Origin of the sequence: Xanthomonas sp. 4461 (genome assembly GCF_024806475.1) — a bacterium.
Classification (GTDB): Bacteria; Pseudomonadota; Gammaproteobacteria; order Xanthomonadales; family Xanthomonadaceae; genus Xanthomonas; species Xanthomonas arboricola_F.
Genome location: NZ_JANTYV010000001.1, coordinates 56921 through 114216 on the forward strand (window position 1 = coordinate 56921; position 57296 = coordinate 114216).

At 66.5% G+C, this 57296-nt stretch carries 51 protein-coding genes, 1 tRNA gene and 1 pseudogene (2 of these 53 running past the window's edge); 27 read left to right on the forward strand and 26 right to left on the reverse strand.

Annotation, left to right across the window (positions count from 1 at the left end):
* Positions 1-149, reverse strand: partial view of an ATP-binding cassette domain-containing protein gene (locus tag FHY19_RS00260; protein ID WP_259160719.1) — the start only. The gene continues 1744 nt to the left of window position 1, outside the view; the window shows 149 of its 1893 coding nt (coding positions 1-149); it begins with the start codon at positions 147-149; the stop codon falls past the left edge of the window.
* A 100-nt stretch (positions 150-249) separates the two neighbouring features.
* Here FHY19_RS00260 and dbpA point away from each other — a divergent pair, with 100 nt between their 5' ends.
* Positions 250-1626, forward strand: coding sequence for an ATP-dependent RNA helicase DbpA (gene dbpA, locus FHY19_RS00265; protein ID WP_259160723.1), 1377 nt, complete (start codon positions 250-252; stop codon positions 1624-1626).
* Positions 1627-1938: 312 nt separating this feature from the next.
* On the opposite strand, the gene FHY19_RS00270 is transcribed toward dbpA, so the two are convergent.
* Together FHY19_RS00270 and FHY19_RS00275 are read right to left on the reverse strand one after the other, a co-directional pair.
* Positions 1939-2499, reverse strand: a complete 561-nt coding sequence (locus tag FHY19_RS00270; protein WP_259160725.1) for an adenine phosphoribosyltransferase — start codon at positions 2497-2499, stop codon at positions 1939-1941.
* 92 nt (positions 2500-2591) lie between these two features.
* Entirely contained in the window at positions 2592-4148 is a 1557-nt protein-coding gene (locus tag FHY19_RS00275; protein WP_259160726.1) for a protein adenylyltransferase SelO, read from the reverse strand.
* Positions 4149-4429: 281 nt separating this feature from the next.
* Here FHY19_RS00275 and FHY19_RS00280 point away from each other — a divergent pair, with 281 nt between their 5' ends.
* The gene (locus tag FHY19_RS00280; protein WP_259160728.1) at positions 4430-5305 is read left to right on the forward strand and encodes an alpha/beta hydrolase; all 876 of its coding nucleotides are present in this window, start codon (positions 4430-4432) and stop codon (positions 5303-5305) included.
* 125 nt (positions 5306-5430) lie between these two features.
* On the opposite strand, the gene FHY19_RS00285 is transcribed toward FHY19_RS00280, so the two are convergent.
* Complete coding sequence (locus tag FHY19_RS00285; protein WP_259160730.1) at positions 5431-6129, reverse strand: glutathione S-transferase; 699 nt, start codon at positions 6127-6129, stop codon at positions 5431-5433.
* Between the two features lie 350 nt (positions 6130-6479).
* Positions 6480-6695 (reverse strand): cold-shock protein, encoded by a 216-nt coding sequence (locus FHY19_RS00290; protein ID WP_005923176.1) that lies wholly within the window; start codon positions 6693-6695, stop codon positions 6480-6482.
* A gap of 268 nt (positions 6696-6963) precedes the next feature.
* Here FHY19_RS00290 and FHY19_RS00295 point away from each other — a divergent pair, with 268 nt between their 5' ends.
* The 4 genes from FHY19_RS00295 to FHY19_RS00310 all read left to right on the forward strand — a co-directional run bounded on the left by FHY19_RS00295 (position 6964) and on the right by FHY19_RS00310 (position 11530).
* A complete protein-coding gene (locus tag FHY19_RS00295) occupies positions 6964-7449 on the forward strand; it encodes a YaiI/YqxD family protein (protein ID WP_259160732.1) in 486 nt (161 codons plus the stop codon).
* A gap of 56 nt (positions 7450-7505) precedes the next feature.
* Complete coding sequence (locus FHY19_RS00300; RefSeq protein WP_014503075.1) at positions 7506-8054, forward strand: YaeQ family protein; 549 nt, start codon at positions 7506-7508, stop codon at positions 8052-8054.
* On the forward strand, positions 8051-9232 hold the full coding sequence (locus tag FHY19_RS00305; RefSeq protein ID WP_259160733.1) for an NAD(P)/FAD-dependent oxidoreductase: 1182 nt from the start codon (positions 8051-8053) through the stop codon (positions 9230-9232). Before FHY19_RS00300 ends, FHY19_RS00305 begins: the two co-directional genes overlap by 4 nt.
* A 228-nt stretch (positions 9233-9460) precedes the next feature.
* The gene (locus tag FHY19_RS00310) at positions 9461-11530 is read left to right on the forward strand and encodes an EAL domain-containing protein (RefSeq protein ID WP_259160734.1); all 2070 of its coding nucleotides are present in this window, start codon (positions 9461-9463) and stop codon (positions 11528-11530) included.
* Positions 11531-11757: 227 nt separating this feature from the next.
* Here FHY19_RS00310 and htpX read toward each other — a convergent pair whose 3' ends face one another.
* Positions 11758-12636, reverse strand: a complete 879-nt coding sequence (gene htpX / locus FHY19_RS00315; protein WP_259160735.1) for a protease HtpX — start codon at positions 12634-12636, stop codon at positions 11758-11760.
* Positions 12637-12733: 97 nt separating this feature from the next.
* Here htpX and gluQRS point away from each other — a divergent pair, with 97 nt between their 5' ends.
* From gluQRS to phaR, 3 genes are all read left to right on the forward strand, one after another.
* Positions 12734-13633: a tRNA glutamyl-Q(34) synthetase GluQRS gene (gene gluQRS / locus FHY19_RS00320; RefSeq protein ID WP_259160737.1), complete on the forward strand. Its 900-nt coding sequence runs from the start codon at positions 12734-12736 to the stop codon at positions 13631-13633.
* An 84-nt stretch (positions 13634-13717) separates the two neighbouring features.
* Positions 13718-14458, forward strand: a complete 741-nt coding sequence (locus tag FHY19_RS00325) for a beta-ketoacyl-ACP reductase (protein ID WP_259150649.1) — start codon at positions 13718-13720, stop codon at positions 14456-14458.
* A gap of 159 nt (positions 14459-14617) precedes the next feature.
* Positions 14618-15196 carry a polyhydroxyalkanoate synthesis repressor PhaR gene (gene phaR / locus FHY19_RS00330; protein ID WP_259163754.1) on the forward strand — a complete coding sequence of 193 codons (579 nt, stop codon included), beginning with the start codon at positions 14618-14620 and terminating at the stop codon, positions 15194-15196.
* A 55-nt stretch (positions 15197-15251) separates the two neighbouring features.
* Here the strand turns inward: phaR and FHY19_RS00335 are convergent, their stop codons facing one another.
* From FHY19_RS00335 to FHY19_RS00360, 6 genes are all read right to left on the reverse strand, one after another.
* Positions 15252-16214, reverse strand: a complete 963-nt coding sequence (locus FHY19_RS00335) for a TraB/GumN family protein (protein WP_259160740.1) — start codon at positions 16212-16214, stop codon at positions 15252-15254.
* A 33-nt stretch (positions 16215-16247) separates the two neighbouring features.
* A complete protein-coding gene (locus FHY19_RS00340) occupies positions 16248-17183 on the reverse strand; it encodes a DUF1684 domain-containing protein (protein ID WP_259163755.1) in 936 nt (311 codons plus the stop codon).
* Positions 17183-19054: a DNA mismatch repair endonuclease MutL gene (gene mutL, locus FHY19_RS00345; RefSeq protein ID WP_259160742.1), complete on the reverse strand. Its 1872-nt coding sequence runs from the start codon at positions 19052-19054 to the stop codon at positions 17183-17185. The genes FHY19_RS00340 and mutL overlap by 1 nt, the downstream gene beginning before the upstream one ends.
* A gap of 138 nt (positions 19055-19192) precedes the next feature.
* A complete protein-coding gene (locus tag FHY19_RS00350; RefSeq protein ID WP_259160744.1) occupies positions 19193-20872 on the reverse strand; it encodes an N-acetylmuramoyl-L-alanine amidase in 1680 nt (559 codons plus the stop codon).
* A gap of 70 nt (positions 20873-20942) precedes the next feature.
* The gene (gene tsaE, locus FHY19_RS00355; RefSeq protein WP_259160746.1) at positions 20943-21443 is read right to left on the reverse strand and encodes a tRNA (adenosine(37)-N6)-threonylcarbamoyltransferase complex ATPase subunit type 1 TsaE; all 501 of its coding nucleotides are present in this window, start codon (positions 21441-21443) and stop codon (positions 20943-20945) included.
* The gene (locus FHY19_RS00360) at positions 21440-22927 is read right to left on the reverse strand and encodes an NAD(P)H-hydrate dehydratase (RefSeq protein WP_259160748.1); all 1488 of its coding nucleotides are present in this window, start codon (positions 22925-22927) and stop codon (positions 21440-21442) included. Before FHY19_RS00360 ends, tsaE begins: the two co-directional genes overlap by 4 nt.
* 24 nt (positions 22928-22951) lie before the next feature.
* On the opposite strand from FHY19_RS00360, the gene queG reads away from it, so the two are divergent.
* Positions 22952-24019, forward strand: a complete 1068-nt coding sequence (gene queG / locus FHY19_RS00365) for a tRNA epoxyqueuosine(34) reductase QueG (protein ID WP_259160749.1) — start codon at positions 22952-22954, stop codon at positions 24017-24019.
* A 54-nt stretch (positions 24020-24073) separates the two neighbouring features.
* On the forward strand, positions 24074-25411 hold the full coding sequence (gene xseA / locus FHY19_RS00370; RefSeq protein WP_259150658.1) for an exodeoxyribonuclease VII large subunit: 1338 nt from the start codon (positions 24074-24076) through the stop codon (positions 25409-25411).
* Between the two features lie 483 nt (positions 25412-25894).
* Here xseA and FHY19_RS00375 read toward each other — a convergent pair whose 3' ends face one another.
* Together FHY19_RS00375 and FHY19_RS00380 are read right to left on the reverse strand one after the other, a co-directional pair.
* On the reverse strand, positions 25895-27148 hold the full coding sequence (locus FHY19_RS00375; protein WP_259160751.1) for a virulence factor: 1254 nt from the start codon (positions 27146-27148) through the stop codon (positions 25895-25897).
* Positions 27149-27293: 145 nt separating this feature from the next.
* The gene (locus FHY19_RS00380) at positions 27294-29165 is read right to left on the reverse strand and encodes an SUMF1/EgtB/PvdO family nonheme iron enzyme (RefSeq protein ID WP_326521096.1); all 1872 of its coding nucleotides are present in this window, start codon (positions 29163-29165) and stop codon (positions 27294-27296) included.
* 93 nt (positions 29166-29258) lie between these two features.
* Here FHY19_RS00380 and rnd point away from each other — a divergent pair, with 93 nt between their 5' ends.
* A complete protein-coding gene (gene rnd, locus FHY19_RS00385; protein ID WP_259160753.1) occupies positions 29259-30353 on the forward strand; it encodes a ribonuclease D in 1095 nt (364 codons plus the stop codon).
* 95 nt (positions 30354-30448) lie between these two features.
* Here the strand turns inward: rnd and FHY19_RS00390 are convergent.
* Positions 30449-30613 (reverse strand): annotated as a pseudogene (locus FHY19_RS00390) (DNA polymerase LigD); the annotation flags it as partial.
* 331 nt (positions 30614-30944) lie between these two features.
* Here FHY19_RS00390 and FHY19_RS00395 point away from each other — a divergent pair.
* From FHY19_RS00395 to FHY19_RS00410, 4 genes are all read left to right on the forward strand, one after another.
* The gene (locus FHY19_RS00395; protein WP_046963655.1) at positions 30945-31346 is read left to right on the forward strand and encodes an H-NS family nucleoid-associated regulatory protein; all 402 of its coding nucleotides are present in this window, start codon (positions 30945-30947) and stop codon (positions 31344-31346) included.
* An 86-nt stretch (positions 31347-31432) separates the two neighbouring features.
* Positions 31433-31508 (forward strand) — tRNA-Ala (locus FHY19_RS00400).
* 152 nt (positions 31509-31660) lie between these two features.
* Positions 31661-31837, forward strand: a complete 177-nt coding sequence (locus FHY19_RS00405; RefSeq protein ID WP_259150666.1) for a hypothetical protein — start codon at positions 31661-31663, stop codon at positions 31835-31837.
* Between the two features lie 202 nt (positions 31838-32039).
* Positions 32040-33125, forward strand: coding sequence for a diguanylate cyclase (locus FHY19_RS00410; RefSeq protein WP_259160756.1), 1086 nt, complete (start codon positions 32040-32042; stop codon positions 33123-33125).
* Positions 33126-33453: 328 nt separating this feature from the next.
* On the opposite strand, the gene FHY19_RS00415 is transcribed toward FHY19_RS00410, so the two are convergent.
* Positions 33454-33963 carry a chemotaxis protein CheW gene (locus FHY19_RS00415; protein ID WP_259160758.1) on the reverse strand — a complete coding sequence of 170 codons (510 nt, stop codon included), beginning with the start codon at positions 33961-33963 and terminating at the stop codon, positions 33454-33456.
* Positions 33964-33974: 11 nt separating this feature from the next.
* A complete protein-coding gene (locus FHY19_RS00420; protein WP_259160760.1) occupies positions 33975-35633 on the reverse strand; it encodes a methyl-accepting chemotaxis protein in 1659 nt (552 codons plus the stop codon).
* Between the two features lie 298 nt (positions 35634-35931).
* Here FHY19_RS00420 and FHY19_RS00425 point away from each other — a divergent pair, with 298 nt between their 5' ends.
* Entirely contained in the window at positions 35932-36552 is a 621-nt protein-coding gene (locus tag FHY19_RS00425) for a DNA-3-methyladenine glycosylase (protein ID WP_259160761.1), read from the forward strand.
* On the opposite strand, the gene FHY19_RS00430 is transcribed toward FHY19_RS00425, so the two are convergent.
* Positions 36492-40886: a DEAD/DEAH box helicase gene (locus FHY19_RS00430; protein ID WP_259160763.1), complete on the reverse strand. Its 4395-nt coding sequence runs from the start codon at positions 40884-40886 to the stop codon at positions 36492-36494. The genes FHY19_RS00425 and FHY19_RS00430 overlap by 61 nt on opposite strands.
* 219 nt (positions 40887-41105) lie before the next feature.
* Between FHY19_RS00430 and FHY19_RS00435 the strand changes: the two genes are divergently transcribed.
* On the forward strand, positions 41106-41450 hold the full coding sequence (locus FHY19_RS00435) for a DUF3301 domain-containing protein (RefSeq protein WP_115046748.1): 345 nt from the start codon (positions 41106-41108) through the stop codon (positions 41448-41450).
* A 233-nt stretch (positions 41451-41683) separates the two neighbouring features.
* Here the strand turns inward: FHY19_RS00435 and FHY19_RS00440 are convergent, their stop codons facing one another.
* The 8 genes from FHY19_RS00440 to FHY19_RS00475 form a co-directional block, all read right to left on the reverse strand.
* A complete protein-coding gene (locus FHY19_RS00440) occupies positions 41684-42052 on the reverse strand; it encodes a hypothetical protein (protein WP_259163762.1) in 369 nt (122 codons plus the stop codon).
* A gap of 30 nt (positions 42053-42082) precedes the next feature.
* Positions 42083-42523 carry a ClpXP protease specificity-enhancing factor gene (locus FHY19_RS00445; RefSeq protein WP_259150676.1) on the reverse strand — a complete coding sequence of 147 codons (441 nt, stop codon included), beginning with the start codon at positions 42521-42523 and terminating at the stop codon, positions 42083-42085.
* Between the two features lie 78 nt (positions 42524-42601).
* On the reverse strand, positions 42602-43237 hold the full coding sequence (locus tag FHY19_RS00450; RefSeq protein ID WP_039407816.1) for a glutathione S-transferase N-terminal domain-containing protein: 636 nt from the start codon (positions 43235-43237) through the stop codon (positions 42602-42604).
* A gap of 1211 nt (positions 43238-44448) precedes the next feature.
* Positions 44449-45207: a cytochrome c1 gene (locus FHY19_RS00455; RefSeq protein WP_259160765.1), complete on the reverse strand. Its 759-nt coding sequence runs from the start codon at positions 45205-45207 to the stop codon at positions 44449-44451.
* Positions 45200-46459: a cytochrome bc complex cytochrome b subunit gene (locus FHY19_RS00460; RefSeq protein ID WP_259150680.1), complete on the reverse strand. Its 1260-nt coding sequence runs from the start codon at positions 46457-46459 to the stop codon at positions 45200-45202. The genes FHY19_RS00455 and FHY19_RS00460 overlap by 8 nt, the downstream gene beginning before the upstream one ends.
* Positions 46459-47103: a ubiquinol-cytochrome c reductase iron-sulfur subunit gene (gene petA, locus FHY19_RS00465; RefSeq protein ID WP_259150681.1), complete on the reverse strand. Its 645-nt coding sequence runs from the start codon at positions 47101-47103 to the stop codon at positions 46459-46461. Before petA ends, FHY19_RS00460 begins: the two co-directional genes overlap by 1 nt.
* A 368-nt stretch (positions 47104-47471) precedes the next feature.
* Positions 47472-48455 (reverse strand): lytic transglycosylase domain-containing protein, encoded by a 984-nt coding sequence (locus tag FHY19_RS00470; protein ID WP_259160768.1) that lies wholly within the window; start codon positions 48453-48455, stop codon positions 47472-47474.
* A 49-nt stretch (positions 48456-48504) separates the two neighbouring features.
* On the reverse strand, positions 48505-49470 hold the full coding sequence (locus FHY19_RS00475; protein ID WP_259160769.1) for a WYL domain-containing protein: 966 nt from the start codon (positions 49468-49470) through the stop codon (positions 48505-48507).
* Positions 49471-49580: 110 nt separating this feature from the next.
* Between FHY19_RS00475 and FHY19_RS00480 the strand changes: the two genes are divergently transcribed.
* From FHY19_RS00480 to FHY19_RS00520, 9 genes are all read left to right on the forward strand, one after another.
* A complete protein-coding gene (locus FHY19_RS00480) occupies positions 49581-50225 on the forward strand; it encodes a glutathione S-transferase family protein (protein ID WP_259160771.1) in 645 nt (214 codons plus the stop codon).
* 36 nt (positions 50226-50261) lie between these two features.
* Positions 50262-51731 (forward strand): tRNA (N6-isopentenyl adenosine(37)-C2)-methylthiotransferase MiaB, encoded by a 1470-nt coding sequence (gene miaB, locus FHY19_RS00485; RefSeq protein WP_259150687.1) that lies wholly within the window; start codon positions 50262-50264, stop codon positions 51729-51731.
* Positions 51732-52408: 677 nt separating this feature from the next.
* Complete coding sequence (locus tag FHY19_RS00490) at positions 52409-53392, forward strand: PhoH family protein (protein WP_259160772.1); 984 nt, start codon at positions 52409-52411, stop codon at positions 53390-53392.
* 2 nt (positions 53393-53394) lie between these two features.
* Positions 53395-53940, forward strand: coding sequence for a hypothetical protein (locus tag FHY19_RS00495; protein WP_259160773.1), 546 nt, complete (start codon positions 53395-53397; stop codon positions 53938-53940).
* Positions 53941-54040: 100 nt separating this feature from the next.
* A complete protein-coding gene (gene ybeY / locus FHY19_RS00500) occupies positions 54041-54526 on the forward strand; it encodes an rRNA maturation RNase YbeY (RefSeq protein WP_046964885.1) in 486 nt (161 codons plus the stop codon).
* Positions 54526-55044, forward strand: coding sequence for a hypothetical protein (locus FHY19_RS00505; RefSeq protein WP_259160777.1), 519 nt, complete (start codon positions 54526-54528; stop codon positions 55042-55044). Before ybeY ends, FHY19_RS00505 begins: the two co-directional genes overlap by 1 nt.
* Before the next feature lie 95 nt (positions 55045-55139).
* Positions 55140-56018: a transporter associated domain-containing protein gene (locus FHY19_RS00510; RefSeq protein ID WP_005989773.1), complete on the forward strand. Its 879-nt coding sequence runs from the start codon at positions 55140-55142 to the stop codon at positions 56016-56018.
* Complete coding sequence (locus FHY19_RS00515; protein WP_259160779.1) at positions 56015-57280, forward strand: DUF4105 domain-containing protein; 1266 nt, start codon at positions 56015-56017, stop codon at positions 57278-57280. The genes FHY19_RS00510 and FHY19_RS00515 overlap by 4 nt, the downstream gene beginning before the upstream one ends.
* A 14-nt stretch (positions 57281-57294) precedes the next feature.
* Positions 57295-57296 carry a 2-nt sliver of a magnesium and cobalt transport protein CorA gene (locus FHY19_RS00520; protein ID WP_259150701.1) on the forward strand. 1000 nt of this gene lie beyond the right edge of the window, so just 2 of its 1002 coding nucleotides fall inside the window; its start codon straddles the right edge of the window (only 2 of its three bases are visible, at positions 57295-57296); its stop codon lies beyond the right edge, outside the window.

Genomic DNA, 57296 nt, shown 5'->3' on the forward strand with positions numbered 1-57296 from the left:
GCGATCAATTTCATCAAGGTCGATTTGCCGGCGCCGTTGCGACCGATCAGGGCGATACGCTCGCCCGGCTCGATCGTGAGGTCGGTTTTTTCCAGCAACAAGGGGCCGCCGACGCTGTAGTCGACGCTTTGCAGAGTGATTAAAGGCATCGCGCAATTATACGGGATTGGTGATTGGGGATTCGGGAATGGAAAAGCCTCGCCGTTGCGATTCCCGATTCCCTACTCCCGATTCCCGCTAAAATGCGCCATGAACGAATTCTCCGCGCTGCCGCTGTCGCCGGCCCTGGCCCCCGGCATCGACGCCCTTGGCTACACCGTCCTTACTCCCATCCAGGCGCAAAGCCTGCCGCCGATCCTGCAGGGGCTGGACGTCATCGCCCAGGCGCCGACCGGCAGCGGCAAGACCGCCGCCTTCGGGCTGGGCCTGCTGCAGAAGCTCGACCCGGCGCTGACCCGCGCGCAGGCGCTGGTGCTCTGCCCCACGCGCGAACTGGCCGACCAGGTCGGCAAGCAACTGCGCAAGCTGGCCACCGGCATCCCCAACATGAAGCTGGTGGTACTGACCGGCGGCATGCCACTAGGCCCGCAACTGGCCTCGCTCGAAGCGCACGACCCGCAAGTGGTGGTCGGTACGCCCGGGCGTATCCAGGAACTGGCCCGCAAGCGCGCCCTGCACCTGGGCGGGGTCCGCACGCTGGTGCTGGACGAGGCCGACCGCATGCTCGACATGGGTTTCGAAGAACCCATCCGCGAGATCGCCAGCCGCTGCGACAAGCACCGCCAGAGCCTGCTGTTCTCGGCCACTTTCCCGGACATCATCCGCACGCTGGCGCGCGAGATCCTCAAGGACCCGATCGAAATCACCGTCGAAGGCGCCGACAGCGCGCCGGAAATCGACCAGCAGTTCTTCGAGGTCGACCCGACCTACCGGCAGAAGGCCGTCGCCGGCCTGCTGCTGCGCTTCAACCCCGAATCCAGCGTGGTGTTCTGCAATACCCGCAAGGAAGTGGACGAGGTGGCCGGCTCGCTGCAGGAATTCGGTTTTTCAGCGCTGGCGTTGCATGGCGACATGGAACAACGCGACCGCGATGAAGTGCTGGTGCGTTTCGTCAACCGCAGCTGCAACGTGCTGGTGGCCAGCGACGTGGCCGCGCGCGGACTGGACGTCGAAGACCTGTCGGCCGTGGTCAACTACGAGCTGCCCACCGATACCGAAACCTACCGGCATCGCATCGGCCGCACCGCGCGCGCCGGCAAGCACGGCCTGGCGCTGAGCCTGGTGGCACCGCGCGAGGCGGCGCGTGCGCAGGCACTGGAAGCAGAACAGGGCCAGCCGCTGAAGTGGTCGCGTGCGCCGCTGGCCACCGCCCGCCCGACGCAGCTGCCGCAGGCGGCCATGACCACGTTGCGGATCGACGGCGGCAAGACCGACAAGCTGCGCGCTGGCGACATCCTCGGCGCATTGACCGGCGAAGCCGGACTCTCTGGCGCGGCGATCGGCAAGATCGCCATCTACCCCACCCGCTCCTATGTCGCCATCGCCCGCGCGCATGTCGCCAAGGCGCTGGCGCACCTGCACGCAGGCAAGATCAAGGGACGCCGGTTTCGGGTCAGCAAGCTCTAAGCAACAGTCGCAGCCTGCGCGGGCGCACGAACCTTGCAGCGGTGCTGGTCGAGTCCAGCGAGTCTTGCTACACACGAGGCGGCCGGTGCAATGCCGGCCGCGTGCCAGGCGTTGTTGGCGTGACGGCGTTGCATGCACCGGCAACCAGCGCCTGTCGCAAGCCACGATCAAGACCGACTAAACGCACACCAGCGATGAGCGCTTGGCAGGCAGCCGAGCATGGCGGAAAGCCGCGATGAAGGTGCGTGCGGCACAGTCCGAACACCGATCGCGTCGACCTTCCGCCAAGCGCGCTCGGCCGGTCGGTCGACCTCAGTAAGCCAAGGTCGCCAGCAGCGGCACATCGTTGGCCCATTTCTCGCGGCCCTGCAGCGCCTTCAGCTCGACCAGCACCGCCGCGCCAACGACCTCCAGCTCCAGCTGTGCGGCCAGCGCCAGCGCGGCACGCAGCGTGCCGCCGGTGGCCAGCACGTCGTCGACAATCAGCACGCGCGCGCCGCGCGGCAGCGCGTCTTCATGCATTTCAATGCGATCGGTACCGTATTCCAGCGCATATTCCTGGATCAGCGTCCGCCCGGGCAGCTTGCCCGGCTTGCGCACCGGCACGAACCCGGTACGCAGTTCGCGTGCCAGGGCTGCCCCGAGGATGAAGCCGCGCGCCTCGATGCCCAGCACCGCATCCAGCGGCGTGGTGCGCCAGGGCTGCGCCATCTCATCCAGCGCAGAGGCGAAATCCGGGCCGTCGGACAATAGCGGCGTGATGTCCTTGAACACGATCCCCGGCTTGGGAAAGTCGCTAATGTCGCGAATCCGTTCCGACCAGTGATTGGGGCCGGAGGCGTTGCTGCCGGCGCAGCGGGTACAGTCTGTCATGGTGGGATGGCGTCGTTGCCAGTGGGGACAGCCCTATTCTAGGCTGCGCAGCCCTTGGCGCGGCAGTTACAGCGCCCGTGCGTCTGAGCGCGTCAGGAACTGCAGGACAGCATCGAACACCCGGCGCGATCGCGCGCCCACTCCGGCCGGCGGGCTGCGAACGCGGCATTGCCTGGCTGGTCGTCATACGGCCGGCGCATGACCTCCAGCAAATCCTGTACGCCCGATGGATCGCCCTGCTCGGCCTTGTCGATCGCCTGCTGCGCCAGGTAATTGCGCAGCACGTAACGCGGGTTGGCCAGGCGCATCCGCTCGCGCCGTTGTTCCGGCGACAAGCTGTCCTGCTGCAACCGGAGGGCATAGCGCTGCAGCCAATCGTGCAGCTGCGGCGCATTCGCCTGGCGCTTGTCGTCGTCGTAGAACGCATCGCGCAGCAACTGCGGATCCGGATGCTCGGGTGTGACGTCGAGCAAGGCGCGGAAGGCCAGCGTCATGTCCATTTCCGCGTCGCGCATCAGCGCGCGCAGTGCATCGATCAGTTGCAGGTCCTCGTCGCGGCACTCGGCCAGCCCCAACTTGGCGGCGGTGTCGTTGCGGTCGCAGGCCAGATACGTATCGCGAAAGCGATCCAGCCCCTGTTGCAAGGCAGCGGCGTCGGCGAACAGCGGCGCCAGCGCCTGCGCCAGCCGGCCCAGGTTCCAATACGCCACCTGCGGCTGGGTGCCGAAGCGATAGCGGCGGCCCTGCGCGTCGGTGGTGTTCGGGGTCCAGTCCGGGTCGTAATCGTCGACCCACCCATACGGGCCGTAGTCGATGGTCAGGCCCAGGATCGACATGTTGTCGGTATTCATCACCCCGTGCACGAAGCCCACCCGCATCCAGTGCGCCACCATCACCGCCGTGCGTTCGCAGACCTGCGCGAACCAGGCTGCGTACAACGCCTCGCCCGTACCTTGCAGTTCGGGGAAATCGCGCGCGATGGTGAAGTCCGCCCATTGCCGCAGCAGCGCCATGTCGCCGCGCACGCTCGGCAATTCGAAATTACCGAAACGGACGAACGATGGCGCCACCCGGCATAGGATCGCTCCCGGCTCCCGCTGCGGCCGGCCGTCGTAGAACATGTCGCGTACCACTGCATCGCCGGTGGTCACCAGGCTCAGCGCACGCGTCGTCGGCACGCCCAGGTGATGCATCGCTTCGCTGCACAGGAATTCGCGAATCGACGAACGCAACACGGCCCGGCCATCGGCGCCGCGCGAATACGGCGTGGGGCCGGCCCCCTTGAGCTGCAATTCGTGGCGCCCGCCATCCACACCGACCGCTTCGCCCAGCGAAATCGCCCGGCCGTCGCCCAGTTGGCCGGCCCAATGGCCGAACTGGTGCCCACCGTAGTTGACCGCCCATGGCTGCATGCCCGGATACAGCGCATTCCCGCCAAAGACCTCGGCAAAGCGTGTGCTGGCAATCTCGGCCGCATCGAATCCAAGCAGCTGCGCCATCTCCAGCGAGTAAGCCATCACGCGCGGTGCGGCGACCGGCGTCGGCAACACCGACGACCAGGCCGCGCCGACCTCGCGACGGCGCGGCCCGTGCTCCGGGTCGCCGGGCAACTGCTGGCGCAGGCGATTATCAAAATGCAGGTCTGTCATGCGCCAAGCCTAGGCCAGCGACGGTGAACTTGGCATGGGCGGCCGCCGCATCCGCGCTGGCGGGCGCCTCGTATTCTCCACTTCGCATGCCGACACCAAGCGAGCTCCTCCTGCACATGCTGGCGACAACAGATCAACGCTAATACGCAGCGCCATCGCCACGCTCCCGTAGCTGCGACGCAGTTGCGGATGCCACCACCGAACAAGGCGGAACGATTCAACACGCGTCGCCCGTCGTCAGCCGCCTGGCTCCGCACCTCTTCCCTCAACCGACATCGCCCATGCCTCTTCGTGCCTCCCGCTGGATCCGTCCCGCCATCCTGCTGCTTGGCTCCCTCACGTTGACGGCCTGCAGCAGCGTGTTCTTTGGCGGCATCAATGCCGTCTCCAGTCGCGAGGGCGTTGTCGAACATCCCAACCAGGTGTTCGATCCGGAGCACGGCCTGGCCCTGGATGTCTACCAGCCACGCGGTGCGGTGGGTGCACCAGTGGTGGTGTTCTTCTATGGCGGCACCTGGAAACGCGGCAAGCGCGCCAACTATCGCTGGATGGGTGAGGCCCTGGCCCGTCAAGGTGTGGTCGCAATGGTGGCCGACTACCGCAAGTACCCGCAGGTGGGGCTGCAAGGCTTCATGGCCGACGCCGCCCGCGCTACCTCATGGAGCGCCCAGCATGCGCGCGAATATGGCGGCGACCCCAAGCGACTGGCGGTGATGGGGCACTCGGCCGGCGCCCATATCGCCGGTCTGCTGGCGACCGATGGCCACTGGCTACAGGCGCAAGGCCTTCAGCCCCAGCAGCTATGCGGCTTTGTCGGCCTGGCCGGCCCCTACGATTTTCTTCCAATGACCGACCCCGAACTTGTCCAGATCTTCGGCACCTCGCAGGACGAGCAGGCCAGGTCGCAGCCGGTCCTGCATGTCGACGGCAACGAGCCGCCGATGCTGTTGTTGCATGGCGATGCCGACCGCGTCGTTGAGCCACAGAACAGCACCGCGCTGGCTTCGGCCATGCGTGGCGAGGGCAAAAACGTACAGGTCAAGCTCTACCCAGGAGTCGGCCACATGGGTCTGGTGCTCGCCTTCCGCAAGCCGCCGGCCGACTCGCCGGAACTGCGCGACACCCTGCACTTCCTTCGTCAGTGCCAGGCACCCTGAGGTGGAGCTGGCGCACGTCATGTGCCACTGAGCAACTGCTGCCTCGGCAAGCCTGCTGGTTCAGCAGGCGCCGCCGGTACAGCAAGCACGCGGCTGGCAACGTCATGCCGTTGCCGGCCCTGGCATCAGTCGTTGCTATTGCGGCCCATCAGCGCATAGGGGCCACCCTTCTTCAGTGCAGCCTGGTACGCAGGGCGCGCCTCGATCCGCTCCAGGAACGCGCGCAATTGCGGGTAGCTCTCCAGCCCGCCGCCGCGTGCGGCGGCAGCCTGCGCCGGAAAACTCATCTGGATGTCGGCAGCGGTAAAGCGTTCGCCGGCAAACCAGGCGTTGGCCTGCAGCGACTGTTCCATCCAGTCCAGATGCAACTTCACCTGCGGGCCGACAAAACCCGACATCGCCTTGTCCACGATGGCACGCGCGATGGGTTTGGCAAAGAACGGCATCGGCGCGCTGCGTATACGAGCGAAGATCAGCGTCATCAGTAGCGGCGGCATCGCCGAGCCTTCGGCGTAGTGCATCCAGTAGCGGAACTGCTGACGTTCGGGTGAGTCGATGGGGCGTGCAGGCGGCGACAACGCGCATTCGGTGTCGTAGCGCTCGGTCAGGTAGTCGAGGATGGCGCCCGACTCGGCGATGGTCAGGTCGCCATCGACGATGACCGGCGACTTGCCAAGCGGGTGGATCGCGCGCAACTCCGCCGGGGCCAGCATGGTCTTGGGATCGCGCTCGTGGCGTACGATCTGGTAAGGCAGTGCCAACTCTTCGAGCAGCCACAGCACGCGCTGCGAACGGGAGTTGTTGAGATGGTGAACAGTGATCATGGCAAGCGGCCGCACACGGAAAGCGTCATCCTAACCATCCGGACGTCGTTGCCGTGCGCAAGCCGTGCCGCGGCCGCGATGTAGTGCGCCGCGCAGTGGCCCAGCCATTTGCCTGCTCGCGGCGAGCAACGCTCCACATGCGGGCCGGCGTCTGTTGCAGTCGGTGCCACGTAGTCGATGACGCCCGGACGAAAATTCGGCAGGCCGCAGAAATCACCCACGGCCTGGATGCAGAAGACCAGCCATCTCCGATGACACAAGCCCCGCTGCACAGGGTACGCAGCGGACAATAAAAAACGCCGGCCGCTTGCGCGACCGGCGTTTTTGGCAACCCTAAGGTTGCAGACGGATTAGACCGCCTGCACCTGGTCAGCCTGCATGCCCTTCTGGCCCTGCACGGCGACGAAGGTGACCTTCTGGCCTTCCTGCAGCGACTTGAAGCCGGTGCCCTGGATGGCACGGAAGTGCACGAACAGGTCCGGGCCGCTTTCCGGGGTGATGAAGCCGAAGCCCTTGGCATCGTTGAACCACTTCACGGTACCGCTCTGACGTGATGCATCTGACATTTTACTAACTCCTGAACTATAAATGGATAAATCGCAGCGTCCGAAAAGCCGGAGCTGAGACTGAGTTGCAGGCGTTGGTAAAGCGGAACGATGAAGCGAGATCTGTAACGATCCGGCTGCACCAGGCCACGATTCACGGTGACCCTTGCAAACACAGTGCGTGCACAGTACTCGTGTTTTCGGCAAAAAGCGACACCTTGCGTCAAATCTTTTGCCGTCAGGCCAAATCCGACTGTCTGTCGGGCCCATCCCCATCCACAATCACTCGATGAATACGCCTCCAACACCGACACGCGCGCAGATCTGGGTCGATGCCGATGCCTGCCCTGCGGTGATCCGCGACATCCTGTTCCGCGCCGCAGCACGCACCGGCATTGCCGTGACCCTGGTCGCCAACCACTATCTCAGTACGCCTTCCCTGCCCCATGTACGCGCCTTGCAAGTGCCCGGCGGCCCGGACGCGGCCGACGATGCGATCGCCGAACGGGTGGCCGCGGGCGACCTGGTGGTGACCCAGGACATCCCGCTGGCTGCGCGCGCGCTGGAAGCAGGCGCCGCGGCGGTCGGGCTGCGCGGCGAAGCGTTCACCAGCAACACCATCGCCGAGCGCCTGTCGGTGCGGGGCTTCATGGAAGAGCTGCGCGGTGCCGGCATCACAACCGGCGGGCCAGCGGCGCTGCATGCCCGCGATCGCCAGGCCTTCGCCGCCCAGCTGGACCGCTGGCTGGCCGCGCAACCGCGCGCGCAGACGTAACGCGCCGTAGCTGGGGCGGACGCGTATTATGAGCGCCCTTTGCAATCGGCATCCTGATGGCCCTCACCGCCACCGTCCGCAGGGCGGAGCTCCAGATCAGCGACATGGACCGCGGCTACTACGCCAACCATTCGCTGACCCTGGCCCAACACCCTTCCGAAACCGACGAGCGCCTGATGGTGCGCCTGCTCGCGTTCGCCCTGTTCGCCGACGACCGCCTGGAATTCGGCCGCGGTCTCAGCAACGACGACGAGCCCGACCTGTGGCGGCGCGACTACACCGGCGACCCGGACCTGTGGATCGACCTCGGCCAGCCCGATGAAAGCCGCGTGCGCAAGGCCTGCAACCGCTCGCGCGAAGCGGTGGTCATCGGCTACGGCGGTCAGGCTACCGAGACCTGGTGGAAGAAGCACGCCAACGCCATGGGCCGGCACCGCAACCTGCGCGTGATCGAACTCGACTCCCAGGCCACCGAAGCGCTGGGGGCGCTGATCCAGCGCGGCATGCGCTTTGACGTGATCATCCAGGACGGCGAAGTGCAGATGCTGGCCGACCACGGCAGCGTCACCCTGACTCCGATGGTGCGACAAGCGCCGGCCGAATGAACATGCGGTGCGACGTGCTGGTCATCGGTGCCGGGGCTGCCGGCCTGATGAGCGCCTTCACCGCCGGCCGGCGTGGCCGTCACGTACTGGTGCTGGACCACGCCAACAAGGTCGGCAAGAAGATCCTGATGTCCGGCGGCGGGCGCTGCAATTTCACCAATACCGGGACCGCGCCGGGCAACTTCATTTCCGCCAATCGCCATTTCTGCAAATCTGCGCTGGCGCGCTACAGCCCGGGCGATTTCGTCGAGCTGGTGGAGCGCCATGGCATCGCGTATCACGAAAAAGAGCTGGGCCAGCTGTTTTGCGACATCTCGTCCAAGCAGATCGTGCGGCTGCTGCTGGACGAGTGCGAGGCGGCCGGGGTGCAGATCCACACCCAGTGCGAGGTGCGCTCGGTCCGTCGCGACAGCGACGGTTTCACGCTCGACACCAGCCTGGGGCGCGTGCAGGCGCAATCGCTGATCGTCGCCACCGGCGGGCTGTCGATACCCAGCATGGGCGCCAGCGGCTTCGGCTACACCCTGGCCAGACAATTCGGCCATGCGCTGCTGCCGACGCGCGCCGGGCTGGTACCGCTGACCTTGAGCGGCAAACATCAGGAACGTCTGCAGGACCTGTCCGGTCTCGCCCTGCCGGTGGAAGCGCACTGCAACGGCGCCAGCTTCCGCAACTTCATGCTGCTCACCCATCGCGGCGTCAGTGGGCCGGCGATCCTGCAGATCTCTTCGTATTGGCAGCCTGGCGACGACTTGCGGCTCGACCTGCTGCCGGGACACGACGCGGGCGCGTGGCTGCGCGAGCAGAAACAGCAGCGCGGCGCCACCGAGCTGCGCAATGTGCTGGGCGATGTGCTGCCGCGACGCTTTGCGCAACGCCTGTGCGAGGTGTGGTTGCCGGACAAGCCGGTGCGCCAGCTGGATCCGCCGCAGTTGCAGAGCGCGGCCGAGCTGCTCTCTGCCTTCCCGCTGATCGCCAGCGGAACCGAGGGCTACCGCACTGCTGAAGTCACCCTCGGCGGTGTCGATACGAATCAGGTCTCCAGTGCGACCATGGAGTCGCGGCTGGTGGCTGGCCTGTACTTCGTCGGCGAAGTGCTGGACGTCACCGGCTGGCTTGGGGGATACAACTTCCAGTGGGCCTGGGCATCGGGCCATGCCGCCGGCAGCGCAGCCTGACCACGCCGCATGGCATTGCGCAGCACCGACTGCGCACGCAGTGAGCGATGCAGCGTGATTGCCGTGGCGTCCGCGAGGATCGACGCACCAAGGCCCGGTCGCGGCTCTGCGCGAGTTCACCGGCGGCCCATTACTTGCGCCACGTCTCACACTGGATGCGGCATGATCCACACACATGGACGTGCCAAACCCCTTCGTGTATTAAAGCCCGTCTCCAGGGAGCCGCGCATGCAAAAAGGCAAAGATCTCACCCTCCGCCTGATGATCGTCGATGACAGCGTGGAGAGTGCCGAGACCATCGTCACCGCGCTGCGCAACGGCGGCATCGCGGTACGTCCGTCGCGGCCGCAAAACCAGGAGGAACTGGCCAGCATGCTGTCGGGCCAGATCGATCTGGCCATCCAGGGCCAGGCCCAGCAGGTGCCGATGAGCGCGCTACAGGCGCAGATCGCCGGCAGCGGCAAGGACATTCCGATCATCCTGCTGGCCGAGCGCATCGAGGAAAATGCAGTGGTCGAGGCCGCTGCGCATGGTATCCGTGCGATCGCGCTGCGCCAGCGTCCGGAACATCTGCTGGCCCTGGTGCGTTCGGAGTGGGCCGACCTGCAGGCGCGTCGCGGCCTGCGCCGCATCGAAGCGCAGATGCGCGAAACCGAGCGGCGCTGCGATGCGCTGATCGCCTCCTCGCGCGACCCCATCGCCTACGTGCACGAAGGCATGCATATCCGCGCCAACGAGGCCTATCTGGAGATGTTCGGCTTCGAGTCGTTCGACGATGTCGAGGGCGTGTCGTTGCTGGACATGATCGCCGCGCAATACGTGGACGACTTCAAGCAACTGCTCAAGGCCATGGCCAAGGGCGAGCCGCCGCCGGCGCAGTACAAGGTCGACGCACGCCGGCTGGAAGGCGACACCTTCCCGGCGACGATGGAATTTGCCACCGCCACGTATGAAGGCGAGCCATGCATCCAGGTGGTGTTCCGCCGCCGCGAGGAGTTCGACCCGGAACTGGCGCGCGAGGTCGAAGACCTGCGCCAGCGCGACCAGGTCACCGGCCTGCTCAACCGTCCCACCTTCATGGTGGCGCTGGAACAGGCGGTGGCGCGCGCCGGCCGCAGCGAAGGCCAGTCCGGCTTCCTGCTGATCGAGCCGGATCACTACAGCCGCATCCTTCCCGAGATCGGCCTGGACTCGGCCGACGCCTTGATCGCGGCCATGGCCGCGCACGTGGCCGGCATCGTCGATGAGAGCGTGGTGGCTGCACGCTTCGGCGAGCACAGCTTTGCCCTGTTGCTGGACGGCAACTACGCACGTACCCACGCGCTGGCGGAAACGGTGCGCGATGCATTCGCGCAGCATGTTTTCAGCGTCGGCTCACGCTCGGCCACGGTCACGGTGAGCATTGGCGGCGTGCAGATCGGCGAAAAGATCGCCAGCATCGGCCAGGTGCTCAATCGCGGGACCGAAGCGGTGCGTACCACTGCCGAACTCGGCGGTAACGCGGTCAGCATCTACGACCCGGCCGCTGCCGACCGGGCCGAGGAAGAGCGCATCGAGCGTTGGGTCGCGCAGCTGCGCGAGGCGCTGGTCGGCGATGGGTTCCTGCTGCATTACCAGCCGGTGCTCAATCTGCAGGGCGAGCCGCTGGAGCTGTATCAGGCGTTCCTGCGCCTGGATCGCAACGGCGAGATGATGTCGCCGAATGCCTTCATGGCCATCGCCGAAGAGCACGACCTGATCACCGAAATCGACCGCTGGGTGGTGGCGCGCGCCATCCGTCAGCTCGGCGAGCGGCAACGTGCGGGACACACCACGCACCTGCTGGTGCGCATCGGGCCGAACTCGTTCTCCGACCCGCAGATGATCGACACCATCCGCGAGCAGTTGGCGGTGTACGGCGTGCCGGGCGAGCGCCTGTGGTTGCAGACGCCCGAATCGAAGGTGTTTACGCATCTGCGTAATGCGCAACAGTTTCTGGCGGCAGTGTCGGCGATGGGCTGCAAGGTCGGGCTGGAGCAGTTCGGTTCGGGCCTGGATTCGTTCCAGCTGCTCGCGCATTTCCAGCCGGCCTTCCTCAAACTGGACCGCGGCATCACCGGCGACGTCGCCTCGGCCCGCGAGAGCCAGGAAAAGATCCGCGAAATCACCTCGCGCGCGCAGCCGGCCGGCATTTTGACCGTGGCCGAATTCGTGGCCGATGCGCAGTCGATGAGCAGCTTCTTCAGCGCGGGCGTGGATTATGTGCAGGGAGATTTCGTCGCACCCACCGGCCCGCTGATAAACTACGAATTCGGCTGATCCAACCGAAACCGGTCACACAGGACAACAAAAAACCCGCAATGCGCGGGTTTTTTGTTGTCTTTCAACCCGATACCTGGTCGGCTGGTTTCCGACCAGTCCATGCAGCGGGCACTGTTTGGCTGAACCCGGGCGGCGCGCTCCTGTAGCCATTGCACCAATGACCGATGCTGATTGCTGCAGCGGCTTCCGCATCACACGGAGCCGCCGCGATCTTGCGGTGCCGCTTACAGTGCCGCAGCATTGGCCGCCCGCAGCGCGGTGATGCGCTCGGTCAGCGGCGGGTGGCTCAGGAACAGGCGACGCAAGCCGTCGCCGACGCCACCGGAGATGCCGAACGCCTGCACCTGCGAGGGCAAGGTGCTCTGGCCATGGTTGAGCGACAGCCGCTCCAGCGCGGCGATCATCTTGTTGCGTCCGGCCAGCTGCGCGCCACCGGCGTCGGCGCGGAACTCGCGACGGCGCGAGAACCACATCGCGATCATGGTCGCGAACATGCCGAGCACCATCTCCAGCGCGAACACGATGACGTAGTACGCAAAGCCGCGGCCGCCCTCGCGGTTGCCCGACAGGGCGCTGTCGATGACGCCGCCGACCACACGCGCCAATACGATCACGAAGGTATTCAACACACCTTGCAGCAGCGCCATAGTCACCATGTCGCCATTGGCGACGTGGGCGATCTCGTGGCCGAGCACTGCCTCGGCTTCGTCCTGGCTCATGTTCTGCAGCAGCCCGGTGGAGACCGCGACCAACGCATTGTTGCGATTGGCGCCGGTCGCGAAGGCATTGATTTCCGGGCCCTCGTAGATCGCTACTTCCGGCATGCCGATGCCGGCGGCCTGCGCCTGACGCCGCACCGTCTCCAGCAACCAGCGCTCGGTCGGTGTGCGCGGCTCGGTGATCACCTGCGCGCCGGTGCTGCGCTTGGCCATGAACTTGGACAGCAGCAACGAGACGAACGCGCCGCCGAAACCGAAAATGGCGCCCATCACCAGCAGGCCGCTCATCTGTGCGGAATTGACGCCCAATACCGACATCACAATGCTGGCGAGGAACAACACCGCCAGGTTGGTCAGCAGGAACAGGAAAATGCGGTTGAACATGACGCGCTTGCTCCACTCATCGGGGGTGACCTGCTGCGGATCTGCGGCCGTCGCAGCTTGAAATCAAGCAAGCACCTGACCGACGATTCAGCTGTCTATGCCACAATCTCTCTACCGCGGCCGCTTCGCGCCCTCCCCGACCGGCCCCCTGCACTTCGGCTCGCTGCTGGCGGCATTCGGCAGTTGGTTGCTCGCCCGTCATGCCGGTGGGCAGTGGTGCGTGCGCATCGAGGACATCGACCCGCCACGCGCCGAGCCGGGCGCGTCCGAACGCCAGCTGCGCAGCCTGGCCGCGTTCGGGCTGACATCCGACCTGCCGGTGATCCGGCAATCGGACCGCGATGCGCACTACAACGACGCAATCGCCACACTGCTGGCGAGCGGGCTGGCGTTCGAATGCAGCTGCAGTCGCGCCGATCTGGCCCGGATGGACGGTATCCACCACGCCTGCGTGGCGGCGCTGGGCGACCGGCGCGCGGTGCGCCTGCGCGTGCAGCCTCAGGACCCGGTCGGCTTCGACGATGCGCTACAAGGCCACGTACGGCAGGACGTCTACGCCGACGTCGGCGATGTCGTGCTGCGTCGCGCCGATGGCTACTGGGCTTACCAGTTGGCGGTGGTGGTGGACGATGCTGCGCAGGGCATCACCGATGTCGTACGCGGCGCGGACCTGCTCGACTCCACCCCGCGCCAACTCCTGCTGCAGCGTGCCCTGGACTTGCCCCAGCCACGCTACCTGCACCTGCCGCTGATCCTCGATGCCGATGGCCGCAAATTATCCAAATCGCACGGCGCGCCCGCAATGGACGACGCCGACCCGTTGCCGGCGCTGCGTGCCGCCTGGCAGGCACTGGGCCAGCCGCCGTCGGCCCTGCCGCAGCAGGCAGGCATCGATGCGTTGCTGCGGCATGCCGTGCAGCATTTTTCGCCCGAGCTGCTGCCGCGCACCGCCACCCTGGGCAGCGATGGGCGCGCATCGCAGCCCGGGCGTGACTAGAATTGCGACCCAGCACCGGCATCCGGGCGCGGCGTCTGCGCCGGCTTCCCGATCCCCCGGCCTTCCCCGCTTAATGGAGTCGTCATGACATCTCGCGTCGCATTGGTCACCGGCGGCACCGGCGGTATCGGTACCGCCATCTGCAAGCGCCTGGCCGACCAGGGCCACAAGGTGGCCAGCAACTTCCGCAACGACGAAAAGGCGCGCGACTGGCAGCAGCGCATGCAGGCGCAGGGTTACGCATTTGCCCTGTTCCGTGGCGATGTGGCCTCGTCCGAGCACGCGCGCGCCCTGGTCGAGGAGGTGGAGGCCTCGCTGGGGCCGATCGAGATCCTGGTCAACAATGCCGGCATCACCCGCGATACCACCTTCCACCGCATGACCGCCGAGCAGTGGCACGACGTCATCAACACCAACCTCAATTCGGTGTTCAACGTCACCCGCCCGGTGATCGAAGGCATGCGCAAGCGCGGCTGGGGCCGGGTCATCCAGATCAGTTCCATCAACGGGCTCAAGGGCCAGTACGGCCAGGCCAATTACGCCGCGGCCAAGGCCGGCATGCACGGCTTCACCATTTCGCTGGCGCGCGAGAACGCCGCCTTCGGGGTCACCGTCAACACGGTCTCGCCCGGTTACGTGGCCACCGACATGGTCATGGCGGTGCCGGAAGAGGTCCGCGCCAAGATCGTGGCCGATATCCCCACCGGGCGGCTGGGCCGCCCGGAAGAGATCGCCTACGCGGTGGCATTCCTGGTGGCGGAAGAGGCTGCCTGGATCACCGGCTCCAATCTGGACATCAACGGTGGCCACCACATGGGCTGGTAACGTTTGCTGCAACTTTGCGGTGCAGCATGGATTTTGGATAAAAACCATGCTGCGCAACATTTTTAATGTGTCCGCTTAAGCAAATAAGGCCGTTTGGCTGTTGCAACCGCTGCTGCGCTGCGCCATCCTGCGCGCACTATCAGTGTGAGTGAACGTTCCATGGCCGGACTTCGCATCATCAAGAAGTATCCCAATCGCCGTCTCTACGACACCGAGATTTCCAGCTATATCACCATCGAAGATGTGCGCCAGTTGATCATCGACGGCGAGGAGTTCGAAGTCCGCGATGCCAAGAGTGGCGAAGATTTAAGTCGTGCCGTCTTGCTGCAGATCATCGCCGACCGCGAACAGGACGGCGAGCCGATGCTCTCCACCCAGTTGCTGAGCCAGATCATCCGCTTCTACGGGGACTCGCTGCAGGGCTTCATGGGCAATTACCTGGAACGCAGCATGCAGGTGTTCCTGGACCAGCAGCAGCAGTTCCGCCAGCAGATGGGCAACCTGCTCGGGCAGACCCCGTGGGCGATGATGAACCAGCTCACCGAGCGCAACCTGGAGTTGTGGCAGGAATTCCAGCGCAACTTCGGCGCCGGTTTCGGTCGTCCGGGCGGCCCCGGCACGCCGCCGACGCCGCCTGGCGCCGGCAGCATGGGCAGCGGCCCGATGGGCACCGGCACGCACGGTGGCGCATCGAGCAGCCACACCGGCACCACCGGCAAGGCGCGCAACCGCGGATGAGCTCGCTCCTCGCGCCTTCCAGCCTGCGTGGCTGGAGGCGCGACCAGACGCTTGATTAGTGGCCGGCCTGCTGCGCGCAGGCCGAGCAGATCCGCTGCACGTGGTAGCCACGCGCACGCAAGCGCTCCACGACTCCGTCGTTGCCCAAAAGATGCAGGGCGCCCACCACCACCAGGGTGGTTCCACTGCGCTTGCCCAGCTGCTTTTCCAGCCGCGGCACCCAACGCGCATTGCGCTCGACGTTGATGTCCTGATACAGCGCCGGATACTGGCGGCGCATGTCTTCGGCCATCTGCGTCGATAGCGTGTGCACGTCGCCATCGCGCCAGGCCGCATGCAGCCGACGCAGCTGATCGGTGGTATCGGCCTCGTCCAGCGCCTCTTCCAGCAGCTGATGCTGCTCGGTGGGCGACATGCCATCCAGCAGGGCGATCTGTTCTTCGGCGCGCTCCAGGCCGTCGGCGGGCTTGCCCCTGGCCTGCGCCTGATCCATCAGGTAATGATCCAGGCCCGCGTTCGGGTCCATGCCTTGCCGGGTCATTTCGGCCAGGCTGACCGACAGTGCGACGAACCACGGTTTGAGCGACTGCAAGGCATCGATCGACATGCCGTACTTGCGCGCGTAGGCACTGAGTGCCTGCCAGGTCTTTGCATCCAGCACATCCTGCAGAGTGCGACCATCGGTGCGTCGTGCCACTTGCAGCATGCGGGTGGCCAGCTGCGGCGATTGCGCATCGGACGGCGGCAGCTCGAACAGCAGACGGTCGGCCTTGGCGAATGCCTGCATCACATCCGGGGAAAGCGGGTAATCGCTGGGTTTGAGCACGTGGAACGAGCCCAGCAGGTAGAGCGTGCCGCCCTTGCCATCGACCTTCCACAGCAGCGGCACCGGCGGGCCGGCAGGCGCCCGGTCGGCACCACGCGCCCAGGCCGGTGCCATCGCCCCACCCCACAGCGCCAGACCGATCATCGCCCCGCCGCACCACGCGGCAACAAGCGCGCGCAGGCGCAGGCTCATCGCATCACCTCTCACCGGGTCCACCTCATCACGTCAGTGCGGCACCTTGTAGGTTTTCTCGCCGGCCGAAACCGCCAGGTCGATCCGGTTTTCCGGCGGCGGCAACGGGCAGGTTGCAAAGGGGGTAAACGCGCACGGCGGGTTGTAGGCGCGATTGAAGTCCACCACGACATGACCGGACGCATCCGGCACGTCCAGATCCAGGAAGCGCCCGGCCGGATAGCTGCCGTGCCCACTGGTGCGGTCGGCGAACACGACGAACGCCGGCCGCCCGGGTTCGCCGATCGTCTCCAGGCGATAGGTCTTGCCGTCGCGCTCGAATTCGACGGCGCCGGCATTGGATTGCTCGCTGCTGATGCCGACGATGTCCACGATCGGAATGGTCTTGCCGACATCGTTGGGGACGTAGCGTGCGTCGATGCGCCAGGAGGGATCTGTCGGCCAGTACTCCAGCCCGGCGAATTGGCTGCGCGATGGCGCGTCGGCATGCTTGACCCGCAGTGCGTAGCGGTCGCCGCGATGGATCAGGCTGAGCACGCCCTTGCCATCGTCGAAATGGATCAACGTGGGCTGCGGGTCGCGATCGGACTGGAAGCGGATCCTGCCAGCCAGCGGCTTGCCACCCACGGTAAGCGCGGCGCCACGTTCGGGCACGAACCACACCGCCCCGCCCTCGCTGGACACCATGCCCATCTTCGGCGGCCCGACCGCAAGCCGGATGCCGCTATCGGCGCTACTGCCGATGTAATGCGCCTTCAGCGACAGCCAATGCAGACCGACCAGGCTGGTCCAGCCATCGGGGGCACGCAGTTCGTTGATCCGGCTTTCGCGCCAGGCGGCATTGTCGGCCAGAAATGTCTTGTCCAAGGCAACCGGTGCGGCCGGTGGCGGCGCATCGCGCCCACATCCGACCAGCGTCGCGACCACCAGCATGCCGAGCAGCCAGCCCTTCCCCATGTGCACCGCCATCACCGCCCCCTGAGAAACCAACGATCGATATCGCTCAGCGTAAACCGAGCCCAGGTGGGTCGGCCATGATTGCACTGACCCGAGCGCTCGGTGGCTTCCATATCGCGCAGCAAGGCGTTCATTTCCGGCACGGTGAGGCGACGGTTGGCGCGCACCGCGCCGTGGCAGGCCATGGTCGACAGCAGTTCGTCGCGCGCGCTGGCGATGCGGCGGCTCTGGCCGTGCTCGCGCAGGTCGCCAAGCACATCGCGCAGCAACGCCTCCGGCTCGGCATTGGCCAGCAAGGCCGGAATACTGCGGACGTGCAGCGATTGCGGGCCGGCGCGGGTGATCTCGAAGCCCAGGCTCGCCAGCGTCTCGGCTTCGCGTTCGGCGGTGTCGGCCTCGCGCTCGCCCACTGCCAGCGTCATCGGCACCAGCAACGGCTGCGCATGCAGGCCGATGCTGTCGTGCGCGTTCTTGAGCCGTTCGTAGCCGATGCGTTCGTGCGCGGCATGCATGTCCACCACGATCAGGCCTTCGGCGTTCTCGGCCAGGATGTAGATGCCGTGCAATTGCGCCACCGCATAGCCCAGTGGCGGCACGCCGCTGTCTTCGGCCGTCGCTGGCAAACCGGCCCCGGAAAACTGCGGCACGCTGGCGGACTGCTGCGCATGGCCCGACGACGGCGCATACAACGCGCTATAGGCTGCGCGCGCTTCGTCCACACGCAGGCCCAATGGCGTCTGCGAGGGCGTCCAGTTGGCGTAGCTGCCCGAGCCGCCGCCACTGCCGGATGCGCCGGCATGGGTCGCGGAACCGCCGCTAACGAGGTTGCCCATTCCGCCAGCAGCCGCGTAGCCGCCGCCATCGCTGCCGATGCTGTAGGGCGTGGCGCCGGCGCGCGTCTGTGCCAGCGCATCCTGCAAGGTGCGATAGACGAAGTCGTGAATCAGCCGCGCTTCGCGGAAACGCACCTCGTGCTTGGCCGGGTGCACGTTGACGTCCACGCGCGCCGGGTCCAGCTCGAGAAACAGCACGTAAGCAGGCTGGCGGCCATGGAACAGCACGTCGCCGTAGGCCATCTTGACCGCATGCGCCACGCTGCGATCGCGCACCGAGCGGCCGTTGACGTAGAGATATTGCTGGTCGGTACTGGCCCGCGAGTAATGCGGTTGCGCGACCCAGCCATGCAACCGCAGGCCGGCGCCGCTGTGATCCACACGCAAGGCCTGCCGCGCGAAGTCCTCGCCCAAGGTTTCGCCCAGCCGCGCATCCGAATACAGATCGCCTGGCTTGTAGCGGCGCGACGGTTTGCCGTTGTGCGCCACGCGCAATTCCACATCCGGGCGCGCCAATGCCAACGAGCGCAGCCACTCTTCGATATGTCCGAGCTCGGTACGCTCGGCACGCAGAAACTTGCGCCGTGCCGGCACGTTGAAGAACAACTCGCGCACTTCCACCGTGGTACCGGGCGCATGCGCGTGCGGCGTCACCTCGCCAAGCCGCCCGCCTTCGATCTGCAGCGCCGAGCCGTGTTCGGCATCGTGCCGGCGCGAGATCAGCGTAAAGCGGCTGACCGAGGCGATCGAAGGCAAGGCTTCGCCGCGGAAGCCGAGCGTGGCGACGGTTTCCAGATCGTCCAGCGAGGCGATCTTGCTGGTGGCATGCCGCGACACCGCCAACGGCAGCTCATCGGGCGTAATGCCACCGCCGTTGTCGCGGATGCGGATCAGGCGCACGCCGCCCTCTTCCAGATCGATGTCCACGCGGGTGGCACCGGCATCGAGGGCGTTTTCGACCAATTCCTTGACCACCGACGCGGGACGCTCGACGACCTCGCCGGCAGCGATCTGGTTGATCAGGATCTCGGGCAACTGACGGATCGCCATCAGCGCGCGCTTGAGCGCTGGCAGCGCAAAACAGGGTGGATGTCGGGGGTGGCAGGCAAGACGAACGTCGGCACGGCAATCCGGCGGCGCGCAGGCGCCGTCGCTCAGGGAATCAGTGCGGAATGATAGCCGAGCGGGTCAGCGACTGCCGCCGGCCACGGTGCCGACGGCATCGGCCTCGGCCTGCGCGCGCGCGGCGAACAAGGTGCCCGGCGGCGGCTGACGGGTGAAGAAGGTATCGATGCCATCCAGCACGGCGGCGGCGATCTTGCGCTGGTAGGCCGGGTCGATCAGGCGGCGTTCTTCATCCGGATTGGAGATGAAGGCGGTTTCGACCAGCATCGCCGGCATGTCGGAGGTGCGCAGCACTGCGAAATTGGCGCGTTCCAGCTGTGGCTTGTGATTGTTGCCGATGCGCTTGAGGCCACCGAGCACATGGCCGGCGGCATCCTCGGAGGCCTTCATGTGGCCGCTCTGCGCCAGGTCCAGCAGCACATTGGCCAGCGTGCTTTCGGTCTGTTGCAGACGCACGCCACCGACCAGATCTGCGGCGTTTTCCTTATCGGCCAACCAGCGCGCGCGTTGCGATGAGGCGCCCTTGGTCGACAGCACGTAGACCGACGAACCGGTCGCACTGCGATTTTCTGCAGCATCGGCATGGATGGAAATGAAGATGTCGGCCTTCGCAGCCCGCGCCTTTTGCGCGCGCATCGGTAATGGAATGAACACGTCGGTGTCGCGGGTCAGGTACGCCTTCATACCGGGCGTGGCGTTGATCTGGCGTGCCAGTTCGCGGCCGACCGCCAGGGTCACGTCTTTTTCGCGCTTGCCGGTCGGGCCCATCGCACCCGGATCCTGGCCGCCGTGGCCGGGATCGATGGCGACGATCAACGGCCGCATGCCCGGCGCCATCTTGACGCGCGATGCCTCGCTGGGCAGCACCGGGCGCGGTGGCAGATCGTCGTCTGCAACGGCGCCGGGCGCAGTACCGGAGACCACGGCGCCGGCGCCGGCAACTGCCATCGGCGTGCTGCCGCCATTCAAAATTGCAGCGGCGGATGCACCGCCTGCGGACGTTGCACCGGCCGCAGGCGTGGCGGGATTCATGGCGACCCGATTGGCTGGATTGCCGACCGCAGCCGCCTGCGTGGCAGCAGCGGGCGTTCCCGGGCGCGGCGTCGGCACACCGGTGGCAACCGTGGTTGGCACGGCTGCGGGCGTGACCGTCGGCATCGCCGCCGCAGGCACGACGGCCGGCGCTGACGGCGGCGGCGGTGTTGACGGCACGGACAAGGCACGTTGCGCCGACGCGGCCAGGGCAGCGGTTGCACGCGCGGCTTCGGTCTGTGCGTTGAGCGGACGTGGCGGCGGCAGTGCGGCAGGCGTACTGGCCGCAACGGAAGTGGCAGCCGCAGGCGCCGGATCGCCCGGCCACTCGATCACAAGGATCGAAGCACTGCCCAGCGTCTGCATCTGCGGCTTGAGCGCGGTCACCGGGCTTGCCAGCTCGAACACCACCCGGAACGTGCCCGGCACCGGCTGCCCGGTGCGCACCGAGGTGACCAGGCCGTTGGCCGGCGGCAACTTCAAGCCACGTGCGGCTGCCGACTCCGGGAAATCCACCACCAAGCGATTGGGGTTGGCCAGCGACAGCGTCTTGAACCCGCCGCTACCGGCCAGCTGGATTTCTGCACGCGTGCCGGTGGCGCCGGTGCTGACGCCGACGCTCTTGATCTCGCCGGCCCAGGCAGCAAAAACCGCCAGGCTGAGGCTGGCGGTGAGGGCGGAAGCGCAGAAGTGTCGGATCCCCGGTGTCATGGCGCTGGATTCAATCATCCAACTGCGTGAATTGCAAGGTGATTTCCCTTAATAATCCGTAACCTGGCGTTCATTCTTCTTGTCCGCTGACAAAAAGGGGCTGCAACTCGGCCTGTTGGGCCGCGGCATGCAGCCAGTCGCGTCCGGCAGGGCTGCGGGCCAGCAGCCTTACGCTGCGCCCATCGCCATCCACGGCCAGTTCCACATCCAGATCCACCGGAGGCAGGATGCCTGCGCCGCGCTCCGGCCATTCGACCAGCCACAAACTGGCACTACCCTCGTCCAGGCCTAGGAAATCCAGCTCGCCGGCATTGCCGATGCGGTACAGATCCAGATGCCAGGCTTCGTCGCCGCTGCTCAGCGGATAACGCTCGACCAGGGTGTAGGTCGGGCTGCGGATCGGGCCGGTGACGCCAAGCGCGCGCAGCAACGCGCGCGCAAGCGTGGATTTGCCCGCGCCCAGGTCGCCATGCAGCTGGACCATGGCCGTGGCGGGCCGCACCGCTGCCAGGGCGCGGCCTAGCGTTTCGGTCGCCTCGGCGTCGGCCAGATGTGCATCGAGCTGATTCATGCGTCGGTTCCGGCATTGGCGAGGCGACGCAGCTGCGGCAGCAGATCGGTAGGCAACAGGCCGCGCTCGCCATCGCGCGCGGCCGCATCGCCGGCACACCCGTGCAGCAACGCGCCAAGGCTGGCGGCATCGAAGGCCGACCAACCCTGCCCCAGCAATGCGGCGATCACCCCGGTCAGCAGGTCGCCCATGCCGCCGACGGCCATGCCGGGGTTGCCGGCGTCGATGATGCGCGGGACCACATGCGGGGCAGCCACTACCGTGCCGGCCCCTTTGAGCACCACCACCGCATCGAAGCGCTGGGCCAGCGCGGCAGCGGCGGCCAGGCGATCGCGCTGCACCTGCGCGGTGGGCAGTCCCAGCAGCCGCCCTGCTTCGCCGGGATGCGGTGTCAGTACCCGCGGGCCGCGCCGTGGTGCGGCGGTGGCCGCCAGCAGATTCAGGCCATCGGCATCGATGACCACGGCGCTGTCCGACCCCAGCACGCCCTGCCACAACGCCCGTGCCCAGTCGTCCTGGCCCAGTCCCGGCCCAAGCGCAACGACATTGGCGGCTCCGGCCAGTGCGGCGATGTCGTCGTCGGCCTGCGTGGCGCGCACCATGGCTTCGGGGCAACGCGCCAGCAGCGGGGTGACATGTTCGGCGCGGGTGGCGACCTGCACCAGCCCGGCGCCGCTGCGCAAGGCGGCTTCGGCGGTCAGCATGATCGCGCCGCCGCTGCCGAGATTGCCGCCCACGCACAGTACCCGCCCCGATTCGCCCTTGTGCGTATTGCGCCGGCGCGGCCGCAACTGCGTGGCCAATGCATCGATGCCCCAACCGTGTGCGGCCGGGTGTAGCCCATCGAAGGCGGAGGCCGGCACGTCCAGCGAGGCAATGCCGCGTTCGCCCGCATGGTCCAGTGCGTCGCCGGTATACAGGCCAATGTGCGGCACGATGAACTGCAAGGTGCTATACGCGCGCACCGCGGTCCCGAACGCCACGCCGTGGTCGGCATCGATCCCGCTGGGCACATCCAGCGCCAGCACCGGGGCGCCTGCCGCGTTGATAGCCTCGATCAACGCGGCAGTCTGCGCATCCGGGGCGCGGTTCAGGCCGATGCCGAACAGCGCATCGACGACGACATCGGCCTGCGCCAGCGCGTATGGAAACAGCTCGATCGCACCGCCAACCGCCAGATAGTCGGTGCAGGCGCGCTGGGCCAGCGCCGAGGCCGGGCCGTGCTCGGGCAGATGCACCACGCACACTCGGCGCCCGGCCCGCTGCGCCAGCCGTGCCAGCACGTAGCCATCGCCGCCGTTGTTGCCGGTGCCGCACACCACCACGATGCGGCGCGCCTGCGGCCAGCGTTCCAGCAACCATTGCCAGGCCGCCTGCCCGGCGCGTTGCATCAAGGTGTAGCCATCGCCACCCAGCAGCGTGGTGGCCTGCGCATCGAGCGTGCGCGCGGCAGCGGTGTCGTAAAGAGCGAGCGGTGCGTACATGCCGGGAATTCTATACTTGCCGCCATGTCTGCCGCCGTCACCCGCCCCGACCCCACCGACGCTGCCGCGCGCATCCGTGCGCTTGCACGCGAAGCGGGCTTTCAACGCTGCGGCATCACCGGTATCGAGCTGGGCGAAGACGAGGCGCACCTGCGCAGCTGGCTGGAAGAAGGCCTGTACGGAACGATGCACTGGATGGCCCAGCACGGCGACAAGCGCTCCCGCCCGCAGGAACTGGTGCCGGGCACCTTGCGGGTGTTGTCGGTGGGCATGGATTACGGCCGCAAGGACGACAGCGAGGCCTGGACGACCTTGCACGATGGCACCCGTGCTTACGTGGCGCGTTATGCACTGGGCCGCGATTACCACAAGTTGATGCGCAACCGGCTGCAGAAACTGGCCGAGCGCATCCAGGGCGAGATCGGTGCGTTCGGCTACCGCGTGTTCGTCGATTCCGCTCCGGTGCTGGAGCGCGCGCTGGCGCGCAACGCAGGGCTGGGCTGGATCGGCAAACACACTTGCCTGATCGACCGCAATGGCGGGTCTTGGTTCTTTCTGGGCGAGATCTACCTCGATCTGCCATTGCCCATCGACACGCCCGCCACCGCGCACTGCGGCACCTGCACGCGCTGTATCGACATCTGTCCGACCCAGGCCATCATTGCGCCGTATCGGCTGGATGCGCGCCGCTGCATCGCCTATCTCACCATCGAGCACGATGGCCCGATTCCCGAAGACATGCGCAAGCCGATCGGCAACCGCATCTTCGGCTGCGACGACTGTCAGCTGATCTGCCCGTGGAACAAGTTCGCCCAGCGCACCGACGAGGCCGACTTCCGCGCCCGCAACGAGTTGGATGTGGCGACGCTGCCGCAGCTGTTTGCCTGGGACGAAGCCGAGTTCCTGCGCCGTACCGAAGGCAGCCCGATCCGCCGCAGCGGCCACGCGCGCTGGCTGCGTAACATCGCCGTGGGCCTGGGCAATGCGCCAGGTACGCCGGAGGTATTGGCGGCACTGGAAGCGCGTCGCCACGATGCCTCCGAGCTGGTGCGCGAACACGTGGGCTGGGCACTGGCACAGCACGGTCTTTGACGCACAGACCAACGCGCTCCCCCATGGCGTGCGCCACTACGGGATAATGCCGCGATGGCCGACCGCAACCAACAGATCCTCACTCCCAGCCAGCTCAATACGCTGGCGCGCGACCTGCTGGAAGGAAGCTTCCCGCTGGTGTGGGTGGAAGCCGAACTGAGCAGCGTCACCCGCCCGTCCTCGGGCCATCTGTATTTCACGCTCAAGGATGCGCGCGCGCAGATCCGCTGCGCGATGTTCAAGCCCAAGAGCACCTGGTTGAAGTTTCAACCGCGCGAAGGCCTGCGCGTGCTCGCACGCGGCCGTTTGACCCTGTACGAGGCACGCGGCGACTACCAGCTGGTGCTCGACCATATGGAGGAAGCCGGCGAAGGCGCGTTACGGCGGGCCTTCGACGAACTGCGCGCGCGGCTTGCGGCAGAAGGCCTGTTCGATGCCGAGCGCAAGCAGCCCTTGCCTGCCCACGTGCGGCGGCTGGCGGTGATCACCTCGCCCAGCGGCGCAGCGGTGCGCGACGTACTCAGCGTGCTGGCGCGGCGCTTTCCGCTGCTGGAAGTGGATCTGTTGCCGTCGCTGGTGCAAGGCGACAGTGCAGCAGCGCAAGTCACCTCGCTGCTGCAGCGCGCCGATGCCTCCGGGCGTTACGACGTCATCCTGATCACCCGTGGCGGCGGCTCGCTGGAGGATCTGTGGGCGTTCAACGACGAACGCCTGGCGCGTGCGATTGCCGCCGCGCAGACGCCGGTGGTGTCGGCGGTCGGTCACGAGACCGACTTCAGCCTCAGCGATTTTGTCGCCGACGTGCGTGCACCGACGCCGTCGGTGGCGGCCGAATTGCTGGTGCCCGACCAGCGCGAACTGGTGGCACGGGTGCGGCGCGCGCACGCGCGCATCGCCCAGCTGCAGCAACATGCCTTGGGCAATGCGATGCAACGCGCCGACCGGCTGGCATTGCGCTTGCGTGCGCATAGCCCGCAGGCGCGCTTGCAGCTGCTGCAGCGCCGCCAGGAAGAGGCCGGCCGGCAGTTGCGAGCGCGCATGACCCAGCTGCTGGAACGTCTGCAGGCCCGCGTACAACGCGGGCAGACGCACCTGCAGGCGCACAACCCGCAACGCAATCTGGCCAGTTTGCAGCAGCGCCTGCGCGCATTGCACCCGCAGGCGGCCATGCAACGGCGGCTGCAGCACGATCAACTGCGATTGCGCGGGCTGGCGCGCTCGCTGGAAGCGGTCAGCCCGCTCGCCACCGTGGCGCGCGGTTACGCCATCGTGACCCGCTCCGCCGATGGCGGCGTGGTGCGCAGCGCCGCCGACGTGACGCCAGGCGAGCGCCTGCGTGCGCAACTGGCCGATGGCAGCATCCAGGTGCGCGTCGAACGCGGCGATGACTGAGAGCGGCTGAAAAACCTAGCGAGCGCTTGCCTGTCAGTGAGTGCAGCGGTTTTGTCGGCCGCGCCTTGGTGGATGCAGTCAGACGTGCAGATCAACCGCTGAGTGAGTCGAATGCGCGGTGCCCTCACCGCTTGCAGGACACGCCGTGAACCCGTCCCTGGGACCGGGTGGCGGCATCCATGCCGCCACCCGGTCCCGCAATCGGCGAGGACACCGCACCAGAGAGTGAGTCGGTTGCTTTGTTGAAAACATGCACACCGACACTCTGACTGGTCCTTGCCCGCCCACCGTCGCGGGACCTTAAGCTGCATGGATGCCGCGCTAGAGCTTGCAAGGACGTACTTGCAGCGTGTCCCGCGAGGGTGGGCGGGCAAGGGCCCTGCAGCAAACTCGCAGATCAGCTGCTCCAAACGTGATGTATCCAAGGTGTTCGATCACTCCACCTGTCAACCAGCTCGTGTGCCGTTGGCATCGCGTCGCCCCTCACCCCCGGCTGGGCCTGGACGTCTGCACCGCATGCTGCCAGCCTTGCATCAGCACGCCGGCCAGCACCACCGGATCGTGATCGAAGTGATGCCCACCGGGCCGCATCACGACGTCCACGCCTCGCGTACGCAGCTCCGGGCACAGCGTATCTTTTTCTTCGCTGCCGTAGATGCACTGCAGACGCTGCGCATCCAGCGACTGGATCGCAGGCTCGACATCGCGCTCGGCATCGTTGTGCCAGCCCAGCCAGCCGCCGACACGGACCTTGAAGTCGGCCTGGTGGGCAAGCCCCAGCAGGCTGACGAACTGCACCGAGGCGCGCCGCTGAGGCGAGATTTCCGGATAGGCGAACGGCAGCACGTCGGCGCCGAACGAGTAACCGACCAGCGCCACGTGCTGAATATGCCAGCGTTGCTGGTAGGTGGCGATCACCCGGTCCAGATCCGCGCCCACCTGCTGCGGGGTACGGCTGGCCCAGAAGTAGCGCAGGCTGTTCCAGCCCACGACGGACACGCCCTGCTGCTGCAACTGCGCGGCAATGCCCTTGTCCAGCTCGCGCCAGCCGCCGTCGCCGGACAGCATCACCACCAGCCTGTCGCTGCCGGGTGCGTGCATTTCGACCAGCGGCAGATCGCCAAGACCCTGCGCCTGCGCTGCCTGGAAATGGCCGCGCGTGGCTGCAGCAATCTGCATCGGGCTGGCATCGTCGACCAGATCGTCCAGGAAGCCCTGGTTGGCATCGGGCATATCGCGCGAACAGGCCAGGCCCGCATCCTTGGTGCCGGCGTCGGCCACCACCGCACCGCCGAGCACGTCCGGCGCCGCAGACGCCAGAGCCTGACGCGCCAGCACGGCGCCATCGCCCTGCCCCACCAGCACCGGCGGCAGGAACGCATCCACGTGTTCGGCACGCAGCACTTTCTTGCCCAGCCGCTCGGCGTCGTCGGCCAGCGAGCTGCACGCGGCGTGGTGCGAGCGCACGCGTTCGCGGTAGCTGGCGGTATCGATCACTGCCACCAGCGCGCCGTCGTTGCTCAGCATGTCGGCCAGCTGCTGCGCCTGCTGCGGATGGCCGCTATCGGGCAACAGCACCACCATCGCCTTGGGCGCGCCTTCCGGACGGACCACTTCCACCGAGCGGTAATGCCCGGCGATGTTGCCGTCCTGCATATGCCGCGCCACGGCGAAGCCACTGCCGCCGATCAGCAGGATTGCCACGACCCAACGAAACAGTTTGATCCCCATGCCCATCGCAGCAGTCCTTCAGAAGCGCTGGCGCTTCGACCTCGGTCCGCGCCAACGGTTCCGGCCTGGAGCAGGCGAGTGTTCGCTGCGGTTAAGCCATGCGACCCAGCGCCACTCCGGCGCAACATTCCCCGCACCCCGCACCCCGCGCCTAGATCCCGCGTGCCAGCCGGAAGCCGATGCGCGCACTGGTGGTATCGGAGTCCTGCGATTGCCGCCAGGCCGCGCGCGTCTGCTGCGGCGAATTGGCCCAGCTGCCGCCACGGATCATGCGCTGCCGGCAGCCCGGGTTGAACCACGCCGCGCCGTCGGCCGGTGCCCGCCGGTAACTGGCGTGCCAGCAATCGGCCACCCACTCGCTCAGGTTGCCGCCCATGTCGTGCAGGCCCCAGGCGTTGGCGCGGAAGCTGCCCACCGGTGCCGGGCCCCAGAAGCCATCGCCGTAGCCGACAAAGCCGTTATTCCAGTGCCGGCCGCTGCGCGAGACGTCGTTGCCGCCGGTGAAATTGCCCGCATCGCGCGGTGGCGAGCCGGCATTGCCCCAGGGATAGCGCCCGGTGGTGCCGGCGCGCACCGCGTACTCGAACTCGGCCTCGCTGGGCACGTGGTAATGACGTCCGGTCTGTTCGGACAGCCATGACGCATAGGCTTCGGCGTCGCGGATGCTGACATGCATGACCGGGCTGTTGGGCGCGGCCTGCGCGCCGTTGTAGTCGGACTGCCAGTCCACGCCGCTGCGGCGGATGAAATTGCCGCTGCGCTCGTCGTACACCACTGAATGGCCGCGCCGGGTGGCGCGAGGACGCGCGCCGGTGGCTTCGACGAATTGACGGAACTCGGCCACCGTCACCTCGGTGATCGAGAGCGCGAAGCCGCGCGCAAAGCGCACGTAATGCGCCGGGCGCTCGGTGTCGGATGCGCCCGGTTCGGCATCGCCCGCCCCCATCTGGAACGCGCCATGCGGCACCACGATCATCTGCGGCCCGCGGCCACCGACCTTGAGCCCGTCGGTGAAGACCTGTCCGGGGCGGAAGCTGCCGTAGTGGGTGGCCAATTCCAGGCGACGCCGCAGATCGCCGGCCATCGGGTCGCCGGGGTCGGCAATGCGCAGCACTTCGGCGAGTTTCTCGCCTGCGGCCTTGAGCCCGCGCGGCGAGGTCAGATCGTGAAGCCCGGCATCGTGCAAGGCCGCGATCTGCCCGCGCCGGGTGCGCTCGATGCGCGCGCGTGCGTCGGCGATGGTGGGCGCGCGGTCGCGCACCTGCCCGGCCATCTGCAGCCAATAGCGCGCGCCGATGAAATCGGTGGCGTCGGCAGCCAGTTCGGCACGTTCCAGCAGGCCGCTTTCCACGGCAGCCAGTCCCTGGCGTGTGCGTGGGTTGTCCGGGTCCAGCTGCGCGGCGTCGCGAAAATTCGCCAGCGCGCCATTGCCGTCTTCGCCCAGGCGACCACCGCGCAGGTCTTCTTCACCGGCGCGATTGAAACCGAGCACGCGTTGCGCAGTTTCCACCTCGCTCTGCAAGGCGCGTACCTTCGGGTCCTTGGGTGCGAGCGCCAGGGCCACGATGGCGAGCTCGCGCGCCTGTTCGAGCGCATCGTCCTGCCGATCGGTCTGTGCAACCAGCGCCCGGCCGCGTTCGATCAAGCGGGCGCGCGCCTGTTCCAGGCCGCGCCGACTGGCCGCATCCTTGCCGCCGCTGCGTTGTTCGATTGCCAGGTACAACGGGATCGCAGCGTCCGCATCGCGATACAGGCGGTCGTCCTGCAAGGCCTGGTCGGCGCGCTTGCGTGCCTGCGCCACTGGCTCCTCGCCCAGATCCACCGTCGGCGGTTGCCACTGCGCGACCGTCTCGGCGGATTCTTCGCCACCGATGGACACATTCGGCTTGCTCGCTTGCGTGGGCGCTACCGGCTGTCGCGCAGCGGCAGGCGCCGGCGCCGGCGCGGGGGCACGCGAACAGGCGCATATGCTCAGCACGACCAATGCCCACGCCGCGATCCGGTTGCCGCACTTGCCCACCACCTGCTCCTTCCAGTGCTCTGCCGCACGACAGGCGATCGCGACGTTAGGCTATTCTGCGCGTTCTGCGCAAACCTCGCTGTCGACGGAAATCACGTGCCCCATTGGATCACCCACCCCTCCGAGCTGAGCGAACGCCTGCAGGCATCGCGTCCGTCCCGCATTGGCCTGGATACCGAGTTCATTCGCGAACGCACCTATTGGCCGCAACTGGCGCTGGTGCAGATGGCCATCGGCGAGGAGATCCTGTTGATCGACCCGCTGATCCCGGGCATGAACGAAGCGCTCAAGGAGTGGTTGACCGCCACCGACATCGTCAAGGTGATGCATAGCGCCAGCGAGGACCTGGTCACCTTCAAGTGCGCATGCGGCGTCTTGCCGCGGCCGTTGTTCGACACCCAGATCGCTGCCGCGCTGGCCGGTATAGGCGGCGGCATGGGCTATCAGAAGCTGGTACAGGAAGTGACCGGCACCTTGCTGAGCAAGGGCGAGACGCGCTCGGACTGGATGCGTCGCCCGCTGTCGGCATCGCAACTGGAATACGCCGCAGATGATGTGCGTTACCTGTTCGCGATTCACGACGAGCTCACCGCCCGCCTTACCGTACAGGATCGCCTGGGCTGGCTGGCCGAAGACGCCGAGCGCCTGCTCGCCACGGTCGAGCACGATGACGGCGAGCGCTGGCCGCATGTAAGCCTGCGCACTGCACAGTTTCTGGAGCCGGCGGCGCAACGTCGGCTGCTGCGGCTATTGCGCTGGCGCGACCTGCAGGCGCGTCAGAGCGACCGCCCGCGCAGCTGGATCCTGGACAACGAACTGGCCAGCCAGCTGGCGCGGTTTCCGCCGGCCGATCTGGACGCACTGCTGCGCCAGTTCGACAAGTTTCCCAAGGCGCCACGCAAACTCGCCAATGCGGTGTGGGACGCGCTCAACACGCCGTTGCCCGACGAAGACACCGCACCGCTGGCGCAGGCCGCCACCGACGGCAACAAGGCCGTGCTCAGGCGCTTGCAGGATGCGGTGGCGCAGCGCAGCCGCGAGCTTGGCTTACCGGATGGTCTGCTCGCCTCGCGCCGGCATCTGGAAACCCTGATCGAGCAGCACAGCTGGCCCGCTGCACTGGGCCAGTGGCGTCGCCAGATGCTGGAAGCGCAGCTGATGCCGTTGCTGGCCGACACCACGGCGCCATAAGCCCCGCGTGAGGCGAACGCAGACGACAACAGCCCGCAGCGATGCGGGCTGTTCCCAGGTGCGGTGCGCTGCTGGCGACGCGTTCGGGTCAATCCTTGCCTTGCCCAACGGGCCAGGTCTTGCTGAAGACGATCGATCCCTGCCCCCGGGCCCTTGCGCCGACGCCGCGACTTCTCCGGCACATCGCGCAAGCTGAAGCCATCGATACGGTGCAGCCTGGATCATTCCGACCACGGCAGCGGCAATGCGACCGACGCACCGTCCCCAAGTGTTCATCGCATGCGCCTTGCTCCGGAACCGCAGCGCATCGATTCCGTCGACAACAAAGCGATCGCAGGCGCGTAAGCCGGTGCTTCACGTGTCCTCGCTCGTTGCGTGCTCCTGTATCTTCATGGCCGGGGTCGCTGGCCTGCGTGTAAGCTGGGCAGCGCCCGCAACGACAATGCGAAAGCGGCCGAGCAGCGCTTGTGAAAAGGCTGTTCACGCCACGTGCAAGCACCAGCACACGCAGCGGTCTCCCCCGGGCCGCATGCCATAATGGCGCTCGCCCTAGGGCGGCGTCTCCACTCTTTATTCCGAGGCCATACCTCTGTGAGCAATACTTCTTCGAAACTGGATTCCATCGCGCAAGCCAAAGCCAAGCTGCTGGACGAGCTGCAGAAGCTGGAAGAACAGGAGAAAACCGAGCGCGCGAGCGAGGCATCCTCTGCGCATGCCACCATCGTGTCGCTGCTCGAGCAGTTTGCCGGCCATTTCAACACCAAGCAGCGCAACGATATCGCGGCCTATCTGGGCGCCACCTCTGCGCGCAAGGAAGTGGTCAAGAGCGGCCGTAGCGAAGTGAAGCCGAAGTACGAACTGCCGCACACCGGCGAGACCTGGTCCGGCCGTGGCCGTACCCCGAAGGCCTTCGCGGCCTGGGAAGGCTCGGTGTCGTACAAGGAATGGAAGGCCAAGAACCCGGACCTCAAGTTCCCGCTGGTGCGCGAGTAATTCCTGGCGCTGGTGCGTCGGTTGGCGTGGTCCGCTGCCGGCCGCATTGGCGAACCGCGCGGCATGTGGTTAGAATCCAGGCACGTGGGGCGGTAGCTCAGCTGGGAGAGCGTCGCGTTCGCATCGCGAAGGTCGAGGGTTCGATCCCCTTCCGCTCCACCACCGCATCGAACCAAGAGCCTCGGACATCCACGTCCGGGGCTCTTTCGTTTCTGCCGATGCAAGCCAGCCGGAAGGCCGGGGTGCAGGCCATGCCGCCGGTATCACATCGCGCGCGCTAACGTCCGCCTCTCCATCACAGCGGACCCTTCGCCATGAGCAACCAACAGCGCCAACCCGACAATGCCGGCGACGACGCCAGCGGCGTTTCCGACAGCCAGGAATCGCGCAAGCAGGACGAGGCGGCCAAGCAGCGTCCGGGCCAGGAAGACCTGAAAGTGCATGACGAGCACAGCCGCCGCCCCAAGGGCAATGCCGGCCAGGGCGAATGACTGCCATGCCCGAGGCTGGCAGGACTGCGGCGTCGGAGTGGAATCGCCAGCGCTTACCGCCGCCTGCCGATGTGGCAAGATCTTCAAACGTCGGCCGCCGGGGGTAGCCGACGTTTCAACGGACGGTATGGCGCACGCGATGGCAGCGACCATTGATGCAGACATTTGATCGCCTTGACGGCGCTTGTTGCAAAGGCCTTGCATGCAGCTTCCAGACGCACCCGCGTTGCACCTGATCCACGCGACCTTGTTGCCGGGCGACGTTGGCGCCTTGCTGGGTGCGCGCGCACCGGCCAATGAAGACGAGCGCCTGGCCACGCTGCACGCCTACCGGCTGCTGGATACCGCGCCCGAGCCGCAGTACGACGCGCTGGCCGCCGATGCCGCTGCGCTATGCCGCACGCCGATGGCGCTGATCTCGCTGGTCGACACGCAGCGGCAGTGGTTCAAGTCCAGGATTGGGATGCAGCCGAGCGAGACGCCACGCACGCTGTCGTTCTGCGCCCACGCCATCCTTGCGCCCGATCAGCTGATGGAAGTGGCCGACACGCATCTGGATGCGCGCTTCGTCAACAACGCGCTGGTCACCGGCGAGCCGCAGATCCGCTTCTACGCCGGCGCCCCGTTGCTGACGTCCGATGGCATTGCGCTGGGTACCTTGTGCGTGCTCGATCGCACGCCGCGGCGGCTGTCCGGTGCCGAGCGCGATGCGTTACGGGCACTGGCGCGGCAGGTGGTGGACACCATCGAATTACGGCGTGCGGCCGAGCTGGTTGAGCTGGATGGGTTGCGCGATACGCTCACCGGTCTCTGGAACCGTGCAGGGTTGGAGCATGGCTTGCAAATGCTGCAAGACCCATGCGCCGCAGGGTCGGAGCAGTCGCTGGGCTGTTTGCTGATCGATCTGGATGGCTTCAAGCGGCACAAGCTGCAAGCCGGCGTTGCCGCAGCGGAAGCGACGCTGATGCAGGCAGCGAGACTGGTCGAAGCGCAGCTGCCGCCTGCCTCCATCGTGGCGCGGCTCGACTGCGATCGGTTGTGCGTGGCGCTGCCGGCTGCGGCAGCGCCTGCTGCCATGCAGGCTGCCGAAGACATCCGCCAGGCGGTCGAGACCGCACGCTGGCCCACCGGTACGCTGACCGTCAGCATCGGGGTGGTCGATGTGCCCGCCGGCGAGACGCTCGACAGCAACACCTTGCTGGCACGTGCACGGCATGCGCTGCAGGGCGCGATCTGCGCTGGACGCAATCGCGTGCAGCGGTTCAGCGGCTGGCATCTGCAAGGCTGATACCCGCTCGCGCTGCATTGCCTGAACTAACCTTACTTCGTGCAGTGAGCGGCAGTGGGCGCACGCCAGGCACGCCGGACCGCCCACACACGCAGCTGCGTGACGCGTGCATCGACGCGCCCTCGGAGATCTGAGCCAGAGTGCCACCGTACGACGCCAGTTGCGTGGGCAAAAAACGACGGGCGACCTGTTGCCTGCGTACGCTGCCCAACCGATGCGACCCGGTCACGGATCAAGGCGACTCACGCTGCGCAGTCTGCTCCCTGCACGCTGACAGTCGCCTGCACGCTCAATCGACCGACATGGCGCGCCATGACCTACACGCTACTCAGGCAGCCAGCGCGTCGGCGTTGCCGGCAATCTCGTCCACCTGCAGCACCTGCTCCATCTCCAGCAGCACCACGAAGCGCTCGCCCACCTTGCCCATGCCACGCAGCAGGTCGCGGCGGATATGCGTGCCGAAGGCCGGCGCCGCTTCGATGTCCTGATCGGCCAGTTCGATCACCGCGTTGACCGCATCGACCAGCACCCCGATCACCTGCGTGCCCTGCGCCTGCTCGGTGGACAGGATCACGATGCAGCTGCGCTTGTTGATGGCGCTGTCGGCACGCCCGAGCCGCGCCTGCAGGTCCACCACAGGCACCACTGCGCCGCGCAGGTTGATCACCCCGCGCACGCAGGCAGGCATCGATGGCACCGGCGTCGGGGTGCGGTACTGGATGATTTCGCGAATGCCAAGAATGCTGGTGGCGAAGGTTTCGCCGTCCAGCTGGAAGGTCAGGTACTGGGCCGCCGCATCGGCGTCGCCAGGCATCACATCGGGGGTCTGTGCAGTCATCGATCGGTCTCTCAGAAGCGGGCGAACTGGCCTTCGTCCGGGCCCTCGGACATCGCGTACGCCGGTGCGGCATTGCTGCGCCAGCCGCGCGTACCGGGCGCACGTACCGGGCGTGCGACCGCCGCCTTGCCGCGCTTGGGCGGCGTGCTCGCAGGCCCCTGCCCGCCCAGGCGGAAGAACGCCATGCTCTGCTGCAGCTGCTCGGCCTGCGCGCTCATTTCTTCGGCGGTGGCGGCCAGTTCTTCGGACGCGCTGGCGTTCTGCTGGGTGGTCTGGCTCAACTGCACCACCGCCGAGTTGATCTGGCTCACGCCCGAGGATTGTTCTTCGGATGCGGCGGAAATTTCCTGCACCAGATCCGAGGTGCGCTTGATGCTGGGCACGATGGTGTCGAGCAGGCGGCCGGCGCGGTCGGCCAGCTCCACACTGGAACTGGCCACCTCGCCGATTTCCTGCGCGGCCACCTGGCTGCGTTCGGCCAGCTTGCGCACTTCGGCGGCAACCACCGCAAATCCCTTGCCATGCTCGCCGGCACGCGCCGCTTCGATGGCGGCATTGAGCGCCAGCAGATTGGTCTGATAGGCGATGTCGTCGATGATGCCGATCTTCTGCGCGATCTGCTTCATCGCCTGGGTGGTGGCGACCACCGCTTCGCCACCTTCGATGGTTTCTCTGGCAGCCTGGGTGGCCATGCCATCGGTGATGCGGGCGTTCTCGGTGTTCTGGCTGATCGACGCGGTCATCTGCTCCAGCGAGGCGCTGGTTTCTTCCACGCCGGCCGCCTGTTCGCTGGCGGCCTGCGACAACGACTGCGCAGTGGCGCTGACTTCTTCGGAGGCGCTGGCCAGGGTCTCGGCGCTGGTGTTGACCTCGCCCACCACCTGCGACAGCTTCTGCACCATGGTACGCATGGCTTCGAGCAGCTGCGCGGTCTCGTCGCGACCATGCACGTCGATGCGCATGGTCAGATCGCCCTCGGACAAGCCGTTGGCGACCGTGACGGCGCGGCGGATCGGGCCGGTGACGCTGCGGCTGATCACCACGCCAAGCACCGCGCCGAGCAGCACGCCGCCGCAGATGATGGCCACCAGCAGTTTGGAACTGCGCGCGTGGATGGCGCCGGTTTCGGCGTTGGCCGAGGCCGCGCTGCGCTCGCGCAGGCCGCTCAGGTCCGTCATCAGGTTATCCACCTCATCCGAGCTTGCGCGGACCGCACGCGACAACGCGGCCAGTTCCGGATTGGCTTCGCGCAAGGCCTCACGGTTGGCGGCCTCGATGAAACGGCCGCGCTCGTCCAGATACTTCTGCCAGGCGCGGTCGAACTGCGCGAGCTTGTTCTTGCCCTCTTCGGTCTGGAAGCTGCCGCGCGCACGGGTCATGTAATCGACCACCTTGGCGGTGTACTTGTCGATGTTCTGCACATGCGACTGGCGCTCTTCCGCGCTGCTGGCCAGCAGCAGGTTGGCGCGCGCGCGGCCGGCATAGATCAGGTTGATGTTGGCTTCCTTGACGTTGGACAGGCCCAGCAATTCGCGCTCGTACAGCGAGGTCGACAGGTCGCTGATGCGTCCAGAGTTCGAATAGCCCACCCACCCGATGCAAGCGCCGATCGCCGAGACGAGCAGAAACGCCACGATCAGCCGGGTTCCGATTTTGAAGTTGCCTAACATTGGGGAGTTCTCTTGAGTGATGCGTGGGCTGCATGCGGTGCATGGGCAATCGACGGTGCTGCGCGTGCCGATCGCACGCTGCGGACTCGTCTAACCAATCGTTGATAGCTATCGGCGATGGCGAAACACGCTTGAGATGTAGCCCCTCGTACAGCGCCCATTTATGCAGACGGATATGCGGTTTTGTGACAGGGCTTGCGCTCCTGACCTGGCTTGTTCGGAAAAACCCTACCCCTGATTAACGGACCGTCCGGGACAGTCCGCAGAGACATCACGAGCGTGCGGCTAGACTGGCGCGATGCCGTACAGGACCCTGCCCCGCGCGTTCTACACACAAGATGCGCGCCAGGTTGCGCCGCGCCTGCTCAACAAGGTGCTGGTCAGCGCCGATGGCCGCCGCGGCCGCATTACCGAGATCGAGGCCTATTGCGGCAGCGAAGATCCCGCCGCCCATTCGTTCCGCGGCATCACCCCGCGCACCCAGGTGATGTTCGGTCCACCCGGACATCTGTATGTGTATTTCATCTATGGCATGCACTGGGCGATCAATGCGGTCTGCGGGGGCGCGCCTGGGCACGCTGTGCTGATCCGCGCACTGCAGCCGTTGGCCGGAGTGGAAGCCATGCAGGCTGCACGCGGCACGGCGCCGGCCAAGGCACTGACCACCGGGCCCGGCCGTCTGGCGCAGGCGTTCGGCGTGACTGCGGCCGATAACGGGCTGGACCTGACAGATGCCGACGCGCGGCTGTGGATCGAGGACGATGGCACCCCGCCGCCGACTGTGCCGCTCGCGACGCCGCGCATCGGTATCCGCAAAGCCATCGATCAGCCATGGCGCTGGGTGGTGCCCGACAGCGCCTATGTGTCGCGTCCGCTCCCGCGCGTGACCGGCACGCGGGCAGCGCTGACAGGCGACTGAGCCAGCCACTGCTCCATCGGCGTCAGCTCGGCCGCACCCGGCCCGCGTTGCAGGATGCGCAATGCCTGCTCGCCCTGTTCGGCAGTGAGCGCGTGCAACGGCTGGAAGCGATCGGCCACCCACACCGCCATCGGCAGGCCATCTAGCGATGCGACGCGATTGCCCGGCACACGTGCCACGCGCTCGCCGGGCAGGATGCTGCCCAACAGATTGCTCGGGTCGCTTGCGCTCACGCACACCCAGCGCTGCTGCGGCACCTGTGCGCGCACGCGACGCAAGGCCGCGATCGCATCCGGCAACGCGAACTGCTCGCCAGACAGGCCGGCGATGAAGCGGCCGCCACGGATTTCGCCGCGCGCTTCCAGGCGTTGATACATGCGCAGCAGTTCGCGCCAGGGCGGCAACCATGCCGCCTCGCGTTCGAGCAAGCGCCAGCACACCACGCCGTAGCGGCGCAGCAGCGTGCGCGCAACGTGTTCGAGCATCTCCTGATGCCGCTCGCCGGCTTCGGCCTGCGGCAGATCGGCCGGCGTACGCACCGGCGCCCAGCGCCCGGCATCGCGGATACCCAGGGCGCCGCTACGCCGCCGCTGACGCGAGAGCGCCGACGGCCGCTTGGACGCCGGTACCAGCAGCGCGCGCAGTCCGGCATAACTGTCGCAATGCGCACGGCCACGCATCACCAGTTCGCTCAAGGCATCTTCCAGTTCGGTGCTCATCAGGTGTGCGGCATCGGCGATCTCGTCGAAGAACAACGCGCCCTGCTGCTGCAGCACCTCCACCACGCGCTGCGCGCGCGACCCCAGCGGCGCGTCGTCTGCTGCGCGTGCCAGCCCGCTCCAGCGCTGCGCCTCGCGGCGTGGCAACAGCACGATCGGAGTGGCCCGCAGCGCGGCGCCGCTGCGCCCGCCGCCGGGGCGCAGGCGCGCCCACGTGGTACGTCCGGCGGTGCACAGTTCGTCCAGCCACGCGGGTTGATAGTCGCGCACACGCGCCGGCAGCACTTCGCTTTCCCACAGCACGGCCGGCGCTTCGAAACCTTCCAGTTGCCCGACAACGCCAGCCAACGCGTCCGGTCCGGCAACCCGGCTATCGCTGTACAGATGCTGCCACTCGAACAGGAAGCGCGCGTAATCGCGCTGCGACACCGGCTCGATCTCGCGCCGCAGACGCCCCAGCGTGTAGCGGTGGATGCGCGCCAGCAGATGGCGTTCGCACCACTCTTCCGACTGCGCGTGCGCACTGAACTGGCCGGCCATGACATAGCCCTCGCGCTGCAGTGTCAGCAACGCCAGCGCGATTTCGTCCTCGGGCAGGCGCAATGCGGCGGCCAATGCCGGCACCTGCGCCGGGCCAACCGCCGACAGGCGCCCGCGCAACAGCTCGCACACCGCCCAGTCGCGCTCCCAGTCGGCCACGCGGCAGTCATCCGGTGCCTGCAACGGCGGCTGCGCCGCTGCATGCGGATACAGGCGCATGAACCAATCGATGCGCTCGGCGCTGATCCACAGCGCCGGCGCGCCTTGCATGAGCAGGCAGCTGGCGCGGCCATCGGCGGCAAGCACGCTCAACCATGCCTGCCACTGCACATCTGCCGCCTCGGCGACCGGCAGCACGCCCAGCCCGACCAGGGCCTCGTGCATCTCTTCGGCATCGCGGGGCTGCGGCCAGGCTTCCTCGCGCACCGACGCGATGGCCAATGGGTCCAGCCGCCCAAGATCGTCGCCGCTCTGCGGGCTGTAGCGGCGGCTCTGCACGGCCTGGGTGCGGCGCTCTTCCAGCGGCGCGTCGTCCAGGAATGCGTACGGACGCGCATTCAAGGCTTCCGCCGCCAGCGGAGAGGGCGCCGCCAGATCGTGCGCCACCAGGGTGATGGCGCCCGATTCCAGCCCACGCAACACCTGCAGCCAGCCTTCACTGTCCATCGCCTGGTGCAGGCAATCGTCCAGCGTCTGCGTGACCAACGGATGGTCCGGCACCTCGCGCTCGCCGACCAGGTTCTCCGCACAGGCCACCTGATCCGGAAACACGGTCGCCAACAGGTCTTCGGACTTCATCCGCTGCAACTGCGGGACGACCTTGTTGCCGCCGGTGAAACGCGGCAACGCCATCGCATTGGTGGCGTTCCAGCGCCAGCGCACGCCGAACAATGGCGCATCCAGCAGCGCCTGGATCAGTACATGTTCGGCCGACGACGAATGCAGGTAGCGGCCAACCTCTTCCAGCGCAAAACTGTGGCTGGTGGACAGCGACAACACGATCGCATCCTCGGTCGCGGCTGCCTGCAATTCGAAATTGAAGGTGCGACAGAAGCGCTTGCGCAGTGCCAGCCCCCAGGCACGATTGATGCGGCTCCCATAGGGCGAGTGGATCACCAGTTGCGTGCCGCCGCTGGCATCGAAGAATCGCTCCATCACCAGGCACTGCTGCGTGGGCATGGCGCCCAGCGCCGCACTGGCATGCGCCAGATAGTCCACCAACTGCTGCGCTGATTCTGCAGAACAGCCAAGCGCACTGCATAGCCAATCGCGTGCCGCCCGGTGCGGTGCATTGTCGAGTCGGGAAGCAATCTCGCCGCGCAGGCGCGACACCGCCGCCGACAACTCGTCGCTGCGGCCAGGCGCTTCGCCCAACCAGAACGGGATATTCGGCGGTGCGCCTTTGGCATCTTCCACGCGCACGCGCCCGGCCTCCACACGCAGGATGCGGTAGCTGGCATTGCCGAGCTGGAACACGTCGCCGGTGAGACTTTCGACCGCAAAATCTTCGTTCACCGTGCCGATCTTTTCGGCCTGCGGCTCCAGCACCACACTGTAGTCGCCGGTTTCGGGAATGGTGCCGCCGGAGGTCAGCGCGGTCATGCGCGCACCGCGGCGCGCATGCAGCCGCCGATGCACCGCATCGCGATGCAGATACCCGGCCCGCGGCCCCAGCCGTGTGCTGAAGCCCTCGCACAGCATGCGCACCACACTGTCGAAGGTGGCGCGACTCAACTGAGCGAACGGCCATGCGCGCCGCATCAATGCAAACAGCGCGTCCTCGTCCCAGTCTTCGCATGCCGCCTCAGCCACGATCTGCTGTGCAAGCACATCCACCGGCGCCACTGGAATGCGCAGCGCATCCAGTTCGCCACGCCGGATGCCGTCCAGCAATGCCGCGCATTCGACCAGCTCGTCGCGGGTCTGCGGAAACAGCCGCGCCTTCGGCGTGCCGCCGACCTTGTGACCGGAGCGGCCGGCGCGCTGCAGGAAGGTGGCGATCGAGCGCGGCGACCCGAGCTGGCAGACCAGATCCACGTCGCCGATATCCAGGCCCAGCTCCAGCGAGGCGGTGGCCACCAGCACGGTGAGTTCGCCTGCCTTGAGCCGTTGCTCGGCCAGCAGACGTGTCTCGCGCGACAGACTGCCGTGATGGGCGGCAACGCGCTGCTTGCCCAATAGATCGCCCAGATGCCGCGCCGCACGCTCGGCCATGCGCCGCGTGTTGACGAACACCAGTGTGGTGCGATGCTGCTGCGCTAGCGCGGCCACGTCGGCATAGACCTGCAGCCATTGGTCGTTGGACATCACCACGCTCAGCGGCGTAGGCGGCAGCGCCAACGCCAGATCGCGCTCACGCGTGTAGCCGATATCGACGATCTCGCAGGGCGGCGCCGCACCGTCTTCGTCAACGCCGACCAGAAATTGCGCGACGGTTTCGATGGGTTTCTGGGTTGCCGACAAACCGACCCGCGTGATCGGCTGATCGGCAAGTCGCTGCAGCCGCTCCAACGTCAGGCTCAGATGGCTGCCACGCTTGTCCGCCGCCACCGCATGGATTTCATCGACGATGACCGTGCGCACATGCCGCAACGCACTGCGCCCGGATGCCGAGCCCAGCAGCACGTACAACGATTCGGGCGTGGTCACCAGGATGTGCGGCGGCACCCGCCGCGCCTGAGCCCGCTCGCGTTGCGGCGTATCGCCGGTGCGGACCGCCGTGCGCACTGCCACATCCGGCAGGCCGTCGGCAGCCAGGGCGGCGCGGATGCCCTGCAGTGGCGCTTCCAGATTGAGATGGATGTCGTTGGACAGCGCCTTCAACGGCGACACATACACCACCCGCGTCTGGTCGGACAGCGCACCGCCATTGTCCAGCCCGTCGCGGATCAGCGCATCGATCGCCGCAAGGAACGCGGTGAGCGTCTTGCCCGAACCGGTGGGCGCGGCCACCAGCGTATGCCGGCCGGCCTGGATCGCCGGCCACGCAGCAACCTGCGCCGGCGTGGGCGCAGCGAAGGTCTGCGCGAACCACGCAGCGACCACGGGATGGAAATGCTGCAGAACAGGATGCATGGGCGATGTCAGTAACGGATGGCCGGCCAAATGCGTTCAACCCGTAGATGTACTGTCAGATGGCGCTTCTGTGGCGCGGATGCAAGCCGGCGTCGGCAAGGCTGGTGAACCCATTCACGCACATTCACGGAAACATGGGGTGACCTCCTCCGCACGCTGATTGAGAACAGCGGCCGTCATGCGATTGTCGGGCAGGCGACGCCGTGGCACATTGGCGACATGCCCAGCCTCATCCTCTTCATGATTGCCGGCGCAGCGCTGTTCGCGTTCTGGAACTCGTCGCGTGCCGCAGCCGAACGTGCCGACATCCTCGGCCGCAATGCCTGCCGTGCGGCCGATGTGCAGTGGCTGGACCAGAGCGTGCATTCCACCAATCTGCGCGTCTGCAGACTGCCCAATGGCTGGCTGGGCTTCGAGCGCACGTTCCGCTTCGAGTATTCCTACGATGGCGCCGATCGCCACAGCGGCAAACTGGTGCTGCGCGGCGATCAGTTGATTGCGTTCACCGGGCCGCAGGTCGCGACGGTGCGGGCGCTGCATCCGGAGCATGAGCGGCTGGAGTGAGCAGGCTGCGCTGGCACCTGCATCTGGCAGGTGCCGATGTCTGTGGCTGATGCCGGCTTAGAGCGGGTGGCAGACGCAGTGAGCAGTCGCCAGCCCGGTGTGGACGACGCGCCAGGAACCGCAGGGTCTGCGTGACGCTGCCGAACAGGATTCCGGCCGCCGCCCGCGTGGCGACGAGCGCAGTCCTGTGTCAGCCGTTCCTAGGCGCGCTGTCGTCGTCGGTTGCCCTTGGCTCACTCCATCAGCCGACGAAGTGCATCCATCCACCCGGATCCGGCCGCTGCCGGGCCGTCCGGCACCGGCTCGTATCCGTTGCCCCGGCCGCTCAACCAGCGTAGCTGCTGCTTGCCCTCGCGACGCAGCTGCGCCTGTGCGAACAGGCACAGCGGGCGCAGCATGTCGGCCTTCTTCAACAGGCGCGACCTGCCATTTATCTCGATGCTGAGAAAGTGCGCTTCATCGGGCGTATCGACGTAGCTGCGCGCGACAAGACAGCGCCTGCCTTGCGCGAAACGATAAATGTCGTATTCGTAGTGGTAATCGACTGCGCCGGACGCATCCGGCGCACTGCAATCGACATGACGGGCGCGTTCCACCCGCACGGGAACGCGGCTGTCAGCCACCGTGCGCGCTTACTTGACCACGCGCAGGTGTGGGCGCTTGCCACCGCCGGGCGGCTCGTCGGGCGTCGGCGCGCTAGGCGGCGGTGCGCCGGGATCCGGCGGCTCGCTGCTGGTACCGGGGATGTCGTCCGGCAATGCCATGCCCTGCCCGGTTTCGCGCGCGTAGACCGCCAGCACGGCAGCCATCGGCACCATCACCGGATAGCTGACACCGCCGAAGCGCGCAGTAAAACTCACGCTCTCGTTGTCGACCTGCAGCCCGACCACGGCGCGCTCGGCGATGTTCAACACCACGCGGCCGTCCTTGACGGCACTGGCCGGTACTTGCACGCCGGGCAGTCCTGCGTCCACCAGAACGTGCGGGGTCATGCCGTTGTCGTTGATCCATTCGACCAAGGCCCGCAACAGATACGGGCGATGGCTGGTCATGCGGGGGAAATCTTCGCTCATGACGTCATTTTACCCGGACATGGCCCGCAACGGCGGCGACGAGATGGGGCGTCGGTCTGTTGGCATACAGCCGTCACATCAGCCCGGCAAATCACGCAGCTTTTTTTCCTGCTCGGTGAGGCTGCGAATGAAACCGGGATTGCGGAAGATCCGATTGCCGTAGTCCTCGATCGCCTTGCCATCCTTGGGCAGGCCGATCTCCAGTGCATCCAGTCGCCAGATGATCGGCGCCATCGCGCAATCGGCCAGACTCATTTCCGGATTGAGGAAGAACTTGCTGGCCTTGAACAGCGGCACCGAGGCGGTGAGCAGTTCCTTCAGGCGCTTGCGGCCGGCCTCGGCCTGGGTCTTGTTGCCGAGCTGGATCGCCTGCACCTGCGGCACCCAGTCGTGTTCGATCCGCAGCATCGCAAGGCGAAGGCGCGCCCGCGACAGCGGGTCGACCGGCATCAGCGGCGGATGCGGGTAGCGCTCGTCCAGATACTCGCTGACCACCGATGCGGCGTACAGCACCAGGTCGCGCTCGACCAGGGTCGGCACCGAATGATAGGGATTGAGATCGATCAGATCTTCCGGGGGGTTTTGCGGGTCGACCGGCACCAGGTCGTAGGTCACCCCTTTCGCCGCCAGGACCAGACGGACCCGGTGGCACAACACGTCGTCGTTGGACGAAAACAAAGTCAAGGTATTCCGCATACGCACACTCGTCGCCATTCAAGGCTCTCCGACGACCGGAATCCGCCGGCCGCATCGGCGCGGCCGGCCCAACGCCGACCGTCACCACGGTCCTTCGAGTGTGCAATCACGTCACGCAAAAGCCAAGGGTGATAGGGCCTCAAAAACACCAACAAGCCATATTGTCGCCTCCCATGTCGGGCGCGGCCGGCGCTGACGCGTCATCGGCAAGTAGGTCCGCGGCTTATCTGCGGATTCTGTGCAGGGCCCTTGTCCGCCCACCATCGCGGGACACGCCGCAAGTACGTCAAGGTAGGCGCTTACGCGGCATCCACGCCACATAAGGTCCCACGACGTTGAGTGGGCAAGGACCTGTCGGATGGTCGGTGTGCATGGTCTTGGGTAAAACAGTCCGCACACTGTCGGGTGCGGTGCCCTCACCGATTGCGGGACCGTGTGGCGGCATGGATGCCGCCACCGAGCCTACAGGGACGTACTTGCGGCGTGTCCCGCGAGCGGTGAGGGCGCCGCGCTCTCGACGCTGTGAGTTTGCTGCAGGGCCCTTGCCTGCCCCCTATCGCGGGACACGCCGTGAATCCGTCCATGGAGGCTCTTACGCGGCATCCATGCCGCGTAAGGTCCCGCGATAGCGGGCGGGCAAGGACCAGTCAAGATGGTCGGTGTGCCTGGTTAAGAGCAAAGCATGACGTGCGCTGGTCGCATCATTATGCGTCGACCAGCTTCTCACCCGCTCCCATCGTAAGCCGAGCAACAGACAAGCTTTTTTAGCGCGCAGCTTGCAAACATCTCGCCTGCCCCCGCAAGCCGAGCAACACGCTTTCGAGAACGCAGCCGACCAACTGTCTGGTGCGGTGTCCTTGCCGCTTGCGGGACCGTGTGGCGGCATGGATGCCGCCACCGAGCCCCCAGCCCCAGGGATGGGTTCACGGCGTGTCCCGCAAGCGGTGAGGGCGCAGCGCCCTCGACGCTGCGGGTTTTGCTGCAGGGCCCTTGTCCGCCCACCGCCGTGGGACACGCCGCAAGTACGTCAAGGTAGGCTCTTGAACGGCGTCCATGCCGCCCAACGACTACGCGACCGCCGACAGACGCGGCCCATGCTCGAAATCGGCAAGCAGCATGCGTACACCCAGCTCCTGCGCAGCGCCTGCCTGCATGCATGCACCGTGCGGCCGGTCTGCTGATCCTGGGCAGCCGCGGCATTGCGCGGCCGCCTCGGGTTCACAGCACGATCAATGCACGTCCTTCCAGTATTCCTTCTTCAGCAGGTACGCCATGAAGGTGAGGAACACCAGGAACAGGATCACCCACACGCCCATGCTCTGCCGTTTCAGCGCCGCCGGTTCGCCCGCGTACTCGAGGAAGTTGGCGATATCGCGCACGGTCTGATCGAACTCCACCGGCGTTTGTCGTCCCGGCTGCCCAAGCTTCAGTGCCTCCACCGGTTTGTCGCCGGTGGCCTTGTCGGCCGGGCCGAATTGCGCCTGCTGCAGACCTTGCAGTTCCCAGAGCGGATTGGGCATGGATGCGTTCGGGAACAACTGGTTGTTCCAGCCCAGCGGGCGGGTCTGATCCAGATAGAACGACTTGAGATAGGTATAGACCCAGTCGGTGCCGCGGACGCGCGCGATCAAGGTCAGATCCGGCGGCGCCTTGCCGAACCACTTGGTCGCCGCATCATGCGGCATGGTGCCTTCGATATGCTCGCCGATCTTGGCCCCGGTGAAGTTGAGGTTGGCCATGACCTCGGCTTCGCTCAATCCCAGATCGCTGGCCATGCGCGAATAGCGCAGGTACTTCAACGAGTGGCAGCCGGAGCAGTAGTTCATGAACAACTGCGCGCCGCGTTGCAGCGATGCGCGGTCGCCCAGATCATTGCCGGCCTGCTGCACCTTTCCGCCCTCGGCCGCCATTGCGCCAAGGGCCAGCGTCAGTCCGCAGAGCACAACCGCCACGCGCGACTTCCATGACATCCCGATGCGCTTAGTCATGGGTCGTCACCCGCTCCGGTACCGGCTTGGTCTTGTCCAGCCGCGTCCACACCGGCATGGTGATGAAGAAGGCGAAGTACAGGAAGGTCAGCACCCGCCCGACGTAGGTCTCGTGCGCGTCGGTGCCCGGCCCGGAGCCGATCACACCCAGCCACACGAAGCACACCACCAGCACGCCCAGCGCCACCTTCGAGATCCAGCCGCGATAGCGCACCGACCGCACCTTGGCGCGATCCAGCCACGGCACCAGGAACAGGATGGCGATTGCCGAGAACATCACCAGCACGCCGCCCAGCTTGTTGGGCACCACGCGCAACATCGCGTAGTACGGGGTGTAGTACCAGACCGGTTTGATGTGCTCGGGCGTGACCAGTCGATTGGCCTCGGTGAAGTTGTCGTGTTCCAGGAACAGGCCGCCGAACGCGGGGGCGAAGAAGATGATGAAGGCAGCGATCAGCAGCAAAAAGCCGACACCGACCAGATCCTTCACCGTGTAATACGGATGGAACGGAATGCCGTCGGCGGGCTTGTGCGCATCCCAGCGATTGCCCTTGGGTCCCTTCTTGATCTCCACGCCATCGGGATTGTTGGAGCCCACCTCGTGCAGTGCGCCGATGTGCAGCACGATCAGCAGCAACAGCACCAGCGGCAGTGCGATCACGTGCAGCGCGAAGAAGCGGTTGAGCGTGGCATCGCCGGGCAGGTAGTCGCCCATGATCCACTCGGTCAGCCCGTTGCCGATCACCGGAATGGCGCCGAACAGGGAGATGATGACCTTCGCGCCCCAGAACGACATCTGGCCCCACGGCAGCACGTAGCCCATGAAGGCTTCGGCCATCAGCACCAGGTAGATCAGCATGCCCAGGATCCACACCAGCTCGCGCGGCTTCTGGTAACTGCCGTACATCAGCCCGCGGAACATGTGCAGATACACCACGATGAAGAACAGCGAGGCGCCAGTGCTGTGCATGTAGCGGATCAGCCAGCCCCACTCCACGTCGCGCATGATGTATTCGACCGACGCGAACGCATCGGCCGCACTGGTCTTGTAATGCATCGTCAGGAAGATGCCGGTGACGATCTGATTCACCAGCACCACGATGGCCAGCGAGCCGAAGTAGTACCAGAGGTTGAAGTTCTTCGGCGCGTAGTACTCGCTGATGTGCTTGCGGTACGTGGGCATCAGCCCGGGTGCGCGTTCGTTGACCCACTCGAACACGCCGTTGGCGGTACGAACCAGGATATTGCTCATCAGGCAGCCCCCGTGCTTTTGGCCGACGTACCGGCACCATCCGGATCGACGCCGATCACCAGGGTGTTGTCGTCCACATAGTGATGCGGGGGCACCAGCAGATTGATCGGTGCGGGCACGCCGTCGAAGACGCGGCCGGACATGTCGAAGCGCGATTTATGGCACGGACAGAAGTAGCCGCCCTTCCACTGCGGGTCGTAGGGCTCGGGCCGGATTTCGGCCACCATTTCCGGCGAGCACCCCAGATGCGTGCACAGCCCGACCAGCACCGAGATATCGGACTTGATCGAGCGGTACTCGGGGTTCTTCAGCACGTAGTCGGGCTGTTGGTCCTTGTTCTCGGACTTGGGGTCCTTGAGCCGGTCGTCCAGCGACGGCAATGCGTCGAGCATCGCCTTGGAGCGTTTGACGATCCAGATCGGCTGACCGCGCCATTCCAGAACCAGCCGTTGCCCTTCCTGCAAGGCGCTGATGTCGGCGGTCACCGGTGCGCCGGCCAACTTGGCGCGTGCACTGGGATTCCACGACTTCACGAACGGAACTGCAACAAATCCTGCTCCGACCGCACCGACCACGGCCGTCGTCGCGGTCAAAAACCGGCGACGCCCGATATCAGCAGGTGCGTTAACCCCATCGTTGGCCATCCGGCTCTCCGATCTTGATTAGGTAGCGTGAGGCTGCCAACGGCTGGCGGGGGGTCCAGCCGCGATGAATCGACCGCAGTGTAGCGGAACGCTTAATGCACAGACAATGCAATGTACGCAGTCGGGCATGTGCGATGCAATGGCCGATGTGTGCGGGCGCCTGGGACGATGCAGGCCAAGCGCGATGGCTTATGCAGTGGCTGTGACGCAGTACGCGCGCGCAGCGCATTCGTTCGAGGGGGGGATGACGCAGCGGCGGCATCGCAACGCATGTGCAGCATTGGCGACCACGCGAACGACAAGACCTCATGGAGTGGCCACCACAGCGCCGCATGCCGCATCTGCAAGCGCCGGGACCAACGCGTTGCTCAGTTGGCAGTGGTGCTCTGACCGCGATAACGGCCGGCCAGCAGGCCGACGCGTTGCACATAGCGCTGGGTCTCGCTGTAAGGCGGCACACCGCCATAACGATCCACGGCCCCCTCGCCGGCGTTGTAGCCAGCGGCCGCTAGCGTGAGGTCGCCATTGAAGCGCTTCAGCAACCACGAAAGATATTGCACGCCACCGCGGATATTTTGCGATGCGTCATAAGCATCGCTGACGCCGAAGCGGCGCGCAGTGCCCGGCATCAACTGCATCAAACCCTGCGCACCGGCGCGACTGAGCGCCAGCGGGTTATATGCCGACTCGGCATGGATGATGGCGCGCACGATCGCCTCTTCGACCCCGAACTCGCGCGCCGCCGACGCGATCTCCTGCTGATAGGCCGCGGTGTTGAGCCGGATTGCGCCGAAGTTTACGCCCGGCTTGGCGCCGCAGGCGTAACAGGTCTCGATGAAGCTGTAGTGGATGGTGCGCAGCCCTTCGATGCTGGCCACCTGGCGCGGACGTGCGCTGGTGTAGTGGCGCACGCCGTCCTTCATATAAGAATAAACCTGTCCGCTAACCACGCGGCGCGGGTTGACCGCAGCGGCCGGCGCAGCGGCGGGCATGATCGATGTCGCACGCTCTGCCACCGGCAGCGTAGGCGGCGCGGCCATAGCCGTCCCGGCAGCGCGGCGTGGTGGCGGGCTGATGATGGTGGCAGGTGCACCGCTGTCGATCGTGGCGACGGAACGGGCCGACGTGGTGGACACTGCCGCTGCCGGAGGCAGTGGCGCAACTGGCACACGGCGGGCCGAGCGATCGGGGGTGTAGCTGCTGATGACGCTGCAGGCCGCACCGCTCTGGCGCTTACTAAGGTAGCTGGTGATGCCGTCGCCGCTGACGCACTTGTACAGCGTGCCGGCGCTGGCCGGCGCAGCCGACAACGCGACAAACAACAGCCCCAGCAATCTTGACGTCCCCTTCATGCGGCGGAGTGTCCCAGCTTGCCCCGGGCTTGCCAAGAGGCAGTAGCGCTCAGGCCGACGGCCGGTGCAGTCGCGTCCGCAAGGCGTCCAGCGCATCGAGCAGCGGTTGCTGCATGGCGGCCGGTGTAATCGCCTCGAAGGGCCGCTCGAGCAACAGCAGATTGGCGGCAAGCGCCGGCATGGTCGGCGCGCCCAGCCCCAGCCAGCAGTGGTCAGCGCCGTCTGCCTCCAACGCGCCCAGCCAGGGTGGAACCTGCGCGGCCAGCATCTCCAGCGTGCCAGGCAACCGCACCCGCGCACGACACGGAAACGGCGCTTCGCCGATGGCCTTGCGCAGCAGTTGCAGCGGATCATCCGGCAGCGCCCGGGCATCGAACCTGGCGCCGGTGGGCACCGCCAGATCGATACGGTCGGCGCGCAGCGTGCGCCAGTCCTGGCGTTCGCAGTCCCAGGCCAGCAGGTACCAGCGCCGGCCGTAGTTGACCAGCAGCGCCGGCTCGACGCAGCGGGTGATGGCCGCGCCAGAGTGACGCCGATAGTCCAGCCGAAGCGTGGTGCGGTCGCGACAGGCGCCGGCAAGCTGGGCCAGCAAGGCCGCATCCACCCGGGTTCCCGGCTCGGCGATCGGCATGCTTGCCATGGCCGCGTGCGCCGCGCTGGCGCGTTGACCGCTGCGCCGCGGCAGCAGCGGATCCAGTTTTGCCAGCACGCGGGCGGCGGCGGCATCCATGCCGGCGATGGCCGGCGCCGCCGCGCGCAAGGCGATCGCCACGGTCAGCGCCTCTTCCTCCTCGAACAGCAGCGGCAAGGCCGCCGCCCCCTGCCCGAGTCGGTAACCGCCGCCGGATCCCGGCGCCGCATGCACCGGGTAGCCGAGCTCGCGTAACCGCTCGATATCGCGCCGCAGGCTGCGCGGGTGCACCTCCAGGCGCTCGGCAAGGTGGGCGCCCGGCCAGCTGCGCCCACCTTGCAGCAAGGAAAGCAGTCGCAACAGACGAGCAGCGGTCGAGGCCATGCCCAGACGGTATTGCGGACAGAAGCTGTCCGCAATAGCTCCGTAGGATCCTCATACCAGCAATGACCCTGCACCCACCCCCATCAACACCTGATCCCAAGGAGACAGCCATGTCCGACGACCGCCATATCACCCTGTTCCACAATCCCCGTTCGCGCTCGCGCGGTGTTCTGGTGCTGCTGGAGGAGCTGCGCGCCAGCTACAGCCTGCAGGTCATCGATCTGGAAAAGGAGCAGCAGCTTGCGCCGGAGTTCCTTGCGATCAACCCGATGGGCAAGATTCCGACGATCGTGCACGGCGACAGCGTGGTGACCGAACAGGGCGCCATCTACCAGTATCTGGCCGAGCTGTACCCGGAGGCCGGCCTGTCGCCGGCGCCGGGCGATGCCGACCGCGGCGGCTACCTGCGCTGGCTGGCCTTCTACGGCGCGGCGTTCGAGCCGGCGATCGTCGACCTTGCGCTCAAGCGCACGCCCCCACCGCGCTCGCTCTCGCCCTATGCAGACTGCGACACCGTATTGAACGTGGTCTACACACAGCTGGCGCAGGGCGACTACCTGCTGGGCCCGCGCTGCAGCGCAGCCGACGTGCTGTGGGGCGGCGCATTGGCATGGATGGTGCAGTTCGGCATGATCGATCCGCCAGCTCCGACCCGCGCCTACATCGCACGGATGGCCGACCGCCCGGCGGTCGCGCGTGCCACCGCCATCGATGGGCAGGCAGCCGACAGCGCAGGCACGGGCATCAGCGGGTAAACTGGGCGGCTATCTCACCCGCCTGGAATAAGCGCCATGCCCGGGACATCCGTTTCCGATCTGTCTGCGGCCACCGCCGTGGACGCCCCTGCCCTGCTGCCGTTGCCGGTCGCCCGCCCGGCGGCGCCTGCCGTAGTGCGCGGCAAGCTGTACATCAAGACCCACGGTTGCCAGATGAACGAGTACGACTCGGCCAAGATGGCCGACGTGCTTGCCGCCTCCGAAGGGTTGGAGCTGACCGACAACCCCGAAGACGCCGACGTGGTGCTGGTCAACACCTGCTCCATCCGCGAAAAGGCGCAGGAAAAGGTGTTCAGCCAACTGGGGCGTTGGCGCTTGCTCAAGGAAAGCCGGGCCAAGGCCGGCGGCACGCCGGTGATCATCGGCGTGGGCGGCTGCGTGGCTTCGCAGGAAGGCGAGGCCATCGTCAAGCGCGCGCCGTATGTGGATCTGGTGTTCGGGCCGCAAACCCTGCATCGCCTGCCGGAACTGATCCGTGCACGGCGCCAGTCCGGCAAGTCGCAGGTGGATATCAGCTTCCCGGAAATCGAGAAGTTCGATCGCCTGCCCGAACCGCGCGCCGATGGTCCGTCGGCCTTCGTGTCGATCATGGAAGGCTGCTCCAAGTACTGCTCGTTCTGCGTGGTGCCCTACACGCGCGGCGAAGAAGTCAGCCGCCCGTTCGAGGATGTGCTGGTGGAAGTGGCGCAACTGGCAGCGCAAGGCGTGCGCGAGATCAACCTGCTGGGCCAGAACGTCAACGCGTATCGCGGTGCGTATGGCGCCGATGCGGGTGAAGCGCCGCAGTACGCCGATCTGGGCCTGTTGATCCGCACTATCGCGCAGATCGAGGGCATCGGCCGCATTCGCTTCACTACCTCGCATCCGCTGGAATTTTCCGATTCGCTGGTGGATGCGTATCGCGATGTGCCACAGCTGGCCAACTATCTGCATCTGCCGGTGCAGGCCGGCAGCGACCGCATCCTGTCGGCGATGAAGCGTGGCTACACCGCGCTGGAATTCAAGTCCAAGATCCGCAAGTTGCGCGCGGTGCGTCCGGATATCTCGATCAGCTCGGACTTCATCGTCGGCTTTCCCGGCGAGACCGAAGCGGATTTCGAAAAAACCATGAAACTGATCGAAGACGTAGGCTTCGACCAGAGCTTTTCGTTCGTGTATTCGCGTCGCCCCGGCACGCCGGCCGCGGATCTGGAAGACGACACGCCCGAGGCGGTCAAGCAGGCGCGCCTGGCCCGCTTGCAGGCGCATATCAGCGCACATGCGGCGACCATTTCGCAGTCCATGGTCGGCAGCGTGCAGCGGGTGCTGGTGGAAGGCCCGTCGCGCCGCGACCCGAACGAACTGACCGGCAAGAGCGAGAACATGCGCCCGGTGAACTTCCCCGGCAACCCGCGCCTGATCGGGCAGTTTGTGGATGTACTGATCACCGAGGCGATGAGCAACTCGCTGCGGGGCCGCATCCAGCTGGACGAGAGCACCAGCTGACATACGCGCCGCATCTGTGCGGCGCTGCATTGAAGATGCGATCGCAGCGCACCTACGTCGTGCCTGCGCTGCAGGCGTGATGCCTCGTGCGCAACGGTTGAACGTTGCATGCAGGCTGCTCGGAGTGGTGCGTGCCTGCGCCGCGCTGTGCGGCCCATGCACTGACACGCATTGCGCCGCGTCGATGCAACCCGGTGCACTCGCTGCCTACGGTGACTGGTGGTCGATGCACGCGAGAGTGCAGCCGTGTTGCCGCAGAACAGCAAAGCCCTGACCCCACGTATCCGACGCTGCCCGCGCAGCGACTGCATCGTGCGGCCAGGAGCGCATGGCCTGGTTGCGGCAGTGATCAAAAATTCACCACACAGGTTCAACACCTTGCAGCGCAAGGCGTGGTGACACTTACCCACAGGCTTTGCCGAATTCGATCCACACCGCGTGTGGACAACCCTGCGCGAAGTGGCGACTTTTTCACCACTCACCTGTCAGACCTTATGCCAGTAGGGCTGACGCAATCTATCCACAGGTTAGTGATGCGTGACTCCACAGCGCTTGTGGAAAAGCTGCTCGCCCCGCAGCGACCACGCCGCGACGCCCGGCATGTTGGTGGGATCACATCCTGCGCGCTACCCTCACCTGCCGCCCTACCGACGCTGCGCGCGCTGTCCGATCCGACCATGAACTCACCTGCCTCCCGCGATTTCACCCTGGAACCCGACGACACCGAGCGCCTGGCCAATCTGGCCGGCCCGTTCGACGCGCACCTGCGCCAGATCGAACTCAAGCTTGGCGTGGAGATCGCCAACCGCGGCAACATCTTCCGCATCACCGGGCCGGAGCCGGCGATCACCGCCGCGCAGACGCTGTTGACCGCGTTGTACGACGAAGCCGCCTCCACCACCTTCGATAACCACGCGATCCACCTGCGCCTGAACGATGCCAATGTCGAGCATGTGGTTGATCGTTCCTATGTGGCACAGGACGTGGCGATCAAGGTCAAGCGCGGCACCGTGCGTGGCCGTGGCGCCAACCAGGCCAAGTACCTGCACGCGATCACCACCCACGACATCAATTTCGGCATCGGCCCGGCCGGCACCGGCAAGACCTTCCTGGCGGTGGCCAGCGCGGTGGAAGCGTTGAACGAATCGCGCGTGCAGCGCCTGATCCTGGTGCGCCCAGCCGTGGAAGCCGGCGAGAAGCTCGGCTTCCTGCCCGGCGACCTCAGCCAGAAGGTGGACCCCTACCTGCGCCCGCTGTACGACGCGCTATACGAAATGCTGGGCGTGGAAAAGGTGATCAAGCTGCTGGAGCGCAACGTGATCGAGATCGCACCGCTGGCGTATATGCGCGGCCGCACGCTCAACGATGCGTACGTGATCCTGGACGAGGCGCAGAACACCACCATCGAACAGATGAAGATGTTCCTGACCCGGCTGGGCTTCGGCTCCACCGCAGTGGTCACCGGCGACCTGACCCAGATCGACCTGCCCAAGCACGTCAAATCCGGCCTGCGCGATGCGATCGAGGTGCTGCACGAGGTCGACGGGGTCAGCTTCACCTTCTTCGAAGCACGCGACGTGGTGCGGCATCCGTTGGTGGCGCGTATCGTCAATGCCTACGAAAAGCGCGAGAGCGCCTTGTTACCGCCTGCAGCCGACTGACCATGCGTGGCACGGACTTGCTGTGGGGGATGTGGCTGATGCTGGCTTGCCAGGGCTTGGCGCAGGCGCAAGCATCCGAACACACCGATACGACCACGCGCATCACGCTACGACAGCAGCTTGCTGCGTCCTGCGTGTCGGTGGCCAGCGCACAGACGACCATCCTGCTGGACCGGGCCGAGCTGGAACGGCTCGCGATGGTAAAGCCTGCGGCCGCTGCTGCAGCGGGGGACGATGCGCAGCGGCTGGCGCGGCTCGCAGGCGGGCGGGCGCAGGGAGTGCTTGCCTCCATTAGCAAGGCGCACGACCGCTTCGGCTGCGCGGTGGTTCAGGAGGGCAAGGAAAGCGCCGATACGCACTACCTGCTCGGTCAACTACTGGAACGCGGCCAGGCAGCGGTCTGGATCCAGGCCCCGGCGGGCTTCGCCCCTGCCATCGAGGTCAGGCGGGTCGATCCGCAGTGCCGGAACGGGCCGATGGGTAGTGCGTTCTATCGTGTCGCCGACGGCGGTCCGTTGGTGCTGGTGCTGGTGGAATGCGTCCGCTGATGCCCGTTCACTCAAGCGCGGATGCGCGAACAGGCGTCGCAGCAAGACGCCACTCGCGCGATACTGTTACCTCTGTCTGATCTGACTTGTTGGTGTTGCCATGACCAAAGGCCCCATCCGCCTCGACGTCGCCGTCAGTTACGCGTTGCCGCGCGCCGGCCTGCCGTCGGCGGTAAGTTTTCGCAAGTGGGTGGCTGCGGCGCTGAAGGGCCGCATCCGCGAGGCCGACCTGGCAGTGCGCGTGGTCGACGAGAAGGAAGGCTGCTCGCTCAATCATCATTACCGCGGCAAGGATTACGCCACCAATGTGCTGAGCTTCCCGGCCGAACTGCCCGAAGGCCTGCCCAAGGGCATCAAGATGCCGCTGCTCGGCGATCTGGTGATCTGTGCGCCGGTGGTGGCGCGCGAGGCGGCCGAACAGGGCAAATCGCTGGCGTCGCATTACGCGCATCTGACCGTGCACGGCACCTTGCACCTGCTCGGCTGGGACCACGAAGACGACAAGGAGGCCGACGCCATGGAGCAACTGGAGCGGGAGATCCTGGCCGATCTGGGCATCGACGACCCGTATGCGGGGGAGCGCTGATGCGCGCGTTGCTGGCCATGAGCGTCCTGCTGCTGAGCCCCTCGGCGGCTCTTGCCCAGACCGCGCCGGTGCGTCCGGACCTGCCGGCGCTGATCGAATGCCGCCAGCGCATCGGCGACTTCAATGCCCTGGCGCCGGTGCTGGCCGACCCGCTCAAGGCGGTCGCGCTGGGCTGGACGCCGCTGGATCAGTCCAACCTGTTCATGACCGAATACACGCTCAACACGCCGATCAGCGTGTTCGGCCACAGCACCACGCATATCGCGTTTTCCGGCGCCAGCATCATGGCGCTGCTGGACCTGCCCGACCCGCGCCCGCTGGCCAAGCAGCTGAAGCTGGAGCTGGGCGTGGATAACGCCGACAAGGTGATGTACGGCCGCGAGCTGGTCAGCGAAGACACCAACAACCCGAAGACCGGCGAGGCGATGATCGAATCGGTCGTGCTCAGCGTGACCAACGTCAAATCGCATCCGGGCAAGACCGTGGTCGGCTGCGGCTATAGCCTGGACCTGCCCTGACCCCCGTCGCCCGGCAGCGGATCCACAGCGTGTTGCCGGCTTCCTGCTAGACTGCAGCCTAACGCCTGGTTTGCCGGGTGCCGTTCCCCGTCACGATGTCCGAAGACGACAGTAGCCATACCTCAGAACCCTCCGAAAAACGCCGCAGCTGGCTCGAACGCCTGAGCGCGGCCTTCTCCGGCGAACCCCACACCCGCGACGAACTGGTCGCGTTGCTGCGGACTGCCGAGCAAGACGGTCTCATCGCCGCCGACACCTTGCGCATGATGGAAGGCGCGATTTCCGTGTCCGAGCTCACCGTGGGCGACGTGATGATTTCACGCTCGCAAATGGTCTCGCTGCCGGTGGAAGCGCGCTTCATCGACCTGATGAAGCAGGTGGTCGAATCCGGCCATTCGCGCTTCCCGGTACACGGCGAGAACAAGGACGAAGTGCTCGGCATCCTGCTGGCCAAGGACCTGCTGCGCGGCGTGGTCGCCGACAACGGGCCTGGCAACGTGCGCGAGCTGCTGCGCCCGGCGGTGCTGATCCCCGAATCCAAGAAGCTCAACGTCCTGCTCAAGGAATTCCGCCTGTCGCGCAACCACATGGCGATCGTGGTGGACGAGTACGGCGGCGTCGCCGGCCTGGTCACCATCGAAGACGTGCTGGAGCAGATCGTCGGCCAGATCGACGACGAGCACGACGATGCCGAAGAAGAAAATTCGCTGATCGCGATCCAGGCCGATGGCCGCTACGTGGTCGATGCGCTGACGCCGATCGAAGACTTCAACGAACGCTTCGGCGCCGAGTTCCCGGACGACGAGTACGACACCGTCGGAGGGCTGGTCACCGATGCGATCGGGCACCTGCCGGAGACCGGCGAAGAGCTGACCCTGGGCCGGTTTGCGTTCCGCGTGGCCAAGGCCGACGCGCGCCGCGTGCACGCCTTCCACGTCACCATCCTGCCGCCCGACCCGCAGGACGACGCTTGAACCTCGCACGCCGTTCCGCCACGGTGCGCTACCGCCGTGGCGCCTGGCAATGGGTCGCGTGCTGGGCGCTGCTCCTGCTGACACTGCTGGTAGCACCGCTTGCCTCGGCGCAGGCTCTGCCCACTGCTGTGCCGACCAGCGCACCGCCACCGCGCGTCGGCGTGGTCACCATGCAACCGGGCGAGGTGTTCTTCGAACGCTTCGGGCATGACGCCATCGTGGTAGTCGACCCGCTCACCCAGCAGGCCACCTCGTACAACTTCGGCTTCTTCGACCCGAGCGAACCGGACTTCGTGCCGCGCTTTGCGCGTGGCGAAATGATGTACTACCTGGTGGCGCTGCCGCTGGAAGAAGACCTGTCGCAGTACCGCAACGTTGGCAGGGGCGTCAGCATCCAGTGGCTGGATCTGCCGCCGGAGCAGGCGCGCGCGCTTGCCGATGGGTTGGCGGTCCGCAGCCGGCCAGAAAACGCCCGGTATCACTACGATTATTTCGAAGCCAACTGCGCCACCATGGTGCGCGACACCCTGGACCGTGCGATGGGCGGCGCGCTCAAGTCGCAACTGGCCGGGCGCTCGCGCGGCAATACCTTCCGCAGCGAAGCGGTGCGCCTGGCCTCCCCTGCCCCGTGGATGTGGCTGGGCTTCGACCTGGGGCTGGGGCCGTATGCCGATCGCCCCTTGTCGCGCTGGGAAGAAGCCTTCGTGCCGATGCGCTTGGCCGACAGCCTGACCCAGGTGCACAACAGCGCCGGCCGCCCCTTGGTGCAAGCCACCCAGATGCTGCTGCCGCATCGCATCGCGCCGGAGCCTGCCGAACAACAGCGCCATTGGTGGCCGTGGTTGTTGACCGGGCTGATCGTTGCCGCCGGCGTGCTGGCGCTGCGCCGCAAACCCCGATTACTGGCCGGCCTTGCGCTGCCATTCTGGCTACTGTGCGCCATCGGCGGCGGCTTGCTGGTGTATCTGTGGGGCTTCACAGCGCATCAGTCCGCATGGGCCAATCGCAATCTGTTGCTGGTCAATCCGCTGTGCGCGTTGCTGTTGATCGGCAGCCTGCAGTCGCTGCGTGGTCGCCGGCCCGGACGCTGGTTCGATGGGCTGCGCTGGGTGGTGGCTGCCGGGGCGTTGCTGGCTCTGGTCATTCACTGGCTCTCATTCCAGGCGCAGGACAACCTGCAATGGGTGATGCTGCTGTTGCCGATCCATGTCGCGCTCGCGATCGCTCTGCAGCCGCGCGACTTGTCGCTGCGTACGCGCTGATCCAGGATGCGCCCAT

Coding starts and splice junctions, on each gene's coding strand:
- dbpA (WP_259160723.1), top strand. CDS start 250: ATGAACGAATTCTCCGCGCTGCCGCTGTCGCCGGCCCTGGCCCCCGGC.
- FHY19_RS00270 (WP_259160725.1), bottom strand. CDS start 2,499: ATGACAGACTGTACCCGCTGCGCCGGCAGCAACGCCTCCGGCCCCAAT.
- FHY19_RS00275 (WP_259160726.1), bottom strand. CDS start 4,148: ATGACAGACCTGCATTTTGATAATCGCCTGCGCCAGCAGTTGCCCGGC.
- FHY19_RS00280 (WP_259160728.1), top strand. CDS start 4,430: ATGCCTCTTCGTGCCTCCCGCTGGATCCGTCCCGCCATCCTGCTGCTT.
- FHY19_RS00285 (WP_259160730.1), bottom strand. CDS start 6,129: ATGATCACTGTTCACCATCTCAACAACTCCCGTTCGCAGCGCGTGCTG.
- FHY19_RS00290 (WP_005923176.1), bottom strand. CDS start 6,695: ATGTCAGATGCATCACGTCAGAGCGGTACCGTGAAGTGGTTCAACGAT.
- FHY19_RS00295 (WP_259160732.1), top strand. CDS start 6,964: ATGAATACGCCTCCAACACCGACACGCGCGCAGATCTGGGTCGATGCC.
- FHY19_RS00300 (WP_014503075.1), top strand. CDS start 7,506: ATGGCCCTCACCGCCACCGTCCGCAGGGCGGAGCTCCAGATCAGCGAC.
- FHY19_RS00305 (WP_259160733.1), top strand. CDS start 8,051: ATGAACATGCGGTGCGACGTGCTGGTCATCGGTGCCGGGGCTGCCGGC.
- FHY19_RS00310 (WP_259160734.1), top strand. CDS start 9,461: ATGCAAAAAGGCAAAGATCTCACCCTCCGCCTGATGATCGTCGATGAC.
- htpX (WP_259160735.1), bottom strand. CDS start 12,636: ATGTTCAACCGCATTTTCCTGTTCCTGCTGACCAACCTGGCGGTGTTG.
- gluQRS (WP_259160737.1), top strand. CDS start 12,734: ATGCCACAATCTCTCTACCGCGGCCGCTTCGCGCCCTCCCCGACCGGC.
- FHY19_RS00325 (WP_259150649.1), top strand. CDS start 13,718: ATGACATCTCGCGTCGCATTGGTCACCGGCGGCACCGGCGGTATCGGT.
- phaR (WP_259163754.1), top strand. CDS start 14,618: ATGGCCGGACTTCGCATCATCAAGAAGTATCCCAATCGCCGTCTCTAC.
- FHY19_RS00335 (WP_259160740.1), bottom strand. CDS start 16,214: ATGAGCCTGCGCCTGCGCGCGCTTGTTGCCGCGTGGTGCGGCGGGGCG.
- FHY19_RS00340 (WP_259163755.1), bottom strand. CDS start 17,183: ATGGCGGTGCACATGGGGAAGGGCTGGCTGCTCGGCATGCTGGTGGTC.
- mutL (WP_259160742.1), bottom strand. CDS start 19,054: ATGGCGATCCGTCAGTTGCCCGAGATCCTGATCAACCAGATCGCTGCC.
- FHY19_RS00350 (WP_259160744.1), bottom strand. CDS start 20,872: ATGACACCGGGGATCCGACACTTCTGCGCTTCCGCCCTCACCGCCAGC.
- tsaE (WP_259160746.1), bottom strand. CDS start 21,443: ATGAATCAGCTCGATGCACATCTGGCCGACGCCGAGGCGACCGAAACG.
- FHY19_RS00360 (WP_259160748.1), bottom strand. CDS start 22,927: ATGTACGCACCGCTCGCTCTTTACGACACCGCTGCCGCGCGCACGCTC.
- queG (WP_259160749.1), top strand. CDS start 22,952: ATGTCTGCCGCCGTCACCCGCCCCGACCCCACCGACGCTGCCGCGCGC.
- xseA (WP_259150658.1), top strand. CDS start 24,074: ATGGCCGACCGCAACCAACAGATCCTCACTCCCAGCCAGCTCAATACG.
- FHY19_RS00375 (WP_259160751.1), bottom strand. CDS start 27,148: ATGGGCATGGGGATCAAACTGTTTCGTTGGGTCGTGGCAATCCTGCTG.
- FHY19_RS00405 (WP_259150666.1), top strand. CDS start 31,661: ATGAGCAACCAACAGCGCCAACCCGACAATGCCGGCGACGACGCCAGC.
- FHY19_RS00410 (WP_259160756.1), top strand. CDS start 32,040: ATGCAGCTTCCAGACGCACCCGCGTTGCACCTGATCCACGCGACCTTG.
- FHY19_RS00415 (WP_259160758.1), bottom strand. CDS start 33,963: ATGACTGCACAGACCCCCGATGTGATGCCTGGCGACGCCGATGCGGCG.
- FHY19_RS00420 (WP_259160760.1), bottom strand. CDS start 35,633: ATGTTAGGCAACTTCAAAATCGGAACCCGGCTGATCGTGGCGTTTCTG.
- FHY19_RS00425 (WP_259160761.1), top strand. CDS start 35,932: ATGCCGTACAGGACCCTGCCCCGCGCGTTCTACACACAAGATGCGCGC.
- FHY19_RS00430 (WP_259160763.1), bottom strand. CDS start 40,886: ATGCATCCTGTTCTGCAGCATTTCCATCCCGTGGTCGCTGCGTGGTTC.
- FHY19_RS00435 (WP_115046748.1), top strand. CDS start 41,106: ATGCCCAGCCTCATCCTCTTCATGATTGCCGGCGCAGCGCTGTTCGCG.
- FHY19_RS00445 (WP_259150676.1), bottom strand. CDS start 42,523: ATGAGCGAAGATTTCCCCCGCATGACCAGCCATCGCCCGTATCTGTTG.
- FHY19_RS00450 (WP_039407816.1), bottom strand. CDS start 43,237: ATGGCGACGAGTGTGCGTATGCGGAATACCTTGACTTTGTTTTCGTCC.
- FHY19_RS00455 (WP_259160765.1), bottom strand. CDS start 45,207: ATGACTAAGCGCATCGGGATGTCATGGAAGTCGCGCGTGGCGGTTGTG.
- FHY19_RS00460 (WP_259150680.1), bottom strand. CDS start 46,459: ATGAGCAATATCCTGGTTCGTACCGCCAACGGCGTGTTCGAGTGGGTC.
- petA (WP_259150681.1), bottom strand. CDS start 47,103: ATGGCCAACGATGGGGTTAACGCACCTGCTGATATCGGGCGTCGCCGG.
- FHY19_RS00470 (WP_259160768.1), bottom strand. CDS start 48,455: ATGAAGGGGACGTCAAGATTGCTGGGGCTGTTGTTTGTCGCGTTGTCG.
- FHY19_RS00475 (WP_259160769.1), bottom strand. CDS start 49,470: ATGGCCTCGACCGCTGCTCGTCTGTTGCGACTGCTTTCCTTGCTGCAA.
- FHY19_RS00480 (WP_259160771.1), top strand. CDS start 49,581: ATGTCCGACGACCGCCATATCACCCTGTTCCACAATCCCCGTTCGCGC.
- miaB (WP_259150687.1), top strand. CDS start 50,262: ATGCCCGGGACATCCGTTTCCGATCTGTCTGCGGCCACCGCCGTGGAC.
- FHY19_RS00490 (WP_259160772.1), top strand. CDS start 52,409: ATGAACTCACCTGCCTCCCGCGATTTCACCCTGGAACCCGACGACACC.
- FHY19_RS00495 (WP_259160773.1), top strand. CDS start 53,395: ATGCGTGGCACGGACTTGCTGTGGGGGATGTGGCTGATGCTGGCTTGC.
- ybeY (WP_046964885.1), top strand. CDS start 54,041: ATGACCAAAGGCCCCATCCGCCTCGACGTCGCCGTCAGTTACGCGTTG.
- FHY19_RS00505 (WP_259160777.1), top strand. CDS start 54,526: ATGCGCGCGTTGCTGGCCATGAGCGTCCTGCTGCTGAGCCCCTCGGCG.
- FHY19_RS00510 (WP_005989773.1), top strand. CDS start 55,140: ATGTCCGAAGACGACAGTAGCCATACCTCAGAACCCTCCGAAAAACGC.